Source organism: Actinomycetota bacterium (assembly GCA_005888325.1).
Classification (GTDB): domain Bacteria; phylum Actinomycetota; class Acidimicrobiia; order Acidimicrobiales; family AC-14; genus AC-14.
The window spans coordinates 1-53,282 of record VAWU01000061.1; the positions used below are offsets into that span (position 1 = coordinate 1).

The window sequence follows — 53,282 nt, forward strand, 5'->3', positions numbered from 1 at the left end:
CCCGCTCGCCCTCGGTGATGACTTCCAACAGACGCAGCGCGTCGGGACCGTTGAGGCAGCCCGGCTCGAGCGCGGACAGGACGCGCCGCTGCGTCGCCACCGTCGCCTGCAGCTCGTCGAGCACCGACATCGCCTCTCCCGCGGACGCGAGGAATCACCGTTGCGGGGAAGCGCTGACGTCACTCTACTCGAACATACGTTCGATTTCCAAGCCCCCAGCGAGATTCGGCTCAGGCGATCTCGGCGACGGGCTCGAGCAGGGCGAGCACGCCCGTGGCGCTGCGTCGGCGGGCCCACACGACGACGTCGACGTCGTCGGTGAGGTAGATCATCTGCGTCTTCTCAGCAAGGCGCTCGACCAGGTCGAGCATGGCCCACTTGCTCTCGCCGTGCAGGCGCAGGAACGGCTCGTCGAGGAGGACAGGCAGCGCCTCGCCCATCGGGCCCGCGTTGCGGGCCGCGACGACGCGTGCGAGGAGCAGCTGCTCGATGTCGGGTGTCTCGAAGAGAGGATTGGCCGAGGACACCTCGCCGAGGGAGGACTCCAGCACCGCGACGCGACGTTCGACCGCGTTGCGACGATCGGCGAGCAGCTCGACGTCGGGAACGAGCTTGGCGGCCATCTCGTGGGCCTGGGCCGTGCTCTCGCGCCTGCGGGCCAGCGCCTCCACGTCGGGCTCCTCGCCGTCGAACGCGGTGACCGCCGCTCCCCATTCGGGGCGGCGCTCCTGGCGGACGCGGGCCTCGAGCTCGACCAGCTCGCGCTCCACCACGTCCTTGTCACGCCCTCGATCGCGTGCCTGCTCGCGCCCGAGCGCCGCCGCGAGCGCATGCTCGAGGCCGCCGACGCGGTCGACGATCTCGCCCTCCTCGAACCCCAGCTGCTTGAGGACGTCGTAGAGCTCGTCGCGCAGGTGACGCTCATCGTTTTCCGCAGCTTCCAGCCGCAGCTGGAGTCGGGCGGTGCTCGCGGTCTCGATCTGATGGCGCACCATGGCGGCCGCGACCCGCGGGTCGTCGACGCCGAAGGGCTCGCACGCGCGCATGAGCTCGGCGAGCGCCTCCTCCGCGTGGGGCTCGGCCACCTGCGTCAGCTCGAGCCGCACCGCGTCGATCTCCTCCGCCGCGCCGTCGAGGGAGGACAACGCGTGCGCGTAATCGCGCACCTCCTTCTCGATCTCGAGCGCGCTGACAGGGTCGACGGGACCGGCCAGCTCGTGCCACCTGCCCAGCGCGACCCGATGCTCGAGCGCGGCGAGATCGAGGCGCTCGCGGGTCCCCGGGTCGATGGTGGCGTCGATGCGGCGCATGTGGAACGACAGGTAGGTGGGCACTCCCGCCTGGTTCAGCGCCTCCTCCTCCCGTCCCCTCGCCACCGCCAGCCGGCGCCGGGGTCGCAGGATCGACCACGCGGCGCCCCCGATGCCTGCGGCGATGGCCAGCGGTGCCGCAAGGGGGAAGAGGATGAGCGCGATCGCGGCGAGGGCGGTGGCGCCTCCGGTCGTCAGGTACCCGACGCGCTGCCGGCTCTCGAGCAGGCGCTCGGCCGCCCCGAGCTGCTCGTGCGCCTCCTCCAACTCCTCGCCCACCGCCTGGGAGACACCCTCCGCGGCCAGGCCGCCGAGGTTGATCGACTCGCGCTCGAGGCGCAGACCCGAGTCGATGGCCTTCTTCGCGGTCTCCCAGACCGTCTCCTGGTCGCCTCGCGCCAGGCGCACCACCGAGGGGTGGGACGGCTCGGGGAGCCGGGAGGTCGCCAGGGTCGACAGTCGCGCCGCGAGCGCGTTGCGGCGGGACTCGGCCAGCTCGAGCCGTGACACGAGCGCGTCCAGCTCCGCCGGGGCGTGCTCGGGCATCGACTCCGACTCGGCCAGGGTGCGCGCGTCGAGACGCTCGCGGTCGCCGAAGTCTGCTGTGGCCTGCTTGAGCGCGTCCCTGGTCGCGTGCCAGCGTTCGGCGACGCGTAGGGCCAGCCGCCCGGCTTCGACGAAGCGCTTGTCGGCTGCCGCACCCGCATCGCCGGTGCGCATCGCGGTGGCCTCGGCGCGCACCCGCTCGAGGTCGGTGAGGAGCCGCGCGTAGCGCCGCTTGGCCCGGCCCTCGTCGGCCTCACGCATGCCCTCGTCGATCCGGCTCAGCTCCATCCGCATGGCCTCGACGGCCTGGCGCGCCGCGAGCGCCGACTCCAGCTTCTCGTTGAGCTCCGCCAGCGCGGCCCGCGACTCGGCGAGCTCGGGAGGCTCGGGCAGGCCGATGTCGGTGGTGAGCAGGCCCAGGTCGCCCGCCCGCACGTGGGCCAGGTCACGCAGGCCGACGAGGTCGACGCCGAGGAGCGCGAGGAAGTCGGGAGCGACGCTGCCGTCGTCGAAGCTGTGGGTGACGTCACCGGTGGGGTCACGGCGGATCCGGACCCGCCGGCCCTGGGCGTCGATGTAGGTCAGCTCGGCCTGTTGGGCGGGCCCTGCCGCCAGCGCGCCCAGGAGGCTCTCGACCAGTCCCTGGCGTTCGAGCGCGCCGAGGCCACTGAGGACCGTGGTCTTCTCGTGGAAGCGCATCCGGAGCTCGTCGCCCGGGATCCGCAGGGACAGTTCTTCGAAGCGCACCTCTTCCCCTTCTCTGCGTGTGAGCATCGGCAGCAGGTCCGTTCCTCTGTAGTGCCAGAGCGGCCCGGCTCTAGGCTTGAGGGCATGAGCGAGCGCAAGGGCCCGCACCCGGCGAAGCCCGTCATCGGCATCTCCGCCTTTCCCCGGATCGTCGAGACGTCGATCGGGCGCACGCTCCTGCACACGGCGTCGCGGTTCTACGTGGAGTCCGTCGTGCGGGCGGGGGGCGTGCCCGTGGTGCTGCCCGTGATCGATCCCACCGATGTCGACTCGATGATCGGGGCGATCGACGGCCTGGTGCTCACCGGCGGCGGCGACGTGCAGCCGTCGCGCTACGGCGCCAACCCCATCCCCGAGACGCAGAACGTCGACCCGGCACGCGACGACTTCGACCTCCGTCTCTTCGGGCTCGCCCTCGAGCGCGACCTTCCGGTCCTGGCGACGTGCCGGGGCATGCAGATCGTCAACGTGGCCCTCGGCGGCTCCCTCGTGCAGCACGTCCCCGCCCTCACCGGCCAGGTGCACAACTGGCTCGACCGCGGCATCGAGCCCGTCCACAAGGTGAAGGTCGAGCCCGAGAGCCGGCTGGCCGAGGCGCTCGGCGAGACCGAGCTCGAGGTCAACTCGTTGCACCACCAGGCGGTGCGCGACGCGGCGCCGGGCACGCGCCCGGTGGCCTGGGCCGAGGACGGCACGGTCGAGGCCATCGAGCTGGAGGCCACGTCGCGGGTGGTGGCGGTGCAGTGGCACCCCGAGCTGCTGGAGGACTGGCCCGAGCAGCAGGGCCTGTTCCGGCAGCTGGTCGACGAGTCGCGCCGGGGATAACCGCAGCACCCCCGCCGGCTCCCGAGCAAGATGGGCACATGGAGGACGCCCCGACCGGCACGCGCGCGCCGTTCGACGACAGCGCGGTCGGGCGGCGGCGGGGCTGGCGGCTCATGCGCGAAGCCCTTCGGCCGCAGCGTCGCGCCATCTGGGTCGGCGTGCTCTTCGGCCTCATCTGGACGGCCGCCAAGGTCAGCGTGCCATCGCTGGCGCGCGTCGCCATCGACCGCGGCATCATCGCCGACGAGCGGGGTGCCCTGCTGCGGTACTCGCTGCTGATGGTCGCGGTCGGCGCGGTGCAGGGCGCGTCCACCGGCCTGCGTCGCTATCTCGCGATCGGCATCGCGGCCCGCGTCGAGACCGATCTGCGACAGCGCCTGTTCGCGCACCTCCAACGGCTCCACTTCGCCTTCCACGACCAGGCGCAGACCGGCCAGCTCATGGCGCGCGCCAACAGCGACATCCAACAGATCCAGTTCTTCCTCGTGTTCATCCCGTTGTTCATCGCCAACGCGGCGACCGTTGCCGCGGTCGCGGTGGTGCTGCTCCTCAGCAACGCCGGTCTCGCCCTGCTCGCCCTGGGTGCGCTCCCGTTCCTCAACCTGGTGGCGAAGCGGTTCTCCACACGCATCCACCCGTCGGTTCTGGCGCTCCAGCAGGAGCTGGCAGAGCTGTCGTCCGTCGTGGAGGAGACGGTGTCGGGCATCCGCGTGGTGAAGGGGTTCGCGGCCGAGCCCCTGCAGGCGCGCCGGCTGCGGAAAGAAGCAGACGACGTCTACAACCAGTCGCTCGCCGCGGCTCGCATCCGCTCGCGTTACCTGCCGATCCTCGACTTCCTCCCGGCCGTCGGCCTCGTGATGGTGCTCTGGTACGGCGGCCACCAGGTGCTGGCCGGCCATCTCTCGATCGGCGAGCTGGTCGCGTTCAACGCCTACGTGCTCATGCTCGTGTGGCCGCTGCGCATGACCGGCATGCTCGTCGCCCAGGGGCAGCGGGCGGTCGCCGCGTCGCAGCGCATCGACCAGCTCCTGTCGACCGCACCTGCCATCGTCGACGCGCCGGCGGCGCGCTCGCTGCCGGCGCGCGACCACCCCGGCGACGTCCGCTTCGAGGCCGTGCGCTTCGACTACGGGGGCGGCAAGCCGGTGTTGCACGATCTCAACCTCGACCTCCGGGCGGGAGAGGCCGTCGCGCTCGTCGGCCCCACCGGGTGTGGCAAGACGACGGTGGCCCGCCTCGTCCCGCGCTTCTACGACGTCGACGCCGGGCGCATCACGCTCGACGGGGTCGACCTGCGCGACCTGCGCGTCCGTGAGTTGCGGCGAGCGGTGGGCATCGTCTTCGAAGAGACGTTCCTCTTCGCCGACACCGTGCGCGGCAACATCGCGTTCGCCGACCCCGATGCGTCCGACGCCCTGGTGCGACGCGCCGCCGCGCTGGCGGGCGCCGACCAGTTCATCGACGCGTTGCCGAAGGGCTACGACACCGTGATCGGTGAGCACGGCTACTCGCTCTCGGGCGGGCAGCGCCAGCGGATCGCCATCGCGAGGGCCATCCTCGCCGACCCTCGCGTCCTCATCCTGGACGACGCGACCAGCTCGGTCGACCCGACCAAGGAGCACGAGATCCGCGCCGCGCTCGCGGAGGTGATGCGCGGGCGGACCACAATCGTCATCGCCCACCGGCCCGCCACGATCGCGCTGGCCGACCGGGTGGTGCTGCTCGACGAGGGCCGCATCGTCGCCGAGGGAACGCACGAGAGCCTGCTCGACTCGAGCCCCCGTTACCGCGAGGTGCTGGCTCAGGCCGCGCGGGACGACGTGTCGGGCGAGCGAGACGTGGCGGAGCGCGGAGGGGTGGGGGCAGAGCGATGATGCGCTTCGGCGGGGCCCCGCCGATCACCGTCGAGGACGACGAGCGCCTCGACGCCGAGACCGCGCGCCGGGTGCTGCGTCGCACGGCCGCCATGCTGCGTCCCTACCGCCGCTCGGTGGTGCTGGCGAGCATTGTGATGGTGGGCGCGACCGGTGCGTTGCTCGCGGGCCCGGCCCTCGTGCGCTACGGCATCGACCACGGCCTCCGCCGCCGCGACGGCGGCGCGCTCGACCGGGCGGCGCTCGCCTTCCTCGGTGTCGCGTTCGCGGCCGTGGTGCTGGGCCGCATGCAGGTGTGGATGGTGGCGCGGATCGGTGAGAGCTTCCTGCGTGATCTGCGCGTGCGTGTGTTCGACCATCTGCAGTCGCTGTCGCTCGACTTCTTCAGCGGCGAGCAGACCGGTCGCCTCGTCTCGCGCATGACGTCCGACATCGACGCGCTCACCGAGCTCGTGCAGTTCGGCCTCGTCCTCTTCGTCACGAACGCGCTGCTGCTGCTGGGCTCGGTCGTGGTGATCGTCAGCATGTCGCCCCGCCTCGCCCTCGTCTGCCTGGTCTCGGTGCCGATCGTGCTGGCTGCGAGCGTGCGCTTCCGCCGCCGATCGAACCGCGCCTATCTCATCGTGCGCGACCGGATCGGCCAGACCCTCTCGACCCTGCAGGAGGACCTGTCGGGCGTGCGCGAGATCCAGGCGTTCGCGCGTGAGGAGATCGAGGACGAGCGCTTCTCGCGGCACAACCGCGCTCAGCTGCAGGCCAACCTCGACGCCGCCCGCATCGCGTCGTACTACTTCCCCGTCGTCGAGCTGGCGGGCGTGGCGACCACGGCCGCGGTCGTCGGCGTCGGCGGGTGGTTGGTGCACGACGGCTCGGTGACGGTGGGGACCGTCGCCGCCTTCGTGCTCTACCTGGGCAACCTGTTCGAGCCCATCCAGCAGCTGAGCCAGCTGTTCAACACCCTGCAGTCGGCCGGCGCCGCGCTGGCGAAGCTGTTCGGCCTGCTCGACACGGAGGCCACCGTGCGCGAGGCGCCCGATGCAGTCGACCTGCCGTTGCGCGGTGCCATCGCCATGGAGGGGGTCGGGTTCTCCTACGACGGCCGGGTGCCGGTGCTGACCGGCGTCGACCTCGAGATCGTCCCCGGCGAGCGCCTCGCCCTCGTGGGCCCCACGGGAGCGGGCAAGTCCACCTTGGCCAAGCTGGTGGCGCGACTGCACGACCCGACCGAGGGCCGCATCACCATGGGCGGGGTCGACCTGCGCCACGCCACCCTCGACTCGCTGCGGGCGCGGATCGCGGTGGTGCCCCAGGAGGGCTTCCTGTTCGGCGGGACGGTGCGCGACAACGTGCGCGTCGGCCGGGTGGGTGCGTCCGACGCCGACGTCGACCGGGCCCTGCGCGTGATCGGCGCCTACGAGCGCTTCACCGCGCTGCCCGACGGCCTCGACACCGAGGTGCGCGAGCGCGGCTCGCGGCTCTCCGCGGGGGAGCGCCAGCTCGTGTCACTGGCCCGGGCCGCGCTGGCCAACCCCGAGCTGCTGGTGCTCGACGAGGCGACGTCGAACCTCGACCCGGGCACGGAGGCCATCGTCGAGGCGGCCATGGGGGTGTTGATGGAGGGGCGGACGGTCGTCGTCATCGCCCATCGCCTCTCGACCGCCGAGCGAGCGGACCGCGTCGCCGTCGTCAACGACGGCCGTCTGGTCGAGCTCGGCACCCACCACGACCTGGTGCGAGGCGAGGGCCGGTACGCCGCGCTGTTCGCCTCGTGGGCGGGCCAGGGCCGCGCCTGAAGGACTACCTTCGGCCCCATGCCCGAGATCACCGGCGTCAACCACATCGCGCTGACGGTCAACGAGCTCGACGTGAGCGAGCCGTGGTACGCGGAGGTCCTCGGGCTCACGCAGGTGATGAAGATCGACGAGCCCGGCCACAAGTACGTCGTGATGGTGCACCCCGCGACTCAGCTGGTGGTCGGGCTCCATGCCCACGACGCCAACGAGGGAGAGGCCTTCAAGGAGACGCGCACCGGTCTCGACCACCTCGGCTTCCAGGTGGAGAGCCGGGCCGCCCTCGAGGCGTGGAAGGCGCGCTTCGACGAGCTGGGTGTCGAGCACTCGGCGATCACCGACGCCCCCTATGGCGGCGTGCTCGTGTTCCGCGACCCCGACAACATCCAACTCGAGATGTTCTGCTGGCCGGAGTCGTAAAGGTCGGTATCCTGCCCGGTTGACCCGGTCGCGCCGGGTCGACCCATCGGGAGGGGAGCCGGGTTGAGCAAGCTGCGCGTACTCGTGACCGGGGGCGCCGGGTTCATCGGGTCGCATCTCGCCGAGGCGTTGCTCGAGCGAGGTCACGCCGTGTGCGTCATCGACCGCCTCGTCCCCCAGGTCCACCACTCGGGCGGCCCCCGGTACCTGCCCGACGGGGTCGAGTTCCTGCAGGGCGACGTCACCGACCCCGACCTCATGGCCCGCGCGGTCGACGGTGTCGACGCGGTGTTCCATCAGGCGGCCGAGGTCGGTGTCGGCCAGTCGATGTACGAGATCGGTCGCTACGTGCGGGCCAACGCCCTCGGTACGGCCGTGCTGCTCGAAGCCCTCCTCCCGCACCGCGACCATATCCAGAAGCTGATCGTCGCCTCGTCGATGTCGATCTACGGCGAGGGTGCGTACCGGTGCCCCGAGCACGGCGAGGTCGACCCGGGGCTGCGGCCGCCCGAGCAGCTCCTCTCGCGTGCCTGGGAGGCGGCCTGTCCCCGGTGCGGGCTCGCGCTGACGCCCCTGCCCACCCCCGAGAGCAAGCGGCTGGCGCCTGCGTCGGTCTACGCGGTCACCAAGCAGGACCAGGAGCAGTACTGCCTCGTCGTCGGACGCGCCTATGGCATCCCGTCCGTCGCACTCCGCTACTTCAACGTGTACGGGCCCCGCCAGTCGCTCTCCAATCCCTACACCGGCGCGTGCGCGATCTTCTCCTCGCGGCTGCTCAACGGGAAGTCGCCCCTCATCTTCGAGGACGGCCGGCAGGCCCGCGACTTCGTGCACGTGAGCGACATCGTGCGGGCCAACCTGCTGGCGCTCGAGCACGACACGCTGGACTACCAGGCGGTCAACATCGGCACGGGCGAGCCCACGTCGATCCTCGAGCTCGCCCAGCTCCTCGCCAAGCTGCTCGGGGTCGACCTCGAGCCCGAGCTGGTGGGGCAGTACCGCGAGGGCGACATCCGCCACTGCATCGCCGACATCTCGCTCGCCCGCGACGGCCTGGGCTTCACCCCCGGCCTGGCCGTGGCCGACGGCCTCGCCGACCTCGTCGACTGGGCCCGCGAGCAGCACGCCGTCGACGACGTGGCCCGTGCCACCTCGGAGCTCGCCGACCGGGGGTTGGTGCGCTGACGCAGGTGGAGCTCGGCGTCGTCGTCCTCACCCATGGCGACGGCGCGCCGTCGGCCGAGCTCGTCACGCAGCTCGCGGCACAGGGCGTCACCGCCGACGCGGTCGTGCTGGTGCACAACGGCGCGACGGCGAACGGGTGCGCGCATGCCGGCGTCCACGCCATCCACCCGGGTCGGAACCTCGGTTACAGCGCAGGCATGAACGTCGGCATCAAGCACCTGCTCGCGCACGACGCATCGCACGTGCTGGTGCTGACCCACGACGTCCGACTCGCGGAGGGCACGATCTCGCGGCTGGAGACGGCGGCGGCGGGCGCACCGACGTTCGGGATACTGGCGCCCGAGCTCTTCCACCGGCCGGGTGAGCCCTTCTCCTACGGGGGAGTGGTCGAGCCCGGAGGACGGTTGCGCCACCTCAAGCACCCGGGCCGCGCCGGTCCCCCGGGCATCGGTGAGTGCGACTGGGCCGACGGCGCCGCCCTGCTGCTCAACCGGCGCATGCTCGAGCAGGTCGGGCTCTTCGAGGAGCGCTTCTTCATCTACTGCGAGGACTCCGACCTGGCCCTGCGGGGCACCCAATGGGGCTGGCGGGTGGGCACCGTGCGCGACGCCGTCGCCTTCCAGGCGCCGGGCAAGCGGGAGCGCCCCGGTGCCTACGCCTACCTGATGACCCGGAACGGCCTCGACTACCGGCGCCGGGTGGGAGGGGCCCGCGGTGTCGCCGCCGGCATCTACGGCCAGGTCAGGCTGCTCGTGCGCCTCGCTCAGGCGGGCGCCCGGCGAACCGCGCCCGCCGAGACCCGCAGGTCGGCTCGGGCCGAGGTGCTGGCGCGGGCGTGGGGCGTGGCCGATTTCCTGCGGGGCCGGTGGGGGCCGCCGCCACGGCGCCTCCCCGGGCTCGGCGACGTCGATTCCTGAGCCGTCCCGGGAAGCCTTCGTGTCCCCCGGGTGTTTGCAACCGGTAGTTGTTACTATCTGCGTAGGGGAAATTCCCCCGACCCACCCGAACCCCCTGTAGCAGGAGCTGATTGCCTGATGGCGTCCACCGATCTCGATCTCGGCCGTTACAAGCTGGGCTGGAGCGACGTCGAGGACTACGTCTTCAAGCCCAAGAAGGGCATCAACGTCGAGATCGTCAACGAGATGTCGGAGATGAAGGGCGAGCCCGACTGGATGCGCCAGTTCCGCCTGCGCGCCCTCAAGAACTTCGAGCGGAAGCCGATGGCGCCGTGGTTCGCGGTGAACATGCCGAACATCGACTTCAGCGACATCTACTACTACATCAAGCCCACCGAGGGTCAGGTCGACGCGTGGGACGAGCTCCCCGAGTCGGTCAAGAACACCTACGAGAAGCTGGGCATCCCCGAGGCGGAGCGCAAGTACCTCGCCGGAGTCACCGCGCAGTACGAGAGCGAGGTCGTCTACCACAAGAACCGGGAGGACCTCGAGGCCCAGGGGGTCCTGTTCGCGGACATGGACACCGCGCTGCGCGAGCACCCCGAGATCGTCAAGCAATACTTCGGCACGATCATCCCGCCCAACGACAACAAGTTCGCCGCGCTCAACTCGGCCGTCTGGTCGGGTGGCAGCTTCATCTACGTGCCGCCGGGTGTGAAGGTCGAGATGCCGCTCCAGGCCTACTTCCGCATCAACGCGGAGAACATGGGCCAGTTCGAGCGCACCCTGATCATCGCCGACGAGGGCTCGCAGGTGCACTACATCGAGGGCTGCTCGGCCCCCGTCTACAGCACCGACTCCCTGCACTCGGCCGTGGTGGAGCTCATCGCCAAGCCCGGCGCGCGCATCACCTACACGACGATCCAGAACTGGTCGAACAACGTCTACAACCTGGTCACGAAGCGCGCCCGCGCCGAGGCCGAGGCCCACGTCGAGTGGATCGACGGCAACATCGGCTCGCGGCTCACGATGAAGTATCCGGCCGTCTATCTCATGGGGCCCAAGGCCACCGGCGAGGTGCTGTCGGTCGCGTACGCGGGTCCCGGGATGCACCAGGACGCGGGGGCCAAGATGGTGCACGCCGCCCCGGAGACCAGCTCCACCATCGTGTCGAAGTCGATCTCGAAGGACGGCGGGCGCACGTCGTACCGCGGCCTCGTGCGAGTGGAGGAAGGCGCGACCAACGCCAAGAGCCACGTGCGCTGCGACGCGCTCATCCTCGACGAGGCGAGCCGCTCCGACACCTATCCCTACATGGAGATCAACGAGCAGGACGCGCGCATCGGCCACGAGGCCACCGTCTCGAAGGTCGGCGAGGACCAGCTCTTCTACCTCATGAGCCGCGGCCTCTCTGAGACGCAGGCCATGAGCATGATCGTCAACGGCTTCATCGAGCCCGTCACGCGCACCCTGCCCATGGAGTACGCGGTTGAGTGGAGCCGGCTGATCGAGCTCAACATGGAGGGCTCGGTCGGCTAGCCGCTTCGCCTAGCGTTGCGCGCGCATGCTCACGACAACGCTGAAAGGAAGCGAGACATGGATCCGATCGAACGTGTCGAGCGCGCGACAGGCTTCGCCGCCGGGAAGGTCAAGGGGGTTGCGCCCGACGATCTGTCCAAGCCGACGCCCTGCGCCGAGTTCGACGTGCGGGCGTTGCTCAACCATCTCGTTGGCGGCCTCGACATGCTGAGGGTGGCTGCCGAGGGTGGAAAGCCAGGCCCGCCGCAAGGAGACCAGCTCGGGCCGGACGCCGGCGCGGTCTACGACGAGCGCCGTGCCGCGCTGCTCACTGCACTGCGCGGCAACGGTGTGCTGGACCGGAACTGGGAGATGCCGTTCGGATCGCTGCCAGGATCGACGATGGCTGCGATCGCTTTCATGGAGCACCTCACGCACGCGTGGGACGTCGCCAAGGCGACGGGGCAGGACACGACGCTCCCCGCGGACCTGGTGAAGGAGTGCGCCGAGACGGTCGCGCCGATGGACCAAATGCTCCGCATGCCGGGCGTGTGCGGTCCGGCGGTGACGGTGGCCGACGACGCGTCCGCGCAGGACAAGTTCATCGCGTTCATGGGGCGCATGCCGTAGGGATCGAGGAGCAACCGGTGGCGGCTCAGTCGCCGGTGAAATGCGGCGCTCGCTTCTCGGCGAACGCGGTCATGGCCTCCACCAGGTCGTTGGACTGGAGGAAGGCCGCGTTCCAGATGCCGACGTAGTCGAGACCCTCGGCGACAGAGTGGCCCTCGCCCGCGCGCAGGACGGCCTTCGTGCCCTGCACGACGAGCGGGGAGTTGCCCGCGATCTCCGCCGCCAGCTCGTAGGTGGCCTTGAGGAGCGCGTCGTGATCGGGCAGGACGTCGTTCACGAGGGCGATGTCGCGCGCCCGGTCGGCCGTGATGTCCTTGCCCGACAGCGCCAGCTCGGCCACGTGGCCCCGGCCCACGATGCCCGGCAGGCGTTGCAGCGTGCCGAGGTCGGCGACGATGGCGATCTTGGTCTCGCGCACCGAGAAGATGGCATCCGCGGACGCCAACCGGATGTCGCACGCGGTGATGAGGTCGATGCCGCCTCCGATGCAGTAGCCGTGCACCGCGGCAAGGACGGGCTTGGGACAGTCGGCCACCGCGTTGATCGAGCCTTGCAGGCGCCTGAGCTCGCGCAGCATCGCCGTGCGCCGGCCGGCGTCGGACCGGCCCTGACCACCGCCGGCCACGGAGCCCCCCATGCTCTTGAGATCGAGGCCGACCGTGAAGCACGGGCCACGCGCCGCGATCACCACGACCCGGATCTCGTCGTCGTCGGCCAGCTCGGCCATCATCACCGGCAGGTCGTCCCAGAACGCCGGCCCCAAGGCGTTGCGCCGATCGGGGTTGTCGAGCCACAGCGTCGCGACGTGGCCGTCGCGCTCGATGGTCAGGACGCTCGATGTCGCGGTCATGCGGTGATGCTATGCCCCCGACGGCGGCCCGCCCATGTGTCGAGCGGAGCCCGGGGCCGCGCGGTTCAGCCTCAGTGGCGACCGCCGACGCGCCACGCGGCCGGTGGTTGCCCCGGGTTCAGAGAGTCGTAGCTCGCTCCCGAGTCGACCGCGGTGGAGCGTGAGCCGAGCGGCACTCCGACGGTGACGACGCGCGAACAGGCGGCGCCATGGACGTCGGTCGCGGTGACAGCGATTCGATACACCCGTCCGTCGCCCGACGAGCTGCGCTCGGCGCGGAGCAGCACCTCACCGGGATGGGTCCCGAGCTGCGCATCCGGCGCGATCTCGGGGTCGTCGACGCTCAGAACCGGCTCGTCCTGGGTGACGCCGGTGACGGTCGTCACGACGACGTCGCCGTCGGGGTCGCCGGCCCCGCTCACCAGCACCGGGCGCATCGTGTGGTTCGGGGGCCACAACTGGTTCGGCGCGGCGGTCACCGCGCCGCAGTCCGGCGGCAGGTTCGGGGTGACGCCGAGCAGGACCGACACGTCCGCCGAGCCCGAGTTGGCGACGACGAGGTCGCTCGCACCGTTGCCGTCGAGATCGCCGACTGCTGCCGCGAACGGGCCGGTGCCGGCTGCGTACTGGGTCGCGGGACCGAAGGTGCCGCCGCCCTCGTTGAGCAGCACCGACACGTCGTGCGTACCGCTGTTCGTCACGACGATGTCAGGACGCGCGTCGCCGTCGAGCCGGGCGATGGCGACGTGGGTCGCCATCCCGTTGACCACGCCGGTGGCGTAGCTCGTGGCGGGCGCGAAGGTCCCGTCGCCGGTACCGAGGAGCACTGCGACCCCGGGTGCGCTGAAGTCGGCCACCGCGAGGTCGAGGTGCCCGTCGCCGTTCACGTCGCCGATCGCGACGGAGTCGGGAGTCACGCCACCGTCGAAGCCCGCGGGAGCGCCGAAGGTGGCACCCGGGCCGCCGAGCAGCACCAGCACCTGACCTGCGAACTGACCGAGGACGAGGTCGGGGTCGTGGTCTCCGTTGACGTCACCGATCGACACGCTGGACAGGAAGGTCCCCACCGGTTGACGCACGGCCGCGCCGAAGGAGCCGTCGGCCGCGCCGAGGAGCACCGAGACCCCGAAGGGATCGACGGCGACGATGTCGAGGTTGCCGTCGCCATCCACGTCGGCCACGGCGCCGCCGAGCGCGTCCAGCGCGAGCGGATAGGTGACGGGCGGGTTGAAGGCCGCGCCGGCCGCACCGAGGAGCACCGACACTGCGGGGGCGGCCGGGGGGGTGGCGAAGGCGGTGATCGCGAGGTCGGGATCGTTGTCGTGGTTGAAGTCGCCGACCGACACGGTCGTCGGCGAACCACCGACTGCGATCGACGTCGCGGGGACGAGGGTGCCGTCGCCGGTGCCCGTGAACACGGACACGCTGCCGTCACCGGCATTCGCCGAGACCACGTCGAGCCGGCCGTCGCCGTTCACATCGACCGTGACGACCGATCGGGGCTGCGAGCCGGCGGCGTACTGCACGGCCGCGTGGTAGAGGGGAGTCCCGGCGTGGACCGGCAACGGCACGAGCACCACGATCCCCGTGACTGCTCCGGCAACGACGACGCGGCTCCTCGCCAGCCGCTCATGACCCACCCCGAACATCTACGCCTCCTCTGAGGGCCTCCGCCTCCCCCAGCGACCGCCTTGCCAACTTGCACTCTCCTTCGGATGAAACGCGAAAATGCTTGAGGCGACCGCGGCGCGCACGGCAACGCCGTTGTCCGCATCGATCGGGCACACTGATCGGCGTGACGGTTGTGGACCTCAGCGCGGTCTCGGTGTTTCTCGACTTCGACGGCACGATCACCGCGGCCGACACCGGCGTGCACCTGCTCGATCGACTGACGAACGACGACTGGCGGGCGGTCGACGACGAGTACGCGAGCGGCACCATCGGGAGCCGGGAGGCGCTCTCCCGACAGTGGGCCATGCTCCCCGTCGACGAGGACGCGCTGCGCGCGGTCGCCCGTGAGGTGCCTCTCGACCCGGGTCTGGGCCCGCTCGTCGAAGGCCTGCGTGCCGGTGGCGCCGAGGTCATGGTCGTGTCGGACGGGTTCGGCTTCCACGTGGAGGAGGCGCTCGCCCCGTTCGGCGTCGAGGTGCTGACCAACGCGGTCGACTTCGCAACTGGCGCGCTCGTGTTCCCCCATGCCGACCGGTGCTGCCCGTGCTCCACCTGTGGGACGTGCAAGCAGGCGCCGATCAAGGATGCCCGCCGTCGCGGCCGCCGCGCCGTGTTCGTCGGCGACGGGGTGAGTGACCGCAAGGCTGCGCTGCTCGCCGACCGGTTGTTCGCCAAGGTGGGCCCGGGCGGGCGGCCCGAGCAGGGCCACGGCCTGGCCGAGTGGTGCGAGCTGGCCGACGTGGCGTACGAGCCGTTCGAGTCGCTCGCCGACGTCCACGTCGCGCTCCTCGGTTGATCCGATGCGCTACTGCATCGTCGACGTCTTCACCGATCGTCCTCTGTCGGGCAACGCGCTCTGCGTCGTGGTCGACGCCTGCCCCGAGCGGCAGATGGCCGCGATCGCGCGCGAGGTGAACCTGAGCGAGACGACCTTCCCCACCGTGACGGGCGAGGGCGGTCGTGTGAGGAGGCGCCGCCGTAGTTGTTCCAGACGCCTCACTAAGCTGAGCGGTTCCCGTGTCCCCTCCCGTGTTCACCCCTGAATCCTCTGCCGACGTGCCCGGTCCCGCGTGGCTGCGCGCGAGGCGCGCCGTCGCGGCCGAGCGCGTCGCCGGCGCCGCGCTGCCCACCGACGCCGAGGAGGTCTGGCGCTACAGCCGCATCGGCGAGCTCGACGTCGACGCGTACGCGCCGCCCGGTCCCGACGTCGTCACCGACCCGACCGTGCCGGAGCCGCTCGAGCGGGTGCTGGCGGTGGCCGGCGAACGGGCCGGTCTCGTCGTGCTGCGCAACGGCCGGGTCGCCCACGTCGCGCTGGACGAGCCGCTCGCCCGGCGCGGTGTCGTGCTCGGCTCGCTCGACGCTGACCACGCGGAGCTGCTCGGCACCGTCGCGCCGTACGACGTCGACTACTTCACCCTGCTGAACAGCGCGTTCGTCGAGGCGCCGGTCCTCGTGCACGTCCCCGCGGGAGTCAACGTCGACAAGCCGATCGCGGTGCTCCATTGGATCGACGCCGCGGGCATCGCCGTCTTCCCCCGCACCATCGTCCACACGGGCGCCGATGCCGACGTCACGGTCGTCGAATACCACACGTCGACCGACGTCGCGGCGCTGACCGTTCCGGTGGTCGAGCTCGACGTCGACGACGCCGGGCGCCTCCACTACCTCAACGTGCAACAGCTCGGCCGGCAGGTGTGGCAGATCGCGTACCAGGCGAGCCGGGTCGGTCGCGACGCCACGCTGGACTCATCGTCGGTGGCACTCGGGGGCGACTACGCACGCGTGCGCACCGACTCCGCCGTCTCGGGCAAGGGCGCGACGAGCAACCTGCTCGCGGTGTACTTCGGTGACGGCGAGAGCATGCACGACTTCCGCACCATGCAGGATCACGTGGCGCCGGCCACGACCAGCGACCTCCTGTTCAAGGGCGCAGTTCGCGACAATGCCAAGTCGGTGTACTCGGGGCTCATCCGGGTGCGCAAGGAGGCCGCGGGAACCAACGCCTTCCAGACCAACCGCAACCTGGTGCTGTCGGAGGGTGCCCACGTGGAGTCGGTGCCCAACCTGGAGATCGAAGCCAACGACGTACGTTGCAGCCACGCCTCCGCGGTCGGGCCGATCGACGAGGAGCAGCGCTTCTACCTGGAGAGCCGGGGCATCGAGCCCGAGGTGGCCGAGCGGCTGATCGTGCTCGGCTTCTTCGGCGAGGTGCTCGACCGGCTGCCCGTCCCCGCGCTGGCGGGCCCACTGCGCGCCGCGGTCATGGCGAAGCTGATGGCGGGACATTGAGCGAGCACCGCGCCGTTCAGAAGCCGAGCGCAGCGGAGGCGCGCAGCTCCCATGTGACAGATCGGTGCACCGTCCGAGGAACGAGGACGGTGCACCGGTGAGTCAGCTGGAGCGGCTGTGCCGGGTCGACGAGGTCCCGCCGGGCGAGGCCCGGCGCTTCGAGGTCGGCCGTCACCGCATCTGCCTGGTGCGCATCGGCGACGACTTCTACGCCATCGGCGATCGTTGCAGCCACGCCGACTTCTCGCTCGCGGACGGCGAGGTGTGGGTCGAGGAGCGCGAGATCGAGTGCTGGAAGCACGGGAGCACGTTCTCACTCGTCGACGGCGAGCCGCAGTCGCTCCCGGCCACCCGACCCGTGCCGGTGTACGAGGTGATCGTCGAAGGCGACGACGTCCTGGTGAAGATCTCATGAGCACGCTGCGCATCGAGGGGCTGCGCGCCGGCGTCGAGGGTCGCGAGATCCTGCGGGGCATCGACCTCGAGGTGCGCAGCGGCGAGGTGCACGCGGTGATGGGCCCGAACGGCTCGGGCAAGTCGACGCTCGCCCATGTGCTCATGGGTCGACCCGGCTACGACGTCCTCGGCGGCTCCGTCACGCTCGACGGCCTCGACCTGCTCGGCCTGCCGGCGTGGCAGCGAGCGCGCGCCGGCCTGTTCCTCGCCATGCAGTACCCCACCGAGGTGCCCGGTGTGTCGCTCGAAGAGGCGATGTCGGAGGCGCTCCGCACGCTGGGTCGCGACGCGGGTGAAGCACGCGAGCTCCTCCGCACGGAAGCGGACAGGATCGGGTTCGACAGCCAGTTCCTGTCCCGGCCGCTCAACGTCGACCTCTCCGGTGGCGAGCGCAAGCGCAACGAGACGCTGCAGCTGGGCGTGCTGCGCCCGAAGATCGCCATCCTCGACGAGATCGACTCGGGCCTCGACATCGACGCGCTGCGGGCCGTCGCCCGCCGGGTCGAGGCCGCTACCAAGGAAATCGACCTGGGGGTGCTCGCGATCACCCACTACCGCCGCATCCTCGGCGAGCTGAAGCCCGACGTGGTGCACGTGCTGCGCGGCGGGCGCATCCTCGCCACGGGCGGGCCCGAGCTGGCCGACGAGCTCGAGCACACGGGCTACGAGGGCTACGAGGACGACACCGACGCCGAGACCGACCGCGCCGCGTCCGCGGGGACGACCGCGGAGGACCCGTTCGCCGACCCGCTGGCCTGATCGGCACCGCTACGGCGTGGTCGTCGTGGTGGTGCTGGTCGACGTGGTGGTCGTCGGCGGCGCGGTGGGGGGTGGAGCAGGAGGCGGCGGCGGGGCGGTCGGCGGCACCGGCTCGGTGAACGGCGCCGGCGCGTTCGGCCCGCCCTGCACGTAGACCGGGGTCCCGTTGGGCACCTTCGACGGCATCCACGGCGATGCGGACATCGGGATGCGGACGCAACCGTGCGACGCCGGATACGTGGGCACCGACGGGGCGCCGTGGATGGCGATGCCGCCGTTGAAGTACAGGGGGTTGTGGAGCCGGCCGAGCGGGCCGCTGTCCCACCCCGTCACCCGCCGGGTCACGCGGAACGAGCCGCCCGGCGTCACCGCACGCGTGCAGCGCCCATCCACACAGAAGCGGGCGCCGTTCCCGGTGGACACCGGGAGGATCTTGTAGAGCGCGTTGCCCTGGTAGAGGAACAGCACCTGGCGAGGGATGTCGACCTCGACGCGGGTGGCGCCACCACCGGGAACGAGCGGGCCCGGAGGGCCGGACGTGAGGGACTTCAGAAGCACGTCGTCGGTGGCCCGGCCGGTGCGGGCCATTCCGTTCACTTTCTGGAATGCGATCACGCCGTTGGTCGTGTTGCTGTCGAACACACCGTCGACCGCGCCCACGTCATAGTGCATGGCGTCGAGTCGCTTCTCGAGGTCGAGCACGACCTGACCACGCGCGCCGGGCCCGAGCCCGGGCAGCGGCTTGGCCACCCGCTTGGGTGCGGGCGCCGTCGTCGTGGTCGGGGCCAGCGTGGTCGTGGTCGTGGGCGCCGCCGTCGTTGTCGTGGCCGCGCGGGGGCGACGCGTTCCTCTCGCCTCCGTGGTCGCCTTCCCGCCGCCCGAGCACGCGCCCGCGGCCATCGCGACCAGCAGCGGGGCCGTCAGCAGCGCGGCCGCCAGCCGGCGATTGTCTCGGGTTGTCTGCGACAAGCGTGCCTCCAGGGGAACGGAACAGTATGAACGAGTCGGCCCTGGGGGTCGAGTCAGGCGGAAGGGATCTTGACCGCGCGGTCCAGTTAGCATGACCGCGCCGTCCCGGGCACCGCCAAGGGGGGATCCGTGCGCATCTTCAGCTTCCACCTCATGCCCTATCCGGCGCTGCCCTCCGACTACGACGGGCCCGCCTGGGTGACGTGCCCCAACTCCCTCTTCGACGCCCAGGTCGGTCACGAGGTCTACAACCGCTACCTCGACGAGCTGATCTATGCGGAGGAGCTCGGCCTCGACGGCGTCTGCATCAACGAGCACCATCAGAACGCCTACGGGCTCATGCCGTCGCCCAACCTGATGGCGTCGATCCTCGCCCGCCAGACGAAGCGCGTGAAGATCGCGGTCGTCGGGAACGCCCTGCCCCTGTACGACCCGCCGACGCGCGTGGCGGAGGAGTTCGCCATGATCGACTGCATCAGTGGTGGGCGTCTCATCGCCGGCTTCGTCGTCGGCGGCGGGCCCGAGTACTACTCGTTCTCCATCAACCCCGCCCACGCCCGCGAGCGCTTCGCCGAGGCCCACGACCTGATCATGCGGGCATGGACCGAGCCCGGCCCCTTCGAGTTCATCGGCAAGCACTTCCGCATCCGCTACGTGAACACGTGGCCGCGTCCGATGCAGCAGCCTCACCCCGAGGTATGGATCCCCGGTGTCGGATCGCTCGAGACGATGGAGTTCGTCGCCCGGCACCACTACGCGTACATGGGCATCCCCTACTTCCACATCTCCGTGTTCGAGCGCACGTTCAAGCTGTTCCGCGAGGCGTGCGAGCGCGAGGGCTACGAAGCCGATCCCATGCAGGCAGGCTGGCTCGTTCCCATCTTCGTGGCCGACACCGACGAGGAGGCGCGGAGGCAGTACGAGGACCACTTCTTCTACTTCGTGAAGCGACTGCTGCCCGGCATCAACATCCAGCCGCCGGGCTACACGTCGGTGCGCTCGCTCGAGAGCATCATGAAGGGCGCGGGCACCTTCGCGCTCAACCTCGACAGCTGGGACCAGGTGGTCGAGGGTCAGTACGCCATCGTGGGCTCGCCCGACACGGTCACCGAGCTGCTGACCGAGAACCTCGGCCGGCTGGGCACGGGCAACCTGCTCGGGCTGTTCCAGCTCGGCACGCTCCCGCTCGATCTCACCCGCCGCAACCTCGAGCTGTTCGCCCGTGAGGTCATGCCGCGCCTGCGCAAGGAGTTCCCAGAGGGCAACATGGCCGCGAAGCCGGCGCTGGGGGTCGCGTGATGTCGTCGGTGGGGCTCAGTGAGGAGCGAATCGACACTGCGGTCGGCAAGGTGCAGGTGTGGCGGGCGGGCACGGGCCCGCCGGTCGTCTACCTGCACTCGGCGATGGGCGAGGGCCCGGGTCTCGCGTTCCTCGAGGAGCTGGCCGGCACCAACGACGTCGTGGCACCGGTGTTCCCGGGCTTCGGTGAGTCGGAAGGCATCGGCGCGATCGACGACATGGAGGACGCGGTCTTCCACGTGCTCGACCTGCTCGACCAGCTCGGCCTCGACGCGGTGCCGTTCGTGGGCCTGTCGCTCGGAGGCTGGATGGCCGCCGAGGTGGCGACCCGCTATCCCGAGCGGGTGCGCCGGCTCGTGCTGGTCAACCCGGCCGGGCTGTACCTGCCCGACGCGCCGGTCACCGACATCTTCGGCAAGCCCCCTGCCGAACTGGCCGCGATCATGTTCGTCGACCAGTCCCATCCCGTCGCGCAGATGATGCACGCGCTGGCCGAGCGCTACGACGACCCGGCGTCGATGTCGGAGATCCCCCTCGAGCTGTTGCTGCCGATGGTGAAGTCGATGAGCGCCACCGCAAAGCTGGCGTGGGACCCCTATCTGCACAACCCGAAGCTGGCAAGGCGGCTCCGCCGCATCTCCTCGCCCACGCTGATCGTGCACGGCTCGGGTGACGAGCTCATCGCGCGGGCACACGCCGAGGCCTACGCCGCGGCCATCCCCGAAGCGCGCATCGTCGACGTCGAGGGCGCGGGCCACATGTTGACGTTGGAGAAGCCGGCCGAACTGGCGCGGTTGGTGCGGGAGTTCCTCGCATGAACCTGGGCCCGACCGAGCTCCTCCTGTTCACCCTCCTCATCATCCCGCTCGCGCTCGTGTTCCCGATCTGGGGCATCATCGACGCCGCGGGCCGTCCCGATTCGGCCTGGGCGCGTGCCGAGCAGAACAAGACGCTCTGGATCGTGCTCCAGGCGGTCGGGATGCTCGTCTGCTTCGGCTGGATCCTCGCCGTCGTGTACCTCTTCGCCATCCGCCCCAAGGTCAAGCAGGCGCAGGACTTCGGCGGCACGGTCGCTTAGGCCACGCCCACTCAGGCCACCGGTGCGGCCGCGGTCGAGGTCTCGTCGGGCGGGGTGATCGGCCCGTCGGCCGCCGGCGGGTCGTCGAGGGCGGCGACGAGGTGGGGGGCCCGCAGCACGAGCGCGGCGAACAGCACGAAGAACACGGCCGCGCAGCCGATGGTGGTGGCGCGCAGGCCGATCTGGTCGCCCAACGCGCCCTGCACGACCGCGCCGATCGGGTACACGGTGCCGAGCGAGACCATGAAGAGGCTCAGCACGCGTCCGCGCGTGGCGTTGGGGGCACGCAGCTGCACGACGGTCATCAACCCCGACAGGACGCCGATGTACCCGGCCCCCACCGCGAAGAGGGCGACGGCGGCCAGCCACAGCGTCGGGGTCGCGGCGTACAGCGCCAGCAGCCCCGGCAGCACGAACAGGTTCACGACGAGCACCCGCCGGCGGCCGTAGCGCGCCGCGAGCGGCGCGAGCGCGAGCGCGCCGGCAACCGCACCGATGCCTTGGGCCGTGATGAGGATCGCAGTGCCCGTCTTCTCGTTGTCGAAGAGCTTGAGCGCGACCGCCGGGACCAGCGCGATGAACGGCGAGAGCAGGAAGGCGGTGACGCCGATGAGGAAGATCGCCATCCGGCACCCGGGCTCGCGCCGGGCGGTGCGTGCCCCTTGCTTGATGCGTGCCCAGAGGCCGCTGGTATCGCCGTCTGCGTGCCGCGGCGGCAGCCGCACGAATAGCAGCGCGACGATCACCGCGAAGAACGAGGCCGCATTCAGCGCGAAGGCGAGCGTGTAGCTGCCCAGCGCGATGACCACTCCCGCGAGGGCCGGCCCCACCACGCGACCGAAGTTGAATTGGGCCGACGTGAGCGAGATGGCGGCGAGCAGGTCGTCCTTGGCGACGAGGTCGGGCAGCATCGCCTGGTAGGCGGGGATGCCGACCGCGGTCATGCACCCGCCGAGGAACACCAGCACCGTGACCCCGCCGGGCCCGGCCACGTGCAGGCCGACCAGGAGCGCCAGCAGCGCGGCGAAGATCGTCTCGCCCACGGTCGTGAGCAGCATCCACCGGCGCCGGTCGACGCGGTCGGCCATGGCCCCACCCACGGGCGAGAGAAAGCCGATGGGTACAAAGGCGGCCGCAGCCACGAGGCCCGTCCATTTGGCCTGGTGGGTGACGTCGGTGACGAAGACCCCGACCGCGACCGTCTGCATCCACGACCCGATGTTCGACACGAGGGCCGCACTCCACACGAGCGCGAAGTTCCGCTGGTGCAGGGGCCGCAGCGAGGCGTTGGTCACGACCCGGCGTCGGTGTAGCGAGCCTCCAGCCCGTAGTGACGCTCGAGGTCGATGACGCTCCCGAAGTCGTCGAACGTGGTGACGAGCTCGAGGTGATCGCGCAACGTGCCCTCCCGGCGCAGCACCTCGTAGGCCCGCGCCAGCGCCCGGGTGGCGGCGAGCAGCCCGGTGAGCGGTGAGACGACGAGGTCGAAGCCGAGATCGTGCAGCTCTCCCGGCGTGAGGAGCGGGGTCTTGCCCGTCTCGATCATGTTGGCGACCCGGGTGCAGCCGGGTGTGGCCTCCGCGATCGCGCGCATGTCGTCGGTCGACTCCGGCGCCTCGACGAAGACGGCGTCGACGCCGATGGCGGCGGCCGCCTGGGCCCGCCGGCAGGCTTCGTCGAGCCCGACGACCGCCCGCGCGTCGGTGCGAGCCACGACGAAGAGACGGTCGCGATGGTCGACGGCGGCCTGGAGCTTGCCCAGCCATTCCTCGGCCGGCACGATCCGCTTGCCCGCCATGTGCCCGCACTTCTTGGGCCACTGCTGGTCCTCGAGGAAGATGCCGGCCGCGCCCGCTTCCTCGAACAGCTCGACCGTGCGGATGACGTTGAGCGGGTTGCCGTAGCCGGTGTCGCCGTCGACCACGACCGCGGTGCCGCGCACGGAGCGGCACACGCGTCGGGCCGTGTCGGCGATCTCGGTCTGCGTCAGGTACCCGAAGTCGGGCAGACCCAACTGGGTCGCGGCGGTGCAGTAACCCGACACGAACACCACGTCGAAGCCCGCCTCCACCGCGAGGCGAGCGGTCAATGCGTCGTAGACGCCCGCCATGAGCACCGATCCGCCGTCGGCGAGCAGGGCACGCAGCCGGTCACCGTTCACGGCGCGACAGCGTAGGGCCTGGTCGTGTCGTCACCCGCCCCGAGTGCGCGCGGGGGTCAGTCGGCTTTGGCCTCGGCGCCGGCCTCGGCCTCGTCGAGCGCCTGGGCCAGGGTGTTCCAGGAGAGAGTGGCGCACTTGATGCGCACCGGGAACCTCACCACGCCCTGCAGCGCCTCGAGGTCGCCGAGCGGGACCTCGGGGTCGGGCGCGACCGCCTCGCTCTCGCCGGTCTCGTTGCCGTCGCCGTCGAGCTTCTGCTCGTGGATCGACATGAGGGCCTTGAAGGCGCGGATCAGGCGGCGGGTGTCGGCGGCGGACTTGCCCTTCACCGCGGCGGACATCATCGACGCGGACGACTGGCTGATCGAGCAGCCCTGGCCGTTGATCTTGATGTCGGTGACGTCGCCGGCTTCGTCTACGTCGAGATAGACGACGACCTCGTCGCCGCAGAGCGGGTTGAAGCCCTCGACCCGGTGGGCCGGTGGCGCGTCGAGCTCTCCACGGTTCCGCGGATGGCGGTAGTGGTCGAGGATGATCTCGCGGTAGAGGTCTTCGAGACCGGGCATCGGCGGGATCCTACGGTGTGAGGAAGAGGTCGGCGGTGGAGTCGAGCGCGTCGGCCAGGGCATCGACGTCGGCCTCGTCGTTGTAGACGTAGAGCGAGGCGCGGGCAGTGGCGGCCACGCCGAGCCGGCGCATCAACGGCTTGGCGCAGTGGTGCCCGGCGCGCACGCAGACACCGTGCTGATCGAGCACCTGGGAGATGTCGTGCGGGTGGATGCCGCCGAAGGAGAAGGAGATGACCCCGCCCCGCTGGTCGGGCTCGGAGGGGCCGTAGATCGTGATGCGATCGCCGTGACGCCGGGTGAGGGTTCGCAACGCGTACGCCGTGAGGGAGACCTCGTGCTCGCGCACCGCCTCCATCCCCAACCCGTCGAGGTAGTCGATGGCGGCATGGAGGCCGATGGCCTCGGCGATGGGCATGGTGCCCGCCTCGAACTTCCAGGGGAGCTCGTTGGGGAGCCAGCCGTCGAGGCTCACGTCGCGGATCATCTCGCCGCCGCCGAGGAAGGCGGGCATGGCCTCGAGCAGCGCCTCACGCGCCCACAGGACGCCGATGCCCGTGGGGCCCAGCATCTTGTGGCCGGTGAAGCCCAGGAAGTCGCAGTCGAGCGCGGCCACGTCGGTGGCCACGTGGGGCAGGAGCTGGGCGCCGTCGACGAGCAGAAGCGCGCCGGCCGCGTGGGCCGCGTCGGCCAGGCGGCGCACCGGCGTGAGGGTGCCGAGCACGTTCGACATGGCGGTGACGCCCACCAGCTTCACGCCGTCGACGAGACGGTCGAGGTCGTCGAGGTCGAGCGTGAAGTCGGCGGCCATCGGTATGAAGCGCAGCTCGATGCCCCGCTCCTCCTTCAGCATGAGCCACGGGACGAGGTTGGCGTGGTGCTCGATCTCGGAGAGGAGCACGGCGTCGCCCTCGTGCAGGTTGGCGCGACCCCACGCGTAGGCCACCAGGTTGATGGCCTCGGTGACGTTCTTGGTGAACACGACCTCGCGGGGCGAGCGGGCGCCGATGAACCGCATCACGCGGGCACGGGCGCCCTCGTAGAGCGCGGTCGCCTCCTCCGCGATCGAGTACACGCCGCGATGGACGTTGGCGTGCGTCGTCTCGTAATAGTGCTCCATGGCGTCGAGCACGACGCGGGGCTTCTGCGAGCTCGACGCGGAGTCGAGGTAGACGAGGCGCTTGCCGTCGTGCACCTCGATCTCGAGGATCGGGAAGTCCTTCTTGATCGCGACGATGTCGAGTGCGGACCCGTTGGAGTCGTCTAGCGCCATGCGTCGTACCCCTCCTCCTCGAGGCGGACGGCCAGGTCGGGGCCTCCAGTCGCGACGATGCGGCCGTCGACGAGGATGTGCACCACGTCGGGCTCGAGGTAGTCGAGGATGCGCTGGTAGTGCGTGATGAGCAGCACGCCCAACTCGGGGCGGTCGGCGCGCACTTCCTGCACACCCCGCGCCACCACCTTGAGCGCGTCGATGTCGAGGCCCGAGTCGGTTTCGTCGAGCACCGCGAACTCAGGCTCGAGGATCGCCATCTGCAGGATCTCGTTTCGTTTCTTCTCACCGCCGGAGAAGCCCTCGTTGAGGTAGCGGTCGCCGAACGCCGGGTCCATGTCGAGACGCTTCATCCAGTCCATGATCGCCAGCCGCAGCTCGAGCACGGACAGGTCGATCCCCTTGCGGGCCGACAACGCCTGACGCAGGAAGTTGATCACGCTGACGCCGGGGATCTCCTCGGGGTACTGGAAGGCGAGGAAGAGACCGGCCTTGCCGCGCACGTCGGTCGGCCATTCGGTGATGTCGGAGCCCTTGAAGCGGATGCGGCCGGCCGTGACCTCGTAGTCGGGGTTGGCGAGGAGAGTGTTGGCGAGCGTGGACTTGCCCGAGCCGTTGGGGCCCATGAGGGCGTGCACCCGACCCGGCTCGACGGCCAGGTCGACGCCCTTGAGGATCTCGTGGCCCTCGACCGAGACGTGGAGCCCGTCGACTTCGAAGAGGGGCGTGCTCACGGCGACCATTCTATTAGCACTACGGCCATAGGGGAAAAGCCTGGAGCGGACAGACCGTGGAAGTAGGGTGGCGCAGATGGCCGATCCATGGACCTTCGAGGGGGAGAGCCCCTCGCTCGGCGGCCCGACCGGCACCGTGACCCTCGTCCAGGGCTCGTCGTTCTGCATCTCCTCCCGATCGGGCGACGTGCTGCCCGACCGTCCCCACGGCCTCTTCTTCCGCGACACCCGCTTCCTCTCGCGCTTCGAGCTGCGCATCCACGGCCAGCAGCCCGAGCCGTTGACCGCGGACAGCACCGACCCCTTCAGCGCCACCTTCGTGCTCCGCACCCGACCCCGGGCCGGACGGGCCGACAGCACGCTCACGATCATGCGCTACCGCTACGTCGGCAGGGGCATGCGCGAGGACATCGTCGTCTCGAACTACGGCGAGGAGGCCGCCTACTGCTCCGTCGAGCTGCAGCTCGACGCCGACTTCGCGGATCTCTTCGTCGTCAAGGAGGGCCGCGTCGAACCCTCGGGTGACGCCACGGTCGAGTCGGTCGACGGTGGCATCGACTTCGGATGGCAGCGGGGCGCAGTGCGCCGCGGCGCCCAGGTGCGGTTCAGCCAGCCCGCACAGGTGGCCGTGAATCTCGCGGTGTTCGAGGTGATCGTGCCGCCGCGCGGCACCTGGTCGACGTGCATGCAGCTCTCTCCGGTGATGGACCAGGGCGTCGTCGAGCCGCGCTATCGCTGCGGCCAGCCGGTGGAGCGGGCCGAGCCCCAGGAACGGCTGCAGCGGTGGCGCCGGACGGTTCCCGCGGTGGAGACCGACTTCACGCCTCTGCAATTCGTCGTGCGGCGCAGCGCCGAGGACCTCGGTGCGCTGCGCATCTTCGACCCCGACTACCCCGAGCGCGCGGTGGTGGCGGCAGGCGCGCCGTGGTTCATGACGCTCTTCGGTCGCGACTCCCTGATCACGTCGTGGTTCGCGCTGATCGTCGACCCCGACCTCGCGTTGGGCGTGCTGCAGACCCTCGCCCGCTTCCAGGGCCGGCAGGTCGACCCGATCACCGAGGAGGAGCCGGGACGCATCCTCCACGAGATGCGCTTCGGCGACGCGCCGTCGCTCTCGCTCGGCGGCGGTCAGGTGTACTACGGCACCGCCGACGCGACACCGCTGTTCGTGATGCTGCTCGGCGAGCTGCGCCGCTGGGGTCTGGCGCGCGAGGCGGTCGACAGCCTGTTGCCCGCCGCCGACCGCGCCATGGAGTGGATCGAGCACTTCGGCGACCGCGACGGCGACGGCTACGTCGAGTACCAGCGCACCAGCGACCGGGGTCTGCGGAACCAGGGTTGGAAGGACTCGTGGGACGCCATCCGCTTCGCCGACGGGCGCCTGGGCCAGCCCCCCCTCGCGCTCTGCGAGGTGCAGGCCTACGTCTACGGCGCCTACCTGGCCCGCGCCCACTTCGCCCACGAGATGGACGACCCCGCCACGGAGACGCGCTTCCGCGCCAAGGCGCGCGACCTGAAGACCGCGTTCAACCGCGACTTCTGGCTCGAGGAGCGCGGTTGGTACGCGATGGGCCTCGACGCGGACAAGGCACCGCTCGACGCGCTCACGTCCAACATCGGCCACTGCCTCTGGACCGGCATCGTCGACGAAGACAAGGCACCGCTCGTGGCCGAGCGCCTGCTGTCCGCCGACATGTTCAACGGCTGGGGGGTGCGCACGCTCGCCGCGTCGATGACGGGTTACAACCCGATCAGCTACCACAACGGGTCGATCTGGCCCCACGACAACGCGATCATCGCCGCCGGCCTCATGCGCTACGGGTTCGTCGAGGACGCGCAACGGGTCGTCATGGGCCTGCTCGACGCCGCCGCCAAGCAGGCCTACCGGTTACCCGAGCTGTTCGCGGGGATGGGCCGCGACGAGGTGCCGTTCCCGGTGAGCTACCCGTCGTCGTGCTCGCCCCAGGCCTGGGCCGCGGCGGCACCGCTCTCGTTTCTCCGCACGCTGCTCCGACTCGACCCGTGGGTGCCGTACGGCAAGGTCTGGGTCGACCCGGTGCTGCCCAGGCGCATCGGCTACCTCCGCGTCGACCGCATCCCGCTGGCCGGCTCGCGCGTGACCGTCGAGGTCGACCACGACGAGGTCAAGGTGGAGGGGCTGGCGCCGGACCTCGAGCTCATTCGTCATCCGCGCAACCCGCTCACCGCGTAGTCGCGTCAGGCGAGTTCTCCCCGCGGTGCTGCGGGGCCTGTCCCTCAGGGGCCCCTCCCGGATGGGTCCCTCCCCGCTGACGCGGGGACCCCTCCCATCCGGGCCCCTCCCTGCGGGCCACCCGCAGCACCTCGTCTCCCGCGCGCTCGCGCGGTGGGCGACCGGCGTCTCGGCACCTTCCGCTCGAGGGCGGGCGTCAGCGGTGGGAGAAGTTGCGGCGGTAGACCATGTAGTTGGCGCAGACGTGGGCGCCGAGCTTCTCCGCGGTGCGGCGTGAGGGCCAGTTGTCGTCGAGCACCAACGTGTAGCTCAGGTGGGTGGCCCCGGTCTTGACGAGCTCGAGGTACGAGTACGCCGCCATGGCCAGGTTCACACCCCGGCCGCGCGCCTGCTCGAGCACTCCGATACCGAGGAAGTTGACGTGCTCCTCCGGCCTGAGCTCGCGCCCCGGCGCGAGCGTCGCCCCCGCCGAGGCGTCGGGTGTCACCCAGAGCACGCCGACGGGCTGGTCCTCGCGGTAGGCGAGCACCGACAGGTCGAACATGCCCAACGGTCCGAGGAACGACTGGAAGAGCGCGACCTCGTCCTCCGAGAACGGCGCGGCGCCCCAGTGGTTGTAGAACGCGTCGTTCCAGACCTGGGTGAACAAGGGGGCCCGATCGGCTTCGGCCACGTCGCGCAGCGGCACGACGTCGAAGCCGGCGCGCCGGGCGCTGTCGAGCGCGCTCGTCCAGCGCGCCACCAGCTCGGGCGTCACCTCGATCCGGTAGTCGACCCAGCCCTGCTCCGACTCGAAGCCCGCGTCCTTGAGCAGTGAGTGGTAGTAGGCCGGGTTGTGGCGCACGAGCATCGGCGGCAGCGTCTCGTAGTCGTCGAGCACGAACGGGAGGTCGGACCCACCTCCGAATCCGGCGCGGGCAGCCGTCATCCCCTGCTCGCGCAGCCAGTCGCACGCGGCGTCCACGAGCTGCTTCGTCGCGTCGCGCGCGCCGGGCAGTGCCTCGAACATGACGAGATGGCCGACACCGTCGTCCCAACGGTCGAGGTAGCGCTGGTCGACGAGCCCGACACCGCGCGCCACGATGTCGTCACCCTCCCGTGCCACGAGCGGACGGAAGATACGACCTGCGGCGAACGGGCTGTCGCCGGTGAGCGTGGGCAGCTCGATGGGCGTGATGCTCGGCCACCACGCGCTCCGTCCCTCGTACACGCGGTCGTGGAACAGGATGAGCTCGGTCAGCGCCTCCTCGCCTTCGGGTGCCTCGATGGTCGTCATGAGTCCCTCAGGTCCTCCTTCCAGCTCCGGAACCGTGTGTGCGCGGAGCCGCTCGGCCCGGTCCCCTCGCCCGTGCCGTCGGCGAAGAGTCGGAACGCGTATGTCGTGTCGAGGTCGTCGGCTGCGACCGCCAGGTAGCGCGCGTCGGCGTGCGACGCGGGCCCCGAGCGCCACAGCAGCCAGCGGCCGATGCGGCGCTTGTAGTGCGCAACCGGGCCGCCGAAGTCGTCGCCCGCCCGGAGGAGGGCCGGGGGTGCTTCGACCCATGCGGTCGCCGGGATGTTGCGGTCGCGCTGCGGTGTGGCCGGGAGGTCGATGGTGTGGACGGGTGTCGCGTCGTCCGGCCGCTGGTCGTACGGGAGCGCGGTCACCAGCCCCGGTCGACCCACTCCTGCAGATGGGGTCGCTCCGCGCCGATCGTGGTGTCGTCGCCGTGGCCGGGCATGACGATCGTGTCGTCGGGGAGCTTGGAGAACAGGCGATCGTCGATGGAGCGGATGATGGTGTCGAAGTCGCCGCCCTCGAACGACGTGTTGCCCGGGCCGCCGGGGAACAGGGTGTCGCCCGCGAGCAGCACCGGCGAGCCTTCGATGCGGAAGCACATCGACCCGGGCGTGTGGCCGGGCGTGAGCGTGGTGTGGAGGCGCAGCCGGCCCACGTGGATCACCGAATCGTCCTCGAGCACGAAGTCGTAGGACGGGAGCATGGCTGCGTCGGCCTGGGTGACGCCGACCTCGTAGCCCGCGTCGCGCACCGCGGGAACCGCCTGGATGTGATCCCAGTGGCCGTGGGTCTCGAGCACCTTGCGCACGTTGAGCCGCTCGCACAGCTCGAGCAGCTTCTCGTGCTCGTTGGCCGCGTCGAGCAGCACGGCCTCGCCCGTCTGCCTGCAGCGGACGACGAAAACGTTGTTGTCCATAGGCCCGACGACGAGCTTGGTGATCTCGGCTTGCGTGTCCTCGTAGTGCATCTTGACCGCCCGGTCTAGTAAAACTCATGGAGTGGACTTCCGCTTCAGCCCCGAAGACGAGGCCTTCCGCGCCGAGGTTCGTGCCTGGCTGGGCGAGCACCTCGTCGGTGAGTATGCCGCGATCGGCGACGTCGGGGGGCCGGCCGACGAGACGGGCTGGGACGTCCGGCTGGAGTGGGAGAAGGAGCTCGGCAAGGGCGGCTGGATCGGGCTGGCCTGGCCCGAGGCCGTCGGGGGCCGAGGGGCCACCGTCACCCAGGAGCTGATCTTCAACGAGGAGTACGCGCTGGCCCACGCACCCGCACGGGTGAGCTTCTTCGGCGAGGGCCTGCTCGGTCCCACGATCATCGCCTTCGGCTCCGACGAGCAGAAGGCGCGGTTCCTCCCCGGCATCCTGCAGTCCACCGAGCTCTGGTGCCAGGGCTTCAGCGAGCCCGACGCCGGCTCCGACCTGGCCAACATCAAGACGCGCGCCGTGCTCGACGGCGAGGAGTGGGTGATCAACGGCCAGAAGGTGTGGACCACCCTCGCCCACCACGCCGACTGGTGCTTCGTCGTGTGCCGTACCGACCCCGACGCTCCGAAGCACAAAGGCCTTTCGTTCCTGCTCTGTCCCATGCGCCAGCCCGGCGTCGACGTGAAGCCGCTGAAGCAGCTGACGGGCTCGGCCGAGTTCAACGAGGTCTTCTTCACCGACGCGCGCACGAGCGCCGATCTGGTGGTGGGCGGGGTCCACAACGGCTGGAAGGTCGCCATGGGCACGCTCGGGTTCGAGCGCGGTACCGCGTTCCTCTCGCGCCAGCTCCAGTTCGGAAGCGAGATGCAGCGCGTCATCGAGTTCGCCCGCAAGCAGGGCCTCACCGGCGACCCGCTCGTGCGCCAGCAGCTGGCCGACGCCTACATCGGTCTGCAGATCATGCGCTACAACGGCTTCCGGGCGCTGACCACCATGCTCGCCACCGGCAGCCCCGGCCCGGAGGCCTCGATCAGCAAGCTCTACTGGTCGACCTGGCACCGCAACCTCGGCGAGATGGAGATGCAGCTGATGGGCCCGTGGTCCGAGGTGCTGAGTTCGAGCGCGACGTACGAGCCGGACGGGTTCCAGAAGACGTTCCTCGAGAGCCGGGCCGAGACGATCTACACGGGCTCGACGGAGATCCAGAAGAACATCATCGGTGAGCGGGTGCTCGGGTTGCCCCGAGAGCCCGCCGTTTCGTAGGGAGACCATGTGAACTTCGCGTTCAGCGAGGAGCAGGAAGAGCTCCGCAGGACCGTCCGCAGCTTCCTCGAGCAGAAGTCGCCGTCCGCCGAGGTGCGGCGCCTGATGGAGACCACCGAGGGCTACGACCCCGACGTATGGGGCCAGATGGGCAGCCAGCTCGGTCTGCAGGGCCTCGCGGTCCCCGAGGAGTACGGCGGATCGGGCTACGGCTACATCGAGCTCGTCGTGGTGCTCGAGGAGATGGGTCGCGCCCTGCTCTGCGCGCCCTACTTCTCCACCGTCGCGTTGGCCGCCAACGCCGTCCTGCACTCGGGTGACGACGCCGCCAAGAAGGAGCTGCTGCCGGGCATCGCGAGCGGCGACACCATCGCCACCGTCGCGTTCACCGAGGACAGCGGCCGATGGGACGCCGACGGCATCACCATGACGGCGACGAAGTCAGGCGACGGCTGGACGCTCGACGGCCACAAGATGTTCGTCATCGACGGACACACCGCCAACGTCATCATCGTCGCGGCGCGCACCGACAAGGGTGTCTCGCTGTTCACGGTCGGGGGCGACGCGAGCGGCCTCACGCGCACGGCGCTGACGACGATGGACCAGACGCGCAAGCAGGCGCGCCTCGAGCTCTCAGGTGTCTCCGCCAAGCTCCTCGGCACCGAGGGAGCCGGCTGGGACACGCTGTCGCGCATGCTCGACCTCGCGGCCGTCGCGCTCGCCGCCGAGCAGGTCGGAGGGGCGCAGAAGGTGCTGGAGATGTCGGTCGAGTACGCCAAGGTGCGGGTGCAGTTCGGCCGGCCCATCGGCAGCTTCCAGGCGATCAAGCACAAGTGCGCCGACATGCTGCTCGAGGTCGAGTCGGCCAAGTCGGCTGCGTACTACGCGGGCTGGGCGGCGGCCGAGCTGAACGACGAGCTACCGGTGGTCGCCTCGCTCGCCAAGGCCTACTGCTCGGATGCGTACTTCCACGCCGCGGCCGAGAACATCCAGATCCACGGTGGCATCGGCTTCACGTGGGAGCACGACGCCCACCTCTACTTCAAGCGGGCCAAGTCGTCCGAGCTCCTGTTTGGCGACCCGACGTACCACCGCGAGCTGCTGGCTCAGCGCATCGGTATCTGAACCGCTTGCGGTTCAAGGCGCGAGGAACCGCGGGTTCTCGATGTCGAGCGATGTGCATGCCCGTGGGGCCGACGCGGGGTCGCATCGGGAAGGCTCGCCGGCGGGGATGGCGACGAGGTAGTCGGTGAGATCGGACGGCGTCGGGTAGTCGGTGCTGATGAGCTGCGCGCCGCTGCGCAGCGCGGCCTGCACGCGGGTGGTGTCGCCGATGCGGGCCTCCAGCCCGCCGTCGTCGGCCTGCGTGCGCACTAGATCGCCCTCGCCGACGAGCCGACGGATCTCGGACTCGCCCTTGATCGGGTCGGGAACGTTGCGGATCGCGTCGAGCGGCCCGCCGTCCTCGCCATACACGAACATGACGCGGCCATCGAGGCTCGTGCCCCCGCGGGAATAGGCGGCGCGATGCCGGCCCTCGTCGGCGAGGACGAACAGGATGCGTCCGCGTGACTCGCTCAACGTCGGCCATCCGCCCGAGCGCACGGCTTCCGTGAGGGTGCGCCGTCCGGCGCGGACGTCGTCGGGGGTGATGATGCGGTCACGGGGCACGATCGAGCGGACTTCGGCGTCGAGCTCGTCGTAGTGGCCGTCGATCTTGAGCGGGTCGAGCTCGTCCTGGGGTTGGATCAGCACGACGATGGGATGGTGGAGCGGATGCTGCACCGACCACTCGCGCACCGCGCGCAGGCAGTCGCGTAGGAGCGCGCAGGTCGTGCTCTCGTCGCGGTGGGGCACGTTGAACACGTGGAAGCGATTGTCGCTCGCATAGTGGACGTCGAGCTCCAACTGGCGCACGCCCTCGTCGAGCTGGCGCTCGAGCGGCGGGTGCGCGTAGTCCCACTCGGGGGCCACGGCCTCGCCGGGCGGACGGAGGTGGTAGCTGTTCTGGGTGCCGACGGCCTGCAGCTGGTTGATGCGCAGCTCGCGGTCGCGCGGGTAAGGCGTGACCTCCGACGTGGGTGCCGCGCACGACGCGAGCGCACCCGTAACTGCTGTGATGACCACGGCGATGGCCAGGAGCGTCAGCCGCGGGCGCGTCGATCGCCTCACCGAGCCGACGGTACGGGTCGTCATCCCTGCAGACGCGGACCTTCGACCCATGGCACCGTGACGTTCGGCGCGGGGTCGGCCGACGGATGGCGACCGCCGGTCGCTTGACTACGCTCCCAGCGGATGACGCTGCTGTTCACCGTCCTCGCCGTCGCGGTCGTCTTCGCCATCGCGGCGGCAGTCGTGGGACGAGAGGCGCGGCGGCTCGGGTCGGTGCCGCCGCGACCGGTGTTCGACTTCGAGGAGGCCGTCGCGTGGGTGTGCCGGCACGTCGGGGACGACGTGGCCGCGGTCCTGACGCCCGACGACGTCCGTCAGATCCTCAACTGGCACCTGGAGTACTTCCGGCTGAAGGGGCTCTCGACCAACGGTGACAGCGCCCAGGCGGAGGGGCCGGTGGTGGTGGGCGGGGCCGAGACCGTCGACTTCGTGCTGACCCGGGCCGAGGCCGCGGGCTCGGCGTACACGCCCGCGCAGGTGCACGCGGTCCTCGACGCGCAGATGACCTATCTCGAGGCGATCGGGGCCATCGGCCCGGCCGCCGGCCCACCGGACCAGAGCCCCTCGTGACCGGCACCGGAAGGCTCCTCCGGAGCCCACCCCGAGGCGCGCGAAACCCGCCCTCGACAAGGCCCCGGGATGTGGTTTCATAAGCGGTACCAGAGAAAGGAGGTGGTCCAGCTGAGCGACAGTTCTTTCGGGACCCTGGAGGTGGCTGGCCGCTAGTCGGCAGCTGGACCGGGCTGGCGAGTTCCCGCCAGACACCGCTCGGGCGACAGTCGGGGAATGGTCCCTCCCGACGCAGGACGTTCGGACCCGAGTCCTCTTTCAGCAGATTCGTGCACGGGGGCGCCTCGGCGCCCCCGTGTCGCGCGTAGTGTGACCGGCCGATGGCCCGCCCCATCCGCTTCGAGCACAACCGATGGCTGGGCGACAAGCGCAACCAGCGGGCCCACGACCTCGACCATGTCGTCGACCGCTGTCGGATCGACGAGCTGATGGAGTCCGAGCAGTTCGCCGCCTTCGGTCCCGACACGCTGCCCGAGGCGCGCAACCGCGGCTATCGGGCATGCCCCCACTGCGCGGGCGATCCCGGTCCCGCGTGAAGGCGATCGACTTCCACGTCCACCTCTCGACGGTGGAGTGGATGGTCGACTCGCTCGGACCGCTGCGGGAGGCGACCGAGCGCCACTTCCGCACCGAGGTGCCGATCCGCACGGTCGACGAGATGGCCGAGGAGTTCCGCGCCGACGACGTGCTCGGTGTGTTGCTGGCCTGGGACGCGGAGAGCGCCATGGGCCTGCCCCCGCTCACCAACGACTTCGTGGCCGACTGCGTGCACCGCCACCCCGACGCGTTCGTGGGCTTCGCCTCGGTCGACCCGTGGAAGGGGAAGGCGGCGCGCGACGAGCTGCGGCGGGCGGTCACCGACCTGGGCCTGTGTGGTCTCAAGCTCCACCCCAGTTGCCAGGGCTTCGCACCCAACGAGCGTCGCTTCTACGACCTCTACGCCGTTGCCGTCGAGCTCGGCATACCCGTCATCTTCCATACCGGCACCACCGGATTGGGGGCAGGAGTGCCCGGGGGCGGAGGGATCAAACTCGGTTACTCGCGGCCGATCCTGCTCGACGACGTGGCGGCCGACTTCCCCGAGCTCCAGATCGTCGGCGCCCACCCCTCGTGGCCTTGGCAGGACGAGATGTTGGCCGTGGCTCAGCACAAGACGAACGTGTGGATCGACCTCTCGGGTTGGTCGCCGCGCCGCTGGGCCCCCGCGCTCACTCAGGCCGTGCTCGGTCCGCTGCAGGACCGCGCCCTGTTCGGCACCGACTATCCGTTCATTCGCTTCGCCAAGTGGCTCGACGCCTTTCGTTCCCACGAGCCGTCATCCGAGGTGGAGGAGAAGGTGCTCCGCGAAAATGCGAGGAGGCTTTTGCACATCTGACGGGTAGGTTCGCCCCAGTGGAGACCAATTTCGAGGCGGACGGCCTCCGATTGAACGCGTACCTGGCCCTCCCACCCAGGGGCGGGGCGCGCCTGGGCCTGGTGCTGTGCCACGGGTTCCCCGCCGGGCCCCGCGGCGGCGCCACGTCCGGTCAGACCTACCGGGAGCTCGCCGACCGCCTGACCGTCGAGCTCGGATGGGCCGTGCTCACCTTCAACTTCCGCGGCACGGGCGCCTCCGCCGGAAACTTCTCGTTGGGCGGGTGGCTCAGCGACCTCAGGGCCGCCATCGACACGTTGCTCGCTGCCGACGGGGTCGACGCGGTGTGGCTGGCCGGGTTCGGGGTCGGCGGCTCCCTTGCCATCTGTGCGGCCGGCGAGGACGAACGCGTGCAGGGGGTCGCCGCCTTCGCGGCACCGTGCGACTTCGCCGACTGGGCCGCCGACCCCACCGGCTTCCTCGCCCACGCGCGCGAGATCGGCGTGATCCGCGATGCCGCCTTCCCGCACGACCAGGAGGCGTGGGCGCGGGAGCTGCGCGAGATCCAGCCTCTCGCGCTCATGGGCAAGGTCCCGCCGCGACCGGTCCTGCTCGTGCACGGTGACGACGACTCGGTGGTGCCGATCGAGCACGCCCGCGAGCTCGCCGAGGCGGCCGAGGGCATGGTCGACATGCGGCTCCTCAGCGGCGCCGGGCACCGGCTGCGCCACGACCCGCGGGCGGTGGCCGCGCTGCTCGGCTGGCTCGCCCGTCAGGCCCGCCCCGGCGGGTCGGAGGAGTCGTAGGCGGCGTCGATCAGGTGGCGGAGGGCACGCGCCGCGATGCGCGGCTCGTCGGCGTCGGTGAGCCAGCGCACGACCACGAAGCGCCGGGCACCGGCGGCGAGCATCGGTCCCACGGTCTCAGGCGTGACCCCGCCCGTCACGAAGAAGGGGTGGGCACTCGTTTGTGCCGCGAGCGCGAGGTACCCGAGGCCCGTGCCCGGCCGTCCAGGCTTGGTTGGCGTCGGCGACACCGGGCCCGCGGACACGTAGTCGACGGGCTCACCCGCGGCCGCGTCCAGCTCGGCGGGCGCGTGGGTCGAGAGCCCCACGATGGCGTCGGGCCCGAGCAGGCGCCGGGCGAGCGCGGGCGGCGCGTCGTCCTGGCCGACGTGCACGCCGTCCGCCCCGGCTTCGGCGGCCAGATCGGGCCGGTCGTTGAGGATGAACGGGACGCCGAGGTCGTGGCAGACGCGCCGCGCCCGGCGGGCCACGTCGAGCAGCGGCCGGGCTTCGAGGTGCTTCTCGCGCAGCTGCACGAGGTCGACGCCGCCGGCGACGCACGCCTCGAGGAAGCGCTCGAGATCGGGGCGATCGGGCGTGCAGAGGTAGAGCCGCCGCTCGCCGAGCGCGATCACGGGCTACCCGCCGGCGACGGCCCGGACGAGCTCCAGCCGGTCACCGTCGACCAGCCGGGTCGTGGTGGTGTCGCGCCGGTCGACGGGTGCGCCGTTGCGCTCGACGAGCACCCACCGCCGACCCAGGCCCAGATGGGCGAGCAGGTCGTCGACCGTCGCCCCCTCGGCCAGCTCCACGGGGTCGCCGTTCGCGGTCACCTTCACGAGCGCGAACGTACCCCCTCACACTCGTGCTCCCCGTGGCCGATACTCGCGGGGTGAACCCCCCCGATCATGTCGTCGAGCTGGAGCACGTCAGCCGGCGGTTCGGGACGGCGGTGGGCCTCGCCGACCTGAGCCTGCGGGTGCCGACCGGCTCGGTGACGGTGCTGCTCGGGCCCAACGGCGCCGGGAAGACCACCGCGGTGCGCACCATCACCGGAGCGCTCGACTGCGACACGGGGCACGTGCGCGTGTTCGGGCACGACCCCGCCACCGAGGGCGAAGCGGTGCGCGAGCGCTGCGGGGTCGTCTCGGCCAAGCCCGCGCTCTACGACCGGTTGTCGGGACGCGACAACCTGCGCTACGCCGCCGAGCTCAACCGGCTGGGGCCCGGCGCCCCGATCGACGCGAGCGCGGCGCGCTTCGGCATCGAGCACTCGCTCGACCTCCGCGTCAGTGGGTACTCGACCGGCATGAAGACCCGTCTGGCCTTGGCGCGCGCGGTTCTCCATGACCCCGACCTCCTCCTGCTCGACGAGCCCACGTCGGGCCTCGACCCCGAGTCCGCGCATGCCGTGCTGCGGCTCATCGACGAGATGGCGGCAGGCGGCAAGACCGTCGTCATGTGCACCCACCTGCTGCTCGAGGCCGAGGGACTGGCCGACCAGGTCGTGATCCTCGACCACGGGCGCGATCTCATGTCGGGCACCCCCGGGGACCTCGTGCGGCGCTTCTGGCCCGACCCGTCGGTGACGATCGACGCGGAGGACCGCTTCGCGCTCGACGGCGTGGCCGCGCTCGCCGGCGTGAAGAGCTACGAACGCAACGGTGGGCCGGCGAAGGTCACACTCGACGATCTCGCGCGCGTGCCCGACCTCGTCGCGCAGCTCACCGCGGTGGGTGCGCGACTGACACGCGTGACGCCCCACGAACCCACGCTCGAGGAGCTCTATTTCGCGGTCCGCCGCGAGTCGGGCGCCGCAGTTGACCGCATCGAGGAGGTCGAGTGAGCGACCACCGGGGCGGGGCGGGCCGGCAGTCGTCGCGGGTGTGGGTGGTGGCGCGGACCGACCTGCGCCAGCTGCGACAGAGCCCCGACTTCTGGGGGCCGATGCTCGCCCTGGCCGCGATCTTCTTCATCATCGCCCCGGCCGTGCTGCTGTTCGCGGTCACCCACATCAGCGAGGGCAGCGTCGTGCAGAAGGTGTCGTCGACGCTCGAGATCCTGCCCGCGTCGGCGCGTGCCTCGGTGCCGGCAGGGTCGCCGGAGGCGCGTACCTCGTACGCGCTCGCGGTCTTCCTGTTCGCCCCGCTCGCGGTGATCGTGCCGATGACGATCTCGACCGCGGTGGGTGCGAACATCCTCGTGGGCGAGAAGGAGCGCGGCACCGGTGAGTTCCTCGCCCACAGCCCTGCAACCGAGCGTGAGATCTACCTCGGCAAGATCATCGCGAGCCTGGTGCCCGGCTATCTCACGACCATCGTCGGCTTCTTCGCCTACGCGTTGATCGTCAACGTCATCGTCGGGCCACAGGTGGGCGGCTGGTTCTTCCCGACCGGCGACTGGTGGGTGCTGATGTTTTGGGTGGTGCCACCCTTCCTGGCGCTGACCCTGTCGGTCGTGCTGCGTCTGTCCGCGCGCGTGCGCAGCGCGGCCGCGGCTCAGCAGGCCTCCGGCCTGGTGACGCTGCCGCTCATCGTCCTCTCGTACGCGCAGTCGAGCGGCGCGATCTTCGGCTCGGGAACCTCGGGCCTCTGGCTGGGCGCGATCTCGTGGGCGGCCGCCATCATCGGTCTGCAGCGTGGCTCGCGCGCGGTGACCCGCCCGCGGCTGTTGGGCGTGGACGCGTCGCGCTAGACGGCCGTTCAGTCGGCCCGGTGGAACGTGAGCCGGACGGGGGCGTCGCCGCGAATCGTGAACCGTCGCTCGTGCACGAGAGTGTGGTGACGCGGGGCACAGCAGGATGCCGTTGTCGACTGCCGTGACGCCTCCGTCGGCGAAGTGGACGACGTGATGCACGTCGCATGTGCGCCGCCAACAGCTCGGGAACCGACATCGCCCGCGATCGCGCACCATGATCGCTCGACGTTGCGCAGTGCTCCAGACGGGTGTTCGTGTCCCGAGGTCGAGCGGCTGGCTCGGTCCTCGCACGAGATGACGGACGACTCCGCAGTCACAGGCCACGCGGCGGAGGGTCTCGAGACCGACCGGCGAGCCGTCGACCAGCTCGGCGACACCTCACCCGCCGCGAAGGCGCGGCGAACGGTGGGCCGGCGACGGATCTCGTGGGCGACCCGCAGCTTCTCCTTGGCCGTGCCGCGCGCCAGACCCACGCGCCAGACGACCCAGTCGACGCAGGACAGCGCGCCATCAGCCGCCCATCCGGCGCGCCGATCGATCTCCGCGAGGAGCGTCAGCCATCAGCACTGCGCCGCCGCCAGCTCGCGTCCCGTCCGGAGCAGCTCTGTGGCCAGGTCGGTGGTGGACCGACATTCGGGATCGTCGGACACCTCCGCGATGAACGCATCGACCGCCATGGCTCACTCCCCGTCCTTGCGCGAGCGCGCTGCGCTCAGCCGTCAAAAGGGGGAAGCGAACGTGTGTTCGAGGCTACTACGTCGACGCGGCGGGTCAAGCGCTCAGCGCTTTGCCTTGGCCCGGGCCTTCTGCTCCTTCTTGTAGGCGCGGACCGCGGCGAGGCTGTCGGGGCCGTCGATGTCGGCGACCGAGTAGTGGCCGGGCTGACCGTACGGGCCGGCGGCCTGCTCCCACCCCTGCGGCTTGACGCCCAGGCGCTTCGCGAGGAGCGCGGTGAAGACGCGCGCCTTCTGCTCACCGAACCCCGGCAGCTCGCGCAGGTTGGCCACCAGCTCGTCGCCCGTCGTCGCGCTCGCCCAGACCCGGCCGGCATCACCGTCGTACTGCTCGACGATGCGCCGGCTCAGCTCCTGGGTGCGATCGGCCATCGCGGCCGGGAAGCGGTGCAGCGCGGGGCGCTCCTTGAACATCTCCCGCAGCTCGTCGGGGTCGCGTGACGCGATGTCGGCCGCCTCGAGCTTGTCGCCGAGCCGCTGCTTGAGGTCGTACGGCGAGTGGAACGCCTTCTCCATCGGCACCTGCTGGTCGAGCAGCATCCCGATGAGCAGGGCGAGCGAGTCGTTCTCCAGGAGCTCGTCGGCTTCCGTGTCTCCGGTCAGCGGCAGCTTCGGTGTCACGAGCGCCACCCTAGGCGTGACCACAGGGCGATGTGCTCGCCGCTGGGTCTCCCGACTAGCCGTCGAGGGTCGGGTCGATCCCCAGTGCGACCTTGCCGATGTACTCGTGCGCCTCCACGGGCGAGAACGGCTGCATGAAGGGTCCGGCGCGGGCGTCGCGGTAGAGCCGCGAGAGAGGGCTGGCGGTCATGTAGCCGGCGCCGCCCGAGACCGACAGCGCCCGGTCGACCACCTCGATGGCCTTGCGGTTGACGACCAGCTTGGCGCACTGGAACTCCTTGTTGAGCCCGTGCAGGTCGTCGAGGGTGACCTCGCCGACGCGTCGACGCACGAGGTGCTCGTCGATCAACCGGCCCACGCTGTCGAGCAGTCCGCGGCAGGTGGCGAGGTCGACCTCGATCTCGGCCACGAGGTGTTGTACGCCCCGTCGCTCGGCGATCGGTCGGCCGCTCGGAGCCTTCGTTCGGGTGCGTGCCATGTCGACGACCAGGTCACGCGCGGCTTCGGCGATGCCGAGCGAGGTGCACACCAGAGAGAAGTTCGCCCCGCTCGCGATGATCAGGTTGAGCTGGTCGAAGGTGCCCCAGTCGGCGTCGTCGGTAAGAAAGAGCTCCTCGGGGACGAAGCAGCTCTCGTACACGACGTCGTGGCTGCCGGACGCTCGCATCCCGAGCGCATCCCAGTTGGACTTGATCTCCTGGCCGGCTGCGCCGCGGAACACCATCGTCGCTCCCATGGTGTACGTGTTGTCGGCTCTGCGGCGTCGAGCGGGCACGAAGAAGATGTCGGCGATCTCCGAGAGCGTTCCGAAGATCTTGCGGCCGCTGAGCGCGAGGCCGCCGTCCGTCGTGCTGACCTCCGTGAGCGGGTGTCGAAGGTCGGTGCCGGGCTCGGTGGCGTTCGCCATGGCGATGGCACCCTGCCCGAGCAGTTGCATGAAGCCCCCGAGCCGCTCCACCTGCTCTTGATCCCCGTCCTCTTGTACACCGCGCAACGTTCGAGCGCCGATGAGGCAGAACGTCAGGTGCATGTTGGCTGCGATGGCCACTGACCCGTCGCCTCGTGCGAGCCGGTTGAGCCCCACCCCGAGGTCGTGGAACGACGTGAGGCCCCGGCCCCCGAACTCCTCGGGGACGGGTGCGGTGAGGAAGCCGCTCTCCTTCATGGACTCGAACGCTTCCCGGGGGAACGTTCCGGCGCGGTCGTGCTCATCGGCCCGGACCGCGACCTCGGCGGCGTGTTGCTCGGCGAGGTCGACGAACCACCGCCCCGCGTCGGTGAGGGGCGCGAGCGCGAGCGTAGGGTTCACGTCGTTCCCTCTCCGGCTCAGGCCGTCCTGGGGTCGGGCGCCTCGGCGTCGATCTCGTAGCGGGCGATGGCGTCGGCCACCGCCTCTTGCTTCACCTCACCCGCCCGTGCGAGCGCGTCGAGGACCGCGACCACGACGTGGGGGGCATCGGTCTCGAAGTGGCGGCGCAGCTGCTCGCGTGTGTCGGAGCGGCCGAACCCGTCGGTGCCGAGCGGAACGTACGGCCCGGGAACCCATCGGGCGATCTGGTCGGGCACGGCCTTCATCCAGTCGCTCACCGCGACGAACGGTGCCTCCGCCCGCTGGAGCGCGGTGGTGACGTAGGGCGTGCGCGGAGTCTCGGTCGGGTGCAGCCGGTTCCAGCGCTCGGCAGCGAGTGCGTCCTCGCGGAGCGCCTTGTACGACGTGGCGCTCCACAGCTCCGCGCCCACGTCGTGGTGCTCGGCGAGCAGTTGCTGCGCGTCACGCGCCGCGCCCTGGGCGGTGCCGCTGAACAGGATGGTGGCGCGGTGGTTGCACCCGTCGGGCGCAGCCGCGAAGCGGTAGACGCCGCGCGTGATGCCGTCGCCGATGTCGGCCGGCATCGCCGGCTGCACGTAGTTCTCGTTGTAGAGGGTGAGGTAGTAGAAGACGTCGTCGGGATCGTTGCCGTACATCCGCCGCAACCCGTCCTGCACGATGTGCGCGAGCTCGTACGCGAAGGCGGGGTCGTAGGCCGCCAGGTTGGGCACGGTCGACGCGAGCACCTGGGTGTGGCCGTCGCAATGCTGGAGGCCTTCGCCTTCGAGCGTGGTGCGGCCCGCGGTGGCGCCGAGCAGGAAGCCGCGACCCCGCATGTCGCCGAAGGCCCAGATGAGGTCGCCCACCCGCTGGAAGCCGAACATCGAGTAGAAGGTGAAGAACGGCACCATCGGCGTGGCATGAGTCGCATACGCCGTGCCCGCGGCGGTGAAGCTCGCCATGGCGCCGGCCTCCGTGATCCCCTCTTCGAGGATCTGGCCCTGCTGCGACTCCATGTAGGACAGCAGCAGCTTGGCGTCGACCGGCTCGTAGAGCTGGCCGAACGGCGCGTAGATCTTGACCTCCTTGAACAGGCCGTCCATGCCGAACGTACGGGCCTCGTCGGGGATGATCGGCACCACGCGCGCGCCCATGTCGTCGTCGCGCAACAGGCTGCGCAGCAGCCGCGTGAACACCATCGTCGTCGACACGGCCGGCCTGCTTCCCGGAGCCCGCGTTGAACTCGGTGAAGATGTCGGGTGCGGGTTGGGGGATGGGCTTGGCCCGGGTCACCCGGCGGGGCAGCGAACCGTCGAGCGCGCGACGGCGCTGCATCATGTACTCGTACTCCGGTGAGTCGGTGCCGGGGTGGAAGTAGGGGGGCTCCTTCGCCTCCAACGCCTCGTCGGGGATCTGGTCCTGCATGTACAGCCGGTCGCGGAAGGTGAGCAGCTCGTCCTTCGTCATCTTCTTGAGCTGGTGGGTGGCGTTGCGCGCCTCGAAGTCGGGCCCGAGGGTCCAACCCTTGATGGTCTTGGCCAGGATCGCGGTCGGTGCCCCTTCGTGCTCGACCGCGGTCTTGTACGCGGCGTAGAGCTTCCGGTAGTCGTGCCCCCCGCGCGGGAGGTTGCGCAGGTCGTCGTCGGACAGGTGCTCGACCATGCGCCGCAGCCGCGGGTCGGGACCGAAGAAGTGCTGGCGGATGTAGGCGCCACTCTCGACCGCGTACTTCTGGAACTCGCCGTCGACCGTCGTGTTCATCTTGTTGAGCAGGACGCCGTCGGTGTCACGGGCGAGGAGCTCGTCCCACTTCGAGCCCCAGATGACCTTGACGACGTTCCAACCCGCGCCTCGGAACACGGCCTCGAGCTCCTGGATGACCTTGCCGTTGCCGCGCACGGGGCCGTCGAGGCGCTGCAGGTTGCAGTTGACGACGAAGATGAGGTTGTCGAGCTGCTCGCGCGCCGCGATCGAGAGCGCGCCGAGCGACTCCGGCTCGTCGCACTCTCCGTCGCCCACGTAGCACCAGACACGCGAGCGGCTGGTGTCGGCGATGCGCCGGTTGAGCAGGTAGCGGTTGAAGCGGGCCTGGTAGATCGCGTTGATGGGGCTGAGGCCCATCGACACCGTCGGGAACTCCCAGAACTCCGGCATCAGGCGCGGGTGCGGGTAGCTCGACAGGCCGTCACCGCCGATCTCCATGCGGAAATGGTCGAGGTGGTCGGTCGTGAGCCGGCCCTCGAGGAACGCGCGCGCGTAGATGCCCGGCGCGGCGTGTCCCTGGAAGTACACCTGGTCGCCGGGCTGGCCGTTGTCCTTGCCGCGGAAGAAGTGGTTGAAGCCGACCTCGTAGAGCGACGCGCTCGACGCGAACGTCGCCAGGTGACCGCCGATGCCCGGCGCTCGGTTGTTGGCCCGGCTGACCATCACCGCCGCGTTCCAGCGGATGAAGGCGCGTATGCGCCGCTCGATGTGCTCGTCGCCGGGGAACCAGGGCTCCTGCTCGGGCGGGATCGTGTTGATGTAGGGGGTCGACACCTGCGCGGGCAGGCCCACCTGCTGCTCGCGGGCCCGCTCGAGCAGCTTGAGCAGCAGGAACTGGGCGCGCGTCTTCCCCTGGCTCTCCAGGACCGCGTCGAACGAGTCGACCCACTCGGCGGTCTCCTCGGCGTCGATGTCGGGCAGTTGCTTCGAGAACCCGTCGAAGATCACGGTCCTTATGCTCGCGCCTCCTGCGATCTCGGGCGCAAAAGCCGTCCCGGCGTCACTCGGCGCGGGAAGATCGACGGGTGACCACGGTCGTCTACACCGACGGTGCCTGCGTGGGGAACCCCGGCCCGGGAGGGTGGGCCTGGGCGGTGCGCGACGGCCCGTTCGCGAGCGGGTCGGAGGCGCGCTCGACCAACCAGCGCATGGAGGTCAAGGCGGCCCTGGAGGCCGTGCGGAGCTTCGAGAGCCCGATCGAGGTGGTGAGCGACTCGACGTACGTCGTGAACTGCTTTCGCGACCGGTGGTGGGAGGGTTGGCTGGCGAGGGGGTGGCTCAACAAGGCCAAGAAGCCGGTGGCCAATCGCGACCTGTGGGAGCCGCTCATCGACGCGTACCGGGCGGATCCCCAGCGGGTGCGGTTCACCTGGGTGAAGGGCCACAGCGACGACCCGATGAACGATCTCGTCGACCGGCTGGCGGTCGAGGCCGCCCAGACGCAGGCGGGCCGCAAAGGCACCGGGACGCCCGTCGACCTGGGGCCCGCCGACGCCGTCGGCCGCCACGATGAGGACCATCGCGTGCCCGAGGGCCACCGGCTGGTCGTGGCCGGCATGCGCCCACCCGAGCTCGGCGGCTACGACGACAATCCCGTGGCCCGCCGCGCGCTTGCCCGGCTCATCGAGATCCTCGCGGCCAAGCGCGAGATGCACGACGACCTCGTGGTGCTGACCGGCCTCGGCCTTGGAGCCGAGCAGCTCGGCGCGGAGGCGGCCGCCGCCGCGGGCGTGCCCTACGTCGCCGTGCTGCCGTACCCCGACCCCGACGCGGTCTGGCCGGCGGCGAGCCGGGCCCGCTACGCGCAGTTGCTCGAAGGCGCGCGCGACCAGGTGCTGCTGCAGAGGCGTCGCCCGGAGACGAAGCAGGCCGCGGGTGGCGCGCTCGCGCGACGCGACGCCTGGCTGGCCCGGCACGCGGACGAGGCGGTTGCCGTGTGGGACGGGAACGACGTGCGCGCCGGGCGGCAGGTGCGCTCACTGCAGGACCAGTTGGGTGACGACGTGTGGGTCGTCGACCCGGGCGCGTCGCCGTGAGCCGTTGCGGAGCCGACACGGGTGGCACGTTCACCGACGTCGTCTTCGACGACGGACGCGTCGTCAAGCTCCTCTCGACGCCGAGCGACCCGAGCCGCGCGGTGGCCGCTGCACTCGAGGCGCGTCCGGTGTTGCTCGCGCACGGCACCACTGTCGCCACCAACGCCCTGCTCGAACGACGAGGTGCCTCGGTCGCGCTGATCACGAACGAGGGGTTCGCGGACGTGATCGAGATCGCCCGGCAGGACCGTCCCTCGCTCTACGACATCGGCGTGGAACGGCCGGACCCACTGGTGCCGCGCGCGCGCCGGCTCGAGGCGCGAGGTCGCCTCGACGCGACAGGTCGCGAGGTGGTGCCGCTCGATTCGGACGCGGTGCCGCCACTCCCCGAGGGAACCGAGGCGGTCGCGGTCTGCCTCCTCCATGCCGACCTCGACGGGCGTCACGAGCGCCGCGTCGAAGCGCGCGTGCGTGCCCGCGACGACGTCGACGTCACGTGCTCGAGCGACGTGTCCCCGGAGTTCCGGGAGTACGAGCGCATGGTGACGACCGTCGTCAACGCCTACCTGCGCCCCGCTTGCCGTCCCTACGTGCAGGCGGTCGACGGGCTCGCGGACGAGGTGCTCGTGATGACGTCGGCCGGCGGTCTGGTCCCTGCCGCGGAAGCGGCCGAGGCGCCGGCCGCGCTGCTGCTCTCCGGGCCGGCGGCCGGCGCGCGCGCGGGCGCGCTGGCCGCGGCCGCGGCCGGGTTCCCCGATGCCGTCACCTTCGACATGGGCGGCACGAGCACCGACGTGTGCCTCGTGCTGGGTGGCGTGCCCGAGCCCGCGCCGGGCCGGGTGGCGGGGGGCTTCCCGATCCGCCTGCCCGCGCTCGACATCCACACCATCGGTGCCGGCGGCGGCTCGGTGGCCCGCATCGACGCCGGTGGCGCGCTCGTCGTCGGGCCCGAGAGCGCGGGTGCCGACCCCGGGCCCGCGTGCTACGGCCGGGGTGGTGGCGCGCCGACCGTGACCGACGCCGATCTCGTCCTCGGCCGCATCGACCCCGACGCGACGTTCCCCGACCTCGGGCGGCTCGACCGCGACGCGGCCGTGCGTGCCCTCGCCGCAGCCGGCGTCGGCGCCGAGGGTGTCGTCGCCGTGGTCGACGCGGCGATGGAGCAGGCCGCGCGCATGGTGTCGGTCGCGCGCGGCGTCGACCCCGCCGGCCTCGCCCTCGTCGCCTTCGGTGGCGCCGGGCCATTGCACGCGTGCGCGATCGCGGAAGCCTTGGGCATGGCCGCGGTCGTGGTACCACCCCGCGCCGGTGTGCTCTCGGCCGTCGGTCTGTTGTGCTCACCTCGCCAACGCGATCTCGTGCAGTCCTGGCCACCGGTCGCATCGCTCGACGGCCTCGAGCCCGCGCTCGCAGCGCTGTCGGACCGGGCACTCGCGGCGGTCGGTGGACGCGACGCGGATGTCGCGACCGCGCTCGACTGCCGCTACGCGGGACAGAGCCACGAGCTCACCGTGGCGCGGTTGAGCGACTTCCACGAGGAGCACCGGCGTCGCAACGGGTGGGCCCGCGGCGACGCACCGGTCGAGGTGGTCGCGCTCCGGGCCCGCGCCCGACGCCCCGCCCCGCTCGACCTGGGGCAGCTGGGCCCACCGGGCGTGGAACGACGAGCCAGGGTCGGGCCGGCGGTGATCGCGGAGCCCGACTGCACGGTGTGGGTCCCCGCGGGCTGGCGGGCCGACGTCGACGAAGGAGGCGCGTGGATCCTGCGGCGCTCCGGATCCTGATCGCGCGCCTCACCGGGGTGGCCGAGGAGATGGGCGCGGTGCTGCGCCGCGCTGCGTTCAGCCCCAACATCAAGGAGCGCGCCGACTGCTCCGCCGCGCTCTTCACGGCCGAGGGAGAGCTGCTCGTGCAGGCCGAGCACATCCCGGTCCACCTGGGCTCGATGCCGGCGTCGGTGCGCGCCGCCATCGACGCCCTCGGCGATTCGCTGCGACCCGGCGACCAGGTGCTCCTGAACGATCCCTTCGCGGGTGGCACCCACCTCAACGACCTCACGCTGGTCGCACCGTGCTTCACCGCCGCCGGCCGTCTGGTCGGTTGGGCAGCCAACCGGGCCCACCACGCGGACGTGGGCGGGATGGCACCGGGCTCGATCCCGGCCGACGCGGTCGAGGTGTTCCAGGAGGGCCTCCGCCTCCCGCCGGTGCGCCTCACCGACGAGGTCGAGGCGGTGCTGCTCGCCAACTCGCGCACGCCCGAGGAGCGCCGCGGTGACCTCGACGCCCAGCGCGGGGCCAACGTGGTCGGTGTCGAGCGGCTGGCCGGGTTCGCCGACGCGCCGCTCGCGGAGATCACCGGCTACGGCGAGCGGCGCATGCGCGCCGCACTCGCGGCGCTGCCGGACGGCACGTGGCGCTTCGACGACGTGCTCGATTCGTGCGGACCGGCGCCGGCCCAGCAACGGCCGGCGCGCGTCGTGTGCACACTGACGATCGCGGGAGACACCGCCACCTTCGACTTCACCGGCACCGACGCGCAGCGCGCCGGCAACGTGAATGCCGTCGAGGCGGTGACCGTGAGCGCCGTCGCGTTCGCGCTGCGATCGGCCACCGACCCCACGATCCCCGCCAACGGCGGCGCCATGCGACCCGTGCGCGTCATCGCACCGCCCGGCACGATCGTGGCCGCCCGTCCGCCGGTCGCCGTCGGCGCGGGCAACGTCGAGGTGAGCCAGCGGGTGGCCGACGTGTGCCTTGGTGCCCTCGCGCAGGCGGCGCCCGATCGCGTCGGCGCCGCGGGTCAGGGCACGATGAACAACGTGCTCATGGGGGGCGCGGGCTGGGTGTACTACGAGACGGTTGCCGGCGGCCAGGGCGGACGACCGATGGGCGCGGGCATGAGCGGGGTCCACACCGCGATGACCAACACGCGCAACACGCCGATCGAGGCGTTGGAGCGTTCGTTCCCGTTGCGTGTGCTGCGTTACCGGCTGCGGCGCGGGAGCGGCGGCGCGGGCCGTCACGCCGGGGGCGAGGGCATCGAGCGCGACCTCGAGGTGCTCGAAGACGTCACCGTGTCGCTGATCACCGAGCGCCGCGTGTCGTGGCCGTGGGGTCTCGCCGGCGGGGAGCCGGGCGCCGTCGGCGAGAACTGGCTGTTGCCCGGCGGCGACGAGGCGACGGCCGAGCGACTGGGCGACAAGTGCACGATCCAGTTGCGGGCGGGAGACGTGCTGCGGATGCTGACGCCCGGCGGCGGAGGATGGGGGGCGCCGCGCGTGTGAGCGCGGCGACGCCCCCCTCCCCGCCCCCTCCGTTCCCCCCTGCGTCCTCCTACTGCGTGGCCGGTGGGATGTTCTGGTTGTGGCGGAAGAGGTTCTCGGGGTCCCACTTCCGCTTGAGCGCCTGCAGACGGGCGAACTTCTCGGGGCCGAACGCGGCCTCCACCCGCCCCGCGCCCTCGTCGCCGAGGAAGGTGAGGTAGGCACGGCCGGTCGTCCACGGCTTCATGGCCGATGCGATGGCCCGGGTGTAGGCGATGTTGCGCTCGGCGTCGGCCGGATCAGTCCACATCGACAGGTAGTGCATGTTCCACGGGGCCGTGCGCTGCCCGAACGCGGTCGCGTCCTTTCGGCCGTGGGGTCGTGGTCGGATGTTGGAAGATGAGCCGATGAGTCCGGAAGACGATGCGCTCGAGCACATACGTGCGCTGTGCCTGGCCCTCCCCGAGGCGACGGAGCGGCTGAGCCACGGCGCGCCGACCTGGTTCGTGCGGGACAAGAAGACCTTCGTCACGTACATGGACGACCACCACGGCGACGGTCGCCTGGCGATCTGGTGCGCGGCCGCCCCCGGTGCGCAGGACCTGCTCGTCGACGAGGAGCCCGACCGGTTCTTCGTCCCTCCCTACGTCGGCCACCGGGGTTGGCTCGGCGTTCGGCTCGACGTCGACCCCGACTGGGAGGAGCTGGCGGGCATCGTCGAGGACGCCTACCGCATGGTGGCCCCCAAGCGGCTGGTCGCCGAGCTCGACGAGCTGCGGCGGTAGCCGGGAGAGAGACGATGGGCGGGGGAGTGGCCCGATCAGGTAGGGGAGATTTGGTCAACAGGCGAGGACAGGCGATGCCGATCTACGACCTGACCCATGAGTTCGCCTGTCCGCCGTCCGGGTCTGATCGCGAGCTTCGCCTTGACGAGCCTCGTCCTCATCGCCGCGCTCGGCGTGGTGCTGGCGGGCAGCGTGGCGCGGGTCATCCGTGACCGGAACCTCGAGAGCGCGGAGCGCACCGCCGAGCTCGCCTCGCGCCTGGCGATCCAGTCGCAGCTGACGACGGCGAGCGTCTCTGACGGACTGCCCCCCGAGGCCCTGCGCCGGCTCGATCGCGAGCTGAAGGACGGCGTGCTGGGGCGAGCGGTCACCCGTCTGAACATCTGGAACCGCACCCACGCGATCGTCTATTCGTCGGAAGCGTCGCTCATCGGTAGCCGCACTCCGCCCGGCGACGAGGCGAGGCTCGACGCCGCGCTCGCGGGGACGTCCTCGTCGAAGATCAACGACAAGACCGAGGTCGGCGCGCCGGGTGACGCCGCGCTCGGCCACCTCCTCGAGGTCTACGTCCCGGTCACGTTCGGCGGGGTGCAGGAGCCCGCGGGCGCGCTGGAGATCTACCTGCCGTACCAGCCCGTCGCGGACGCCATCGCACGGGACACCGCGCGGCTCTACGTCCTGCTGTTCGCGGGCCTGGCCCTGCTGTGGGTGGTTCTCTTCCACATCGTCTACGGCGCGTCGCGTCGTCTCAACCGGCAGACGATCGACAGCGAGCACCAGGCACTGCACGACGCGCTGACCGACCTCCCCAACCGGACTCTCTTCTACGACCGGACGCAACAGGCGGTGCTCGCGGCGGCGCGCCGCGGCACGCACGCGGCCGTCATGGTCATGGACCTCGACCGCTTCAAGGAGATCAACGACACGCTCGGCCACCACAGCGGCGACCTGCTCCTGCGCGACATCGGGCCTCGGCTGCAGGCGGCGCTGCGCGACGACGACACGGTGGCCCGGCTCGGCGGCGACGAGTTCGCCGTGCTGCTCCCGTCGGTTCCCGGCATCGAGGCGGCCGTGGCGGTCGCGCAGAAGATCCGCGAGGCGTTGTCCGAGCCGTACTCGCTCGACGGCCTGACCGTGGAGGCCGATGCGAGCATCGGTGTGGCGCTCTCGCCCGAGCACGGTGAAGATGCGCCGACGCTCCTGCAGCGCGCCGACGTGGCGATGTACGTGGCCAAGCGGTCGGCGACGGGCGTGGAGGTCTACGCCGCGGAGCACGATCGCAACAGCCGGCGGCGTCTCACGCTCGTGGGTGATCTTCGGCGGGCCATCGCGGCCGGCGAGCTGCTCGTCCGCTACCAGCCGATCGTCGACATGCGGACCCGCCAGGTGCATGCGGTCGAGGCGCTGTTGCGTTGGCACCATCCCCAGCACGGGGTGGTGGCGCCCGACGAGTTCGTGCGCATGGCCGAGGACACCGGCCTGATGCAGCCGCTCACCGCCTTCGTGCTGAAGGCCGCGCTGCGCCAGCGTCACGCGTGGCGCCAGGCCGGCCACGACTTCCCGGTGTCGGTCAACCTCTCCATGCGCAACCTCCACGACGTGGGCCTGCCCGACGAGATCGAGCGCCTGCTCCAGGGTTGGCGCCTCCCGGCGGACGCGCTCGAGCTCGAGATCACGGAGAGCTCGATCATGGCCGACCCGCACCGCGCGATGGACGTGATCGGTCGCCTCTACCGCATGGGCCTGAGCCTCGTCATCGACGACTTCGGGACCGGCTACTCGTCGCTCGCACATCTGAAGCGGCTGCCGGTGCGCGCGATCAAGATCGACAGGTCGTTCGTCATGGAGATGGACGTCGACGACAGCGACGCCACGATCGTCCGCTCGGCCATCGACCTGGCCAGGAACCTGGGCCTGGGGGTGGTGGCCGAAGGCGTCGAGTCCGAGGTCACGTGGGGGCGGTTGCACGCGCTCGGGTGCGACTTCGCGCAGGGCAACTACCTGAGCCCGCCCCTGCCGCCCGACGAGCTCGAGGTGTGGCTGGAGGCCTCGCGGGCCAGCGTCGCCGCCACGTCCTGACCCGCCACCGCCCCGCTACCGTCGCGGCGCGTGGCGATCGAGGCGGTGATCTTCGACTGGGGCGGAACGCTCTCGCGCTTCGTGCCGGCCGAGCTGGTGGACGCGTGGCGCCTGGCCGCGCGTCACCTGGCGCCCGAGCGCGAGGACGAGGTCACGGCCGCGCTCGTCGCGGTGGAGGAGGAGTTCTGGGCCACGACCGCGACCCACCAACGCAGCACCACCCTCGGCGAGCTGATGGCGGCGGGCTCCGCCCGCATCGGGCTCGACGTGGCCGAGGCCCTGCTCGAGGAGGCGGCGGTGCGCCACCTCGATGCCTGGACCGAGCACGTCGCCCACGACCCCGCCGCCGCGCCGACGCTGCGCGCGCTCCGCGAGCGCGGACTGCGCATCGGGCTGCTCTCGAACACGCACTGGCCCCGCGCGTTCCATGAGCGCTTCCTCGAACGCGACGGTCTGGCCGAGCTGATCGACGCCCGCCTTTACACGAGTGAGATGCCCTTCCAGAAGCCGCACACCTCCGCCTTCGAGGCGGCGTTGCGCGCGCTCGACGTCGAGCGGCCCGGGCGCGCGGTGTTCGTCGGCGACCGGCCGTGGGACGACGTGGTGGGCGCCGGGCGGGCGGGCATGCGCACGGTGCTGCGCCGCAACCCGGGGGTGCCCGCGTACGACGTCGAGCCCGACGCGGTCATCGACGAGCTGCTCGAGCTGATCGCAGTCGTCGACGGCTGGGGTCGAGCGTCCGCCGTCAGCGGGTGACGGTCACCGCACCCCGCATGCCGTAGGCGTAGTGGCCGGGCATGTGGCAGCCGAACTCCGTCGTCCCCGTGGTGAGGAACGTGAACGTGGTCGTGGCCAGCGCGCCCGCGGCCACCGACACCTCACCGGGCCGCGGCGGGTGCCACGCCTCGGTGCCTCGCTCGTGACGCAGCTGGACGCTCGCGTCACCCACGATGAGCTCGTGGTCGATGGGGTCGTCGTTGCGCACGACGAAGCGCACGTGGGAGCCGGCAGGGACGGAAACGAGCGACGGGATGAAACGAGAGTGGTGAACGCGCAGCTCGATCGTGCGGTCCCGCAATGGCGGCGGCTCGGCCGCGTACCCCCGCGCACACCCGGCCGCGGCGGAGGCGACGAACACGGTGGCCACCACCGCGCGCCACGCGCGCGTGGGTCGAGCTCTCACGTCCGGAGGCGAGCGCGACCCGAACGGCCGACGAAGTAGGCCCCCAGCAGCAGGACGGCGGCCCCGACGAACAGGGTCACGACGAGCGCACCGTCGACTGCGGTCTTCGCCGCGATCGGCGGCAGGAGCGCGCCGGGTAGGCCCGCGGCCCGGGGCGAAGGCGAGAAGCCGCTCGCGTCGACCGCGAGGTCGTACTTGAGGACGCGTGCGGGGGTGTCGATCTTCAGGTAGCTCAGCCACATCGACGAGGGCATCCACTCCATTCCCTTGTCGGCGCGCAGGTCGGAGAGGAGCGAGCCCGATGCGCTCTCCGACCGCTCGAGCTCGAAGCCCGCGTTGTTGCCCACTGGGAGCAGCGCCGGTTGGTGCTCGGTGAGCAGGAAGACGTCGGCCTCGACCGGG

General features: G+C 70.9%; 49 protein-coding genes and 3 pseudogenes (1 of these 52 running past the window's edge). 30 read left to right on the forward strand and 22 right to left on the reverse strand.

Annotated elements, in window-relative coordinates; genetic code table 11:
* Positions 1–230: 230 nt before the first annotated feature.
* A complete protein-coding gene (locus tag E6G06_17275) occupies positions 231–2,603 on the reverse strand; it encodes a hypothetical protein (protein ID TML87654.1) in 2,373 nt (790 codons plus the stop codon).
* Between the two features lie 84 nt (positions 2,604–2,687).
* Between E6G06_17275 and E6G06_17280 the strand changes: the two genes are divergently transcribed.
* The 8 genes from E6G06_17280 (at position 2,688) to E6G06_17315 (ending at position 11,741) form a co-directional block, all read left to right on the forward strand.
* Entirely contained in the window at positions 2,688–3,428 is a 741-nt protein-coding gene (locus E6G06_17280; GenBank protein ID TML87655.1) for a gamma-glutamyl-gamma-aminobutyrate hydrolase family protein, read from the forward strand.
* A gap of 38 nt (positions 3,429–3,466) precedes the next feature.
* Positions 3,467–5,302 carry an ABC transporter ATP-binding protein gene (locus tag E6G06_17285; protein TML87656.1) on the forward strand — a complete coding sequence of 612 codons (1,836 nt, stop codon included), beginning with the start codon at positions 3,467–3,469 and terminating at the stop codon, positions 5,300–5,302.
* The gene (locus E6G06_17290; GenBank protein TML87657.1) at positions 5,299–7,095 is read left to right on the forward strand and encodes an ABC transporter ATP-binding protein; all 1,797 of its coding nucleotides are present in this window, start codon (positions 5,299–5,301) and stop codon (positions 7,093–7,095) included. The genes E6G06_17285 and E6G06_17290 overlap by 4 nt, the downstream gene beginning before the upstream one ends.
* A gap of 18 nt (positions 7,096–7,113) precedes the next feature.
* Positions 7,114–7,512: a VOC family protein gene (locus tag E6G06_17295; GenBank protein TML87658.1), complete on the forward strand. Its 399-nt coding sequence runs from the start codon at positions 7,114–7,116 to the stop codon at positions 7,510–7,512.
* Positions 7,513–7,575: 63 nt separating this feature from the next.
* Positions 7,576–8,697 carry an NAD-dependent epimerase/dehydratase family protein gene (locus E6G06_17300; GenBank protein TML87659.1) on the forward strand — a complete coding sequence of 374 codons (1,122 nt, stop codon included), beginning with the start codon at positions 7,576–7,578 and terminating at the stop codon, positions 8,695–8,697.
* Positions 8,262–9,614: a glycosyltransferase family 2 protein gene (locus E6G06_17305; protein ID TML87660.1), complete on the forward strand. Its 1,353-nt coding sequence runs from the start codon at positions 8,262–8,264 to the stop codon at positions 9,612–9,614. The genes E6G06_17300 and E6G06_17305 overlap by 436 nt, the downstream gene beginning before the upstream one ends.
* Positions 9,615–9,731: 117 nt before the next feature.
* Entirely contained in the window at positions 9,732–11,132 is a 1,401-nt protein-coding gene (gene sufB / locus E6G06_17310) for a Fe-S cluster assembly protein SufB (GenBank protein ID TML87661.1), read from the forward strand.
* 57 nt (positions 11,133–11,189) lie between these two features.
* Positions 11,190–11,741, forward strand: a complete 552-nt coding sequence (locus tag E6G06_17315; GenBank protein ID TML87662.1) for a TIGR03086 family protein — start codon at positions 11,190–11,192, stop codon at positions 11,739–11,741.
* Positions 11,742–11,766: 25 nt separating this feature from the next.
* Here E6G06_17315 and E6G06_17320 read toward each other — a convergent pair whose 3' ends face one another.
* Together E6G06_17320 and E6G06_17325 are read right to left on the reverse strand one after the other, a co-directional pair.
* On the reverse strand, positions 11,767–12,591 hold the full coding sequence (locus E6G06_17320; GenBank protein ID TML87663.1) for a crotonase/enoyl-CoA hydratase family protein: 825 nt from the start codon (positions 12,589–12,591) through the stop codon (positions 11,767–11,769).
* Between the two features lie 71 nt (positions 12,592–12,662).
* Complete coding sequence (locus E6G06_17325; GenBank protein TML87664.1) at positions 12,663–14,240, reverse strand: VCBS repeat-containing protein; 1,578 nt, start codon at positions 14,238–14,240, stop codon at positions 12,663–12,665.
* Between E6G06_17325 and E6G06_17330 the strand changes: the two genes are divergently transcribed.
* The 5 genes from E6G06_17330 to sufC (E6G06_17350) all read left to right on the forward strand — a co-directional run bounded on the left by E6G06_17330 (position 14,183) and on the right by sufC (E6G06_17350) (position 17,769).
* Entirely contained in the window at positions 14,183–15,058 is an 876-nt protein-coding gene (locus tag E6G06_17330; protein ID TML87665.1) for a hypothetical protein, read from the forward strand. The two genes, E6G06_17325 and E6G06_17330, sit on opposite strands and share 58 nt — an antisense overlap.
* Positions 15,059–15,062: 4 nt before the next feature.
* Complete coding sequence (locus E6G06_17335) at positions 15,063–15,305, forward strand: PhzF family phenazine biosynthesis protein (GenBank protein TML87666.1); 243 nt, start codon at positions 15,063–15,065, stop codon at positions 15,303–15,305.
* Positions 15,280–16,554, forward strand: a complete 1,275-nt coding sequence (sufD, locus tag E6G06_17340; GenBank protein ID TML87667.1) for a Fe-S cluster assembly protein SufD — start codon at positions 15,280–15,282, stop codon at positions 16,552–16,554. The genes E6G06_17335 and sufD overlap by 26 nt, the downstream gene beginning before the upstream one ends.
* Before the next feature lie 106 nt (positions 16,555–16,660).
* Positions 16,661–16,969: a non-heme iron oxygenase ferredoxin subunit gene (locus tag E6G06_17345; protein ID TML87715.1), complete on the forward strand. Its 309-nt coding sequence runs from the start codon at positions 16,661–16,663 to the stop codon at positions 16,967–16,969.
* The gene (gene sufC, locus E6G06_17350; protein ID TML87668.1) at positions 16,966–17,769 is read left to right on the forward strand and encodes a Fe-S cluster assembly ATPase SufC; all 804 of its coding nucleotides are present in this window, start codon (positions 16,966–16,968) and stop codon (positions 17,767–17,769) included. Before E6G06_17345 ends, sufC (E6G06_17350) begins: the two co-directional genes overlap by 4 nt.
* 9 nt (positions 17,770–17,778) lie before the next feature.
* On the opposite strand, the gene E6G06_17355 is transcribed toward sufC (E6G06_17350), so the two are convergent.
* Positions 17,779–18,738, reverse strand: coding sequence for a murein L,D-transpeptidase (locus tag E6G06_17355; protein ID TML87669.1), 960 nt, complete (start codon positions 18,736–18,738; stop codon positions 17,779–17,781).
* A gap of 129 nt (positions 18,739–18,867) precedes the next feature.
* On the opposite strand from E6G06_17355, the gene E6G06_17360 reads away from it, so the two are divergent.
* The 3 genes from E6G06_17360 to E6G06_17370 are packed head-to-tail and all read left to right on the forward strand — an operon-like array spanning position 18,868 to position 21,115.
* Positions 18,868–20,037, forward strand: a complete 1,170-nt coding sequence (locus E6G06_17360) for an LLM class flavin-dependent oxidoreductase (protein TML87670.1) — start codon at positions 18,868–18,870, stop codon at positions 20,035–20,037.
* Positions 20,037–20,855: an alpha/beta hydrolase gene (locus E6G06_17365; protein TML87671.1), complete on the forward strand. Its 819-nt coding sequence runs from the start codon at positions 20,037–20,039 to the stop codon at positions 20,853–20,855. The genes E6G06_17360 and E6G06_17365 overlap by 1 nt, the downstream gene beginning before the upstream one ends.
* Complete coding sequence (locus tag E6G06_17370; GenBank protein TML87672.1) at positions 20,852–21,115, forward strand: DUF2516 family protein; 264 nt, start codon at positions 20,852–20,854, stop codon at positions 21,113–21,115. Before E6G06_17365 ends, E6G06_17370 begins: the two co-directional genes overlap by 4 nt.
* An 11-nt stretch (positions 21,116–21,126) precedes the next feature.
* Here E6G06_17370 and E6G06_17375 read toward each other — a convergent pair whose 3' ends face one another.
* From E6G06_17375 to sufC (E6G06_17395), 5 genes are all read right to left on the reverse strand, one after another.
* On the reverse strand, positions 21,127–22,410 hold the full coding sequence (locus E6G06_17375; protein TML87673.1) for an MFS transporter: 1,284 nt from the start codon (positions 22,408–22,410) through the stop codon (positions 21,127–21,129).
* On the reverse strand, positions 22,407–23,225 hold the full coding sequence (locus E6G06_17380; protein ID TML87716.1) for an isocitrate lyase/PEP mutase family protein: 819 nt from the start codon (positions 23,223–23,225) through the stop codon (positions 22,407–22,409). Before E6G06_17380 ends, E6G06_17375 begins: the two co-directional genes overlap by 4 nt.
* Before the next feature lie 107 nt (positions 23,226–23,332).
* Positions 23,333–23,842: an SUF system NifU family Fe-S cluster assembly protein gene (locus tag E6G06_17385; protein ID TML87674.1), complete on the reverse strand. Its 510-nt coding sequence runs from the start codon at positions 23,840–23,842 to the stop codon at positions 23,333–23,335.
* Between the two features lie 10 nt (positions 23,843–23,852).
* A complete protein-coding gene (gene sufS, locus E6G06_17390) occupies positions 23,853–25,115 on the reverse strand; it encodes a SufS family cysteine desulfurase (protein TML87675.1) in 1,263 nt (420 codons plus the stop codon).
* Positions 25,106–25,849, reverse strand: a complete 744-nt coding sequence (sufC, locus tag E6G06_17395) for a Fe-S cluster assembly ATPase SufC (GenBank protein ID TML87676.1) — start codon at positions 25,847–25,849, stop codon at positions 25,106–25,108. The genes sufS and sufC (E6G06_17395) overlap by 10 nt, the downstream gene beginning before the upstream one ends.
* 76 nt (positions 25,850–25,925) lie before the next feature.
* Between sufC (E6G06_17395) and E6G06_17400 the strand changes: the two genes are divergently transcribed.
* On the forward strand, positions 25,926–28,061 hold the full coding sequence (locus E6G06_17400) for an amylo-alpha-1,6-glucosidase (GenBank protein ID TML87677.1): 2,136 nt from the start codon (positions 25,926–25,928) through the stop codon (positions 28,059–28,061).
* A 196-nt stretch (positions 28,062–28,257) separates the two neighbouring features.
* Here the strand turns inward: E6G06_17400 and E6G06_17405 are convergent, their stop codons facing one another.
* From E6G06_17405 to E6G06_17415, 3 genes are read right to left on the reverse strand one after another with little or no spacing between them, the layout of a single operon-like run.
* Positions 28,258–29,337 carry a hypothetical protein gene (locus E6G06_17405; protein ID TML87678.1) on the reverse strand — a complete coding sequence of 360 codons (1,080 nt, stop codon included), beginning with the start codon at positions 29,335–29,337 and terminating at the stop codon, positions 28,258–28,260.
* The gene (locus E6G06_17410; GenBank protein ID TML87679.1) at positions 29,334–29,708 is read right to left on the reverse strand and encodes a hypothetical protein; all 375 of its coding nucleotides are present in this window, start codon (positions 29,706–29,708) and stop codon (positions 29,334–29,336) included. The genes E6G06_17405 and E6G06_17410 overlap by 4 nt, the downstream gene beginning before the upstream one ends.
* On the reverse strand, positions 29,705–30,307 hold the full coding sequence (locus E6G06_17415) for an MBL fold metallo-hydrolase (GenBank protein TML87680.1): 603 nt from the start codon (positions 30,305–30,307) through the stop codon (positions 29,705–29,707). Before E6G06_17415 ends, E6G06_17410 begins: the two co-directional genes overlap by 4 nt.
* A 31-nt stretch (positions 30,308–30,338) precedes the next feature.
* On the opposite strand from E6G06_17415, the gene E6G06_17420 reads away from it, so the two are divergent.
* Positions 30,339–31,526, forward strand: coding sequence for an acyl-CoA dehydrogenase (locus E6G06_17420; protein ID TML87681.1), 1,188 nt, complete (start codon positions 30,339–30,341; stop codon positions 31,524–31,526).
* 9 nt (positions 31,527–31,535) lie between these two features.
* Complete coding sequence (locus E6G06_17425) at positions 31,536–32,651, forward strand: acyl-CoA dehydrogenase (GenBank protein ID TML87682.1); 1,116 nt, start codon at positions 31,536–31,538, stop codon at positions 32,649–32,651.
* Between the two features lie 12 nt (positions 32,652–32,663).
* Here the strand turns inward: E6G06_17425 and E6G06_17430 are convergent, their stop codons facing one another.
* A complete protein-coding gene (locus E6G06_17430) occupies positions 32,664–33,749 on the reverse strand; it encodes a hypothetical protein (GenBank protein ID TML87683.1) in 1,086 nt (361 codons plus the stop codon).
* A gap of 72 nt (positions 33,750–33,821) precedes the next feature.
* On the opposite strand from E6G06_17430, the gene E6G06_17435 reads away from it, so the two are divergent.
* From E6G06_17435 to E6G06_17445, 3 genes are all read left to right on the forward strand, one after another.
* The gene (locus tag E6G06_17435) at positions 33,822–34,268 is read left to right on the forward strand and encodes a hypothetical protein (GenBank protein ID TML87684.1); all 447 of its coding nucleotides are present in this window, start codon (positions 33,822–33,824) and stop codon (positions 34,266–34,268) included.
* Between the two features lie 352 nt (positions 34,269–34,620).
* Positions 34,621–35,643 (forward strand): amidohydrolase, encoded by a 1,023-nt coding sequence (locus E6G06_17440; GenBank protein ID TML87685.1) that lies wholly within the window; start codon positions 34,621–34,623, stop codon positions 35,641–35,643.
* The gene (locus tag E6G06_17445; protein TML87686.1) at positions 35,553–36,428 is read left to right on the forward strand and encodes an alpha/beta fold hydrolase; all 876 of its coding nucleotides are present in this window, start codon (positions 35,553–35,555) and stop codon (positions 36,426–36,428) included. The genes E6G06_17440 and E6G06_17445 overlap by 91 nt, the downstream gene beginning before the upstream one ends.
* Here E6G06_17445 and thiE read toward each other — a convergent pair.
* Both thiE and thiS read right to left on the reverse strand, forming a co-directional pair.
* Complete coding sequence (gene thiE / locus E6G06_17450) at positions 36,395–37,042, reverse strand: thiamine phosphate synthase (GenBank protein TML87687.1); 648 nt, start codon at positions 37,040–37,042, stop codon at positions 36,395–36,397. The two genes, E6G06_17445 and thiE, sit on opposite strands and share 34 nt — an antisense overlap.
* A 3-nt stretch (positions 37,043–37,045) precedes the next feature.
* On the reverse strand, positions 37,046–37,246 hold the full coding sequence (gene thiS / locus E6G06_17455) for a sulfur carrier protein ThiS (GenBank protein TML87688.1): 201 nt from the start codon (positions 37,244–37,246) through the stop codon (positions 37,046–37,048).
* Between thiS and E6G06_17460 the strand changes: the two genes are divergently transcribed.
* Together E6G06_17460 and E6G06_17465 are read left to right on the forward strand one after the other, a co-directional pair.
* The gene (locus tag E6G06_17460) at positions 37,129–38,253 is read left to right on the forward strand and encodes an ABC transporter ATP-binding protein (protein ID TML87689.1); all 1,125 of its coding nucleotides are present in this window, start codon (positions 37,129–37,131) and stop codon (positions 38,251–38,253) included. The genes thiS and E6G06_17460 overlap by 118 nt on opposite strands.
* The gene (locus E6G06_17465; GenBank protein TML87690.1) at positions 38,250–39,101 is read left to right on the forward strand and encodes a hypothetical protein; all 852 of its coding nucleotides are present in this window, start codon (positions 38,250–38,252) and stop codon (positions 39,099–39,101) included. Before E6G06_17460 ends, E6G06_17465 begins: the two co-directional genes overlap by 4 nt.
* A gap of 8 nt (positions 39,102–39,109) precedes the next feature.
* Here E6G06_17465 and E6G06_17470 read toward each other — a convergent pair whose 3' ends face one another.
* The 4 genes and pseudogenes from E6G06_17470 to aceE form a co-directional block, all read right to left on the reverse strand.
* On the reverse strand, positions 39,110–39,661 hold the full coding sequence (locus E6G06_17470) for a DUF222 domain-containing protein (protein ID TML87717.1): 552 nt from the start codon (positions 39,659–39,661) through the stop codon (positions 39,110–39,112).
* A gap of 222 nt (positions 39,662–39,883) precedes the next feature.
* Positions 39,884–40,459 carry a Fe-S cluster assembly protein HesB gene (locus E6G06_17475; protein TML87691.1) on the reverse strand — a complete coding sequence of 192 codons (576 nt, stop codon included), beginning with the start codon at positions 40,457–40,459 and terminating at the stop codon, positions 39,884–39,886.
* A gap of 55 nt (positions 40,460–40,514) precedes the next feature.
* The gene (locus E6G06_17480; GenBank protein ID TML87692.1) at positions 40,515–41,768 is read right to left on the reverse strand and encodes an acyl-CoA dehydrogenase; all 1,254 of its coding nucleotides are present in this window, start codon (positions 41,766–41,768) and stop codon (positions 40,515–40,517) included.
* Positions 41,769–41,785: 17 nt separating this feature from the next.
* Positions 41,786–44,507, reverse strand: a pseudogene (gene aceE, locus E6G06_17485) (pyruvate dehydrogenase (acetyl-transferring), homodimeric type).
* A gap of 50 nt (positions 44,508–44,557) precedes the next feature.
* On the opposite strand from aceE, the pseudogene E6G06_17490 reads away from it, so the two are divergent.
* The 3 genes and pseudogenes from E6G06_17490 (at position 44,558) to E6G06_17500 (ending at position 48,854) form a co-directional block, all read left to right on the forward strand.
* Positions 44,558–44,968, forward strand: a pseudogene (locus E6G06_17490) (ribonuclease HI).
* 569 nt (positions 44,969–45,537) lie between these two features.
* Positions 45,538–47,352 carry a hydantoinase/oxoprolinase family protein gene (locus tag E6G06_17495; GenBank protein TML87693.1) on the forward strand — a complete coding sequence of 605 codons (1,815 nt, stop codon included), beginning with the start codon at positions 45,538–45,540 and terminating at the stop codon, positions 47,350–47,352.
* Positions 47,325–48,854 carry a hydantoinase B/oxoprolinase family protein gene (locus tag E6G06_17500; protein ID TML87694.1) on the forward strand — a complete coding sequence of 510 codons (1,530 nt, stop codon included), beginning with the start codon at positions 47,325–47,327 and terminating at the stop codon, positions 48,852–48,854. Before E6G06_17495 ends, E6G06_17500 begins: the two co-directional genes overlap by 28 nt.
* Positions 48,855–48,903: 49 nt before the next feature.
* Here E6G06_17500 and E6G06_17505 read toward each other — a convergent pair whose 3' ends face one another.
* Complete coding sequence (locus E6G06_17505; protein ID TML87695.1) at positions 48,904–49,272, reverse strand: FAD-dependent oxidoreductase; 369 nt, start codon at positions 49,270–49,272, stop codon at positions 48,904–48,906.
* Between E6G06_17505 and E6G06_17510 the strand changes: the two genes are divergently transcribed.
* The 3 genes from E6G06_17510 (at position 49,241) to E6G06_17520 (ending at position 52,453) form a co-directional block, all read left to right on the forward strand.
* A complete protein-coding gene (locus tag E6G06_17510; GenBank protein ID TML87696.1) occupies positions 49,241–49,618 on the forward strand; it encodes an MmcQ/YjbR family DNA-binding protein in 378 nt (125 codons plus the stop codon). The genes E6G06_17505 and E6G06_17510 overlap by 32 nt on opposite strands.
* Before the next feature lie 96 nt (positions 49,619–49,714).
* Positions 49,715–51,697, forward strand: a complete 1,983-nt coding sequence (locus E6G06_17515; protein ID TML87697.1) for an EAL domain-containing protein — start codon at positions 49,715–49,717, stop codon at positions 51,695–51,697.
* Positions 51,698–51,727: 30 nt separating this feature from the next.
* Positions 51,728–52,453 (forward strand): HAD family hydrolase, encoded by a 726-nt coding sequence (locus E6G06_17520; protein ID TML87698.1) that lies wholly within the window; start codon positions 51,728–51,730, stop codon positions 52,451–52,453.
* On the opposite strand, the gene E6G06_17525 is transcribed toward E6G06_17520, so the two are convergent.
* Both E6G06_17525 and E6G06_17530 read right to left on the reverse strand, forming a co-directional pair.
* On the reverse strand, positions 52,443–53,183 hold the full coding sequence (locus tag E6G06_17525) for a hypothetical protein (protein ID TML87718.1): 741 nt from the start codon (positions 53,181–53,183) through the stop codon (positions 52,443–52,445). The genes E6G06_17520 and E6G06_17525 overlap by 11 nt on opposite strands.
* Positions 52,877–53,282: pseudogene (locus tag E6G06_17530) on the reverse strand (DUF2330 domain-containing protein); it runs 635 nt beyond the window's last position. Before E6G06_17530 ends, E6G06_17525 begins: the two are co-directional and overlap by 307 nt.

Coding starts and splice junctions, on each gene's coding strand:
- E6G06_17415 (TML87680.1), bottom strand. CDS start 30,307: ATGCACTACGAGGACACGCAAGCCGAGATCACCAAGCTCGTCGTCGGG.
- E6G06_17405 (TML87678.1), bottom strand. CDS start 29,337: ATGACGACCATCGAGGCACCCGAAGGCGAGGAGGCGCTGACCGAGCTC.
- sufC (TML87668.1), top strand. CDS start 16,966: ATGAGCACGCTGCGCATCGAGGGGCTGCGCGCCGGCGTCGAGGGTCGC.
- E6G06_17290 (TML87657.1), top strand. CDS start 5,299: ATGATGCGCTTCGGCGGGGCCCCGCCGATCACCGTCGAGGACGACGAG.
- E6G06_17510 (TML87696.1), top strand. CDS start 49,241: ATGAGTCCGGAAGACGATGCGCTCGAGCACATACGTGCGCTGTGCCTG.
- sufB (TML87661.1), top strand. CDS start 9,732: ATGGCGTCCACCGATCTCGATCTCGGCCGTTACAAGCTGGGCTGGAGC.
- E6G06_17325 (TML87664.1), bottom strand. CDS start 14,240: ATGTTCGGGGTGGGTCATGAGCGGCTGGCGAGGAGCCGCGTCGTCGTT.
- E6G06_17430 (TML87683.1), bottom strand. CDS start 33,749: ATGGGTCGAAGGTCCGCGTCTGCAGGGATGACGACCCGTACCGTCGGC.
- E6G06_17285 (TML87656.1), top strand. CDS start 3,467: ATGGAGGACGCCCCGACCGGCACGCGCGCGCCGTTCGACGACAGCGCG.
- sufS (TML87675.1), bottom strand. CDS start 25,115: ATGGCGCTAGACGACTCCAACGGGTCCGCACTCGACATCGTCGCGATC.
- E6G06_17365 (TML87671.1), top strand. CDS start 20,037: ATGTCGTCGGTGGGGCTCAGTGAGGAGCGAATCGACACTGCGGTCGGC.
- E6G06_17440 (TML87685.1), top strand. CDS start 34,621: ATGGCTGGGCGACAAGCGCAACCAGCGGGCCCACGACCTCGACCATGT.
- E6G06_17295 (TML87658.1), top strand. CDS start 7,114: ATGCCCGAGATCACCGGCGTCAACCACATCGCGCTGACGGTCAACGAG.
- E6G06_17370 (TML87672.1), top strand. CDS start 20,852: ATGAACCTGGGCCCGACCGAGCTCCTCCTGTTCACCCTCCTCATCATC.
- E6G06_17315 (TML87662.1), top strand. CDS start 11,190: ATGGATCCGATCGAACGTGTCGAGCGCGCGACAGGCTTCGCCGCCGGG.
- E6G06_17435 (TML87684.1), top strand. CDS start 33,822: ATGACGCTGCTGTTCACCGTCCTCGCCGTCGCGGTCGTCTTCGCCATC.
- E6G06_17385 (TML87674.1), bottom strand. CDS start 23,842: ATGCCCGGTCTCGAAGACCTCTACCGCGAGATCATCCTCGACCACTAC.
- E6G06_17515 (TML87697.1), top strand. CDS start 49,715: ATGAGTTCGCCTGTCCGCCGTCCGGGTCTGATCGCGAGCTTCGCCTTG.
- E6G06_17280 (TML87655.1), top strand. CDS start 2,688: ATGAGCGAGCGCAAGGGCCCGCACCCGGCGAAGCCCGTCATCGGCATC.
- E6G06_17505 (TML87695.1), bottom strand. CDS start 49,272: ATGTGCTCGAGCGCATCGTCTTCCGGACTCATCGGCTCATCTTCCAAC.
- E6G06_17320 (TML87663.1), bottom strand. CDS start 12,591: ATGACCGCGACATCGAGCGTCCTGACCATCGAGCGCGACGGCCACGTC.
- E6G06_17380 (TML87716.1), bottom strand. CDS start 23,225: ATGGCGGGCGTCTACGACGCATTGACCGCTCGCCTCGCGGTGGAGGCG.
- E6G06_17400 (TML87677.1), top strand. CDS start 25,926: ATGGCCGATCCATGGACCTTCGAGGGGGAGAGCCCCTCGCTCGGCGGC.
- E6G06_17335 (TML87666.1), top strand. CDS start 15,063: ATGCGCTACTGCATCGTCGACGTCTTCACCGATCGTCCTCTGTCGGGC.